Genomic DNA, 57,671 nt, shown 5'->3' with positions numbered 1-57,671 from the left:
GCAGCCGTGTCGCCCTGCACGACCCTGACCACGCTCGCCCGATAGTTCGGGTACTCGCAATTGATCATGAAGCGGATGATGCTGCCTGGCACGGCGCTGACACGATCGGCATATCCGGTGATTTTCAGCATAATGTCAGTCTCCAAGGCCTTCACCGTCGCGCTTTTTCAATCGTTCAGGTCGATGTCGAAATGCCGTTTCATGCGCAGCTTGAAGATTGCCCATTCGGCGTCGTCCAGGTTGTGAAAGACACTGTCGAGCAGGGTCATCGGCTTGCCGCGGCCATTCATCCGCACAAGCCGCCATTCCTCGTGCGGACGGGTGCAGAGCAGCGCCAGCTTGCCGGTCATCGGCTCACTGCGGATGCGGTTGATCAGGCGCTGAAGTTCAGGACTGTGCTGGCCCGTGGTCTTTGCGCGAAACTCGGCAATAAGGTCGTCAAGGTTCCGGCCCTGGATCAGCCTGTCCAATTCCTGGTTTGCCACCAATGCCTCTCTTCCTTGTTGCGAGCGGCCGGAGAGCGTTCAGCGCCACGCGCACTGTCGTTCGTGACAATGCAAGGCTTCCAGCCGAAAACGAAGTTTCGCAATTCGGTCAATAAACCGGTTGGGTTTATCGTTGTCAATGACCGAACGGTCAATTGGCATTTAAAAAGGCCGACGATCGTTTTGCTGTAATTCATGTGACCGGCGGCACAGCGCCAGCCTTCATTGGAATGCGCCGGATGCGGCGGCCAGGCATGGTCGTATCAGGTTGCGACGATGACCTCGACGCCGGCCGCGAGCAGGGCGTCCATTGTTTCGGCGGACGGACGCACGTCGGTAACGAAGCGGTCGATCACGTCGATCTGGCAGACCTTGGCGAAGGCGTCGCGACCAACTTTCGAGTGGTCGGCGACAATGGTCAGCCGGTCGGCCTGTTCGATCATGGCGCGCGCCACCTGGGCTTCGCCGAGCGAAAAGTCCATGACGCCGTTCCTGACGTGGATCGCCCCGATCGTCAGCACCGCGTGAGCGGCGCGGAAATTGGAGATCTGCTCGATGGTGGCTTCGCCGGTGGTTTCTCCGGCGTCGGCCTGATAAAGGCCGCCGAGCAGGAAGACGCTGTTGCCGCGCCCCGACAAGGCAGCCGCGATCGCTGACGAATTCGTCACCACGGAGAGATTGCCGAGCTCCGACATCTCCTCCGCGAGGAGCAGGGTCGTCGTACCGGTATCGATGAACATCGTCTCGCCATTGTCGAACAGTTTGGCGGCGGCCCGGGCGATTGCCCGTTTGCCGGCTATTTGCTCCGACATGCGGATGGAGAACGGGTTTTCGTCGGCCAGCGACGGCAGGCAGGCGCCGCCGTGAAATTTTCTCAAGGCGCCGGCGGCGGCAAGCTGATTGAGGTCGCGGCGGATCGTTTCGCTGGAAGCCGACAATTGCTGGACGAGATCCTCGACGAGGATGCGCCCCTTTTCGTGGGCAAAATCCATGATCATCGTGCGGCGTTGCTCTGGGCTGAAGCGGCTGAAGGTCATTGATTCTGTGTCATATCCCTTGCGGCAGCCTACGCATCACGATGGCGTCTCGTAAAGAGCGACGTCCACCTTGCAGGGTGCTGCCGAATACCAATCGCGACCGGTTGGCCGCCTGCTCCATCAAGGCGGAAGAGGAGCGCCCTGATGTGCTCAGCAAAAAAATTGTTTGATCGCATTGACTGAACGGTCATATTGGATACGTTATTCGGGCTATTAATCTCCTGCCTGGATGTCGCCGCTAAGGAAACGTGCTTGAGGGAAATTCAAGATAGCAGCATTATTATTCAAGTGACTTGACAGGCGCTACTGGTCTGTTGAAGTCTTGGGCCGCTGCGGGAGGAGTGCGCAGTCCGTGCGTTTCTCGCGTGAGTGCACAATCAACGCCACATCAAGGTGAGGGGAATTCGTTCAATGAAATCGACAAGACGCACATTTCTTGCGGGCGCTTCGGCGCTTGGAGCCGGCACGCTGCTGATCGCGGCCGGAACCGGCCGTTTCGGCACGGCGTGGGCACAGGACGGCAAGACCCTGGTCTTTGCCGCGGCTGGCACCGTGACCAGCAGCTGGGACCCGTCGTCCCACACCATCGCGCCGCAGATCACTGCCGAGGCGTTGGTTTTCGGCCGTCTGACGAAGTGCCTGATGAAGCCTGACAACCCCGGTGAAATTCTGCCGGATCTCGCCCTTGAATGGAAGGTTATCGACAAGTTCACGCTCGAGTACAAACTGCGTCAGGGCGTCAAGTTTCACGACGGCAAGGAGTTCAAGGCCGAGGACGTCAAGGCAACCTACGAATACGCCTCGCAACCGAGCCGCCCGGCGTCGGCCTGGTATCCGGGACAGGTCGAGGTCGAGATCGTCGATGACTACACGGTCCGCCTCAAGACCGAGAAATTCGGCTACCCGGCGCTGAATTTCTGGTACGTCTCCGCCTTCCTGCCGATCCTTTCGGCCAAGGACGTCGCCGATCCGAACGTGCTGAAACAGCGCCCCAACGGCACCGGCGCGTTCCGCTACGCCGAGACCAAGGGCGATCAGATCGTCTTCAAGTCCAACGACACCTTCTATGACGGCAAGCCGGAGATCGAGACCTTGCTGTGGACTTATGTGCCGGACGCCAACACGCGCGTTCTCGGCCTGCTCAACGGCCAGTACCACCTGACCGAGCGGCTTGAGCCGGAACAGTATGAATCGCTGAAGGCGCAAGCCAACATCGTTACCAACAGCAGCCTGTCCAGCGAGAACAAGTACCTGCATTTCCGCTGCAACAAGCCGCCCTTCGACGACGTCCGCGTGCGCCTCGCCGCGGCCCATGCCATCGACCGCGATCAGGTGCTTGCCGTTGTCGGTGAAGCGGCAAAGGCGTCCAGCAGCCACATCTCACCGGTGAAGTTCGGGTATGTCGATGTGCCCAACTATCCGAAATACGATCCCGAACTTTGCCAGAAACTTTTGGCCGAAGCCGGCTTCCCGAAAGGCGCGGGCCTGCCGGAGCTCGAATACATCACTTCCGTCGGCTTTTATCCGAAGACGCGCGAGTATGGTGAGCTGATCACCGCGATGCTGCAGGAGCAGGGCTTCCCGGTGAAACTGACGACGCTGGAACCGGCGGCGTGGGAAGAGCAGATCTACCGTCGCGCCGACGGCCAGGGACCTGGTCACATCATCGACGTCGGCTGGATCACGGGGTCGCCCGAGCCGGATCTGGTGCTGCGCCCGAACTACCATTCCAAGTTCGCGTTGATCAACGGTATCAACGATGCCGAGATCGATGCGTCGCTCGACAAGGAGCGCAATGCCGGCTCCACGGAGGAGCGCCTCAAGGTCCTTCAGGAAGAGACGCTGCCGCTTCTCGCCGCCAAGGTGCCGAGCCTGTCCTTGTTCTCGTCCGTGTTCCTTCGCGCCATGTCCAAAAACCTTGAAGGGGCCTATTTCTACCCGAACGGTCCCATCGACCTCAGCAAAGCCAAGCTGAGCTAGGAACCCCGTCCTTGAGCCGGTGGCCGGGCGCGATGCCTCGCCGCCGGCGGAGAGACCAACGATGGGCGCACCGCTAGGCGCGCCTGATCCCTTCTTCATTTCGGGGTGGCGTGCATGGCATTCGCGATCGAATTCTTCTTGCGGCGCATCAGCCAGGGCCTGGTGATCGTCATCCTGGTCGCATTCGTGATCTTTACACTGCTGCGCGTGGTGCCTGGCGATCCTATCCGCATCATTCTGGGACCGATGACGCCGGCCAGCGTGCTGGAGGAAACGGCCAAGAATCTCGGCTTGCGCGATCCGCTGCTGGTTCAGTTTGGCCGGTTCATGGGTCAGGTAGCCACTGGCGACCTTGGCCGCTCCTTCATTCGCGGCGTTCAGGGGGGCAGCGCCGGCGGCTCGCAGGACGCGAAGGGTTACAATCCCGAAAGCCGCGCTTCGGTCGCCGAACTGATCGGCCATGCGTTGCCCTACAGCCTGCAGCTCGCCGCTCTCGGCGTTTTTTTCGCGTTGCTGATCGCCGTGCCGCTCGGATTGGCGGCGGGCCTGCGTGCCGGAAAATGGCCAGACCGACTAGGGCTTTACGTCAGTTCCCTGTTCGTCTCGCTACCCAACATCTGGGTCGGCGTCGTGCTGATCTTCCTCCTGTCGGCCAAAACCGGATTGTTGCCGGCCATCGGCTACCAGGGTTTTGCCTACACGATCATCCCCGCGATGGTGCTGGCGATCGAACTTTCGCCGGTGATGATCCGCGCCATTTCGGTTTCGGTCGCGGCCAATCTCGGCGAGGTCTATTTCGATGTCGGCATGGTGCGGGGACTTTCCTATCGCACCATGGTCGGCAAGCATGTGCTGCGCAACGCCGCCGTGCCGCTGCTCAATCTGTTCGGCGCACAGATGATCGGCATGCTGCTCGGCGGCCTGTTCGTGGTGGAATACATCTTCAGCTATCCCGGCATCGGCATGCTGACCATCAATGCCGTGTTCCAGCGCGACTTCCCGATCATCCAGGCCGTCGCAATTCTCGCCAGTGGCGCGCTTGTCGCGATCAATATGCTGGTCGACTTCGCTTCGACGACCATCGATCGCCGCTTGAAATTCTGAAGGACGGTCCGCCATGACAACATCGACTGCCGAGGCAGCCATGAACACCGTTGCGACGCAAACCAGAAATCGTGGCGTGACCTCTCGCATCGTGCGCCGGGCCTGGGGCTACAGCGAAATGAAGATCGCGGCGTCGATCTTCCTGGCGCTGGCGCTGCTGACCGCGTTCGGCCCCTATCTGATCGACGCTTCGGCGACCAAGATGAATGTCGCCGACAAGTTCCTGCCGCCGCTGTTCATGGAAGGCGGCAAGCTGCCGCATTTTCTCGGCACCGACCAGCTCGGCCGCGACTTGTTGCTGCGCTCGCTGATCGGACTTCGCAACGCCTTCGCCATCGGCATCGTCAGTGTCATCGGCATGTTCATCCTCGGCTGCGCCATCGGCATCTATGCCGGCTATCGTGGCGGCTGGACAGACGTGATCCTGATGCGGCTGACCGATGTGCAGATGTCGATCCCGGTGGTCATCCTGGCGATTACCATCCTCGGCATGTCGCGGCCGTCACCGGCGTCGATCATCGCTGTCCTTATTCTGGCAAGCTGGCCGGTCTATGCCCGCGTCTCGCGCGGCGTCACCCTGGCCGAGCGCCAGAAGGAATATGTGCGCGCCGCCAAAATCCTCGGCGCCAGCGACCTGCGCATCATGATCCGCCATATCGCGCCGAGCATCTTGCCGCCGATCGCCTTCGTTGCCGTCCTCGACATCGCCCGCATGATGATCTTCGAAGCGATCTTCGGCTTCATCGGCATCGGCATCCAGCCGCCCACGCCGACCTTCGGAACAATCATCGCCTCCGGCACGCAATACCTGCTCAATGCCTGGTGGATCACCATCGTTCCCGGCGTCCTTCTCGCGTTGGCGCTCGGTAGCCTCAACCTGATGGGCGGCGTTCTGGAACGTGCCCGCAATCACATCCTGCAGGGAGGCGAGTGATGTCGAAGAGCCCATCCAATGTGCAGTCTCCGCCTCCGGTCATGGAGGTGCGTGGCCTGTCGGTGACGGCCAGCACCGCCGCCGGCGATCGCACCATCCTTTCCGACATCGACCTGACTGTCGCACCACGCTCGGTGCTTGGCATTATCGGCGAGAGCGGCTCCGGCAAGACCGTGCTGTCGCGCGCCCTTGTCAACTGGATCAAGCCGCCGCTCCGCATTGCCAGTGGTGTCGTCAATTACGGCGGACGCGACTTGCTGACCTTGCCTGCCGAGCAGATGGCCGGTCTGCGCGGCCGCGAGATCGCCTATATCGGCGCCAACCCGACCAGCGCGCTTGATCCGACCGTTCCGGTGGGACATCAGATCCTGGAAAAACTGCGCGCCGTGGCACCGCGGCTGTCGCGCCAGGAGGCCCGCCAGCGCGTCATCGACACACTCGAGGCGGTGCGCATTCCCTCTCCCGCCCAGCGCTTCGACGAATATCCGTTCCAGTTCTCCGGCGGCATGATGCAGCGCGCGCTGATCGTCGACGCGCTGGTCTCCAATCCAAAGCTGTTGATTGCCGACAACATCACCCAGCCGCTCGATGTCACCGTCGCCGCGCAGATTCTGCGCCTGTTGCGCGAGCTTCAGAAGGACTTCGACACCGCCGTCGTCTTCGTATCGTCATCACTCGGCATCGTCAGCGACATCGCCGACGATATGATCGTGCTCGATCGCGGCCATATCGTCGAACGCCAGTCGGTCAGCAACATCATCAGCCGGCCCGAGCATGGTTATACGCGCGAGCTGATCGCCAAGGTTCCCAAGATCTGGGCAACAAAGGAAAAGCCGCCAGCTCCTTCCTCTGGAGAGGTCGTTTTGGATGTTCGCGAGGTCGAGAAGATCTATCGGGTCCGCGACCGCAATGCCGTCTTCGCCGAACGCAAGGTGCGGGCTGTGCGCGGTGTGTCGTTCACGGTGCGCCGTGGTGAGAATTTCGGCATCATTGGCGAGTCCGGATGTGGAAAGTCGACACTGTCGCGCCTGTTGAGCTGTCTCGAGGCGCCCGAGACCGGCCAGATCCTGTTCGAGGGTACCGACATCGCCACGCTGCGCGGCAAGGAACTTCTCGGCCTGCGGCGGCGTTTCCAGTTGCTGCTGCAGGACCCGTATAACGCCATTGCCGCGCACAGTTCGATCGGTCGGACCATCTCGGAACCGCTGCTGATTCACGGCCTCGGCAACCGCCGCGAGATCGAGAAGAAGGTCAAGGATGTGATGACCGAGGTCGGCCTGTCGCCGGCGCTCTACAACCAGTTGCCGGTCGGTCTCAGCGCCGGCCAGCGCCAGCGCGTCAACATTGCGCGTGCGCTGGTGCTCGAACCCGAATTGCTCATTCTCGACGAAACGCTGTCGTCGCTTGATCAGGTCGAACAGGCCAAGCTGCTAGACCTGTTCGAAACATTGCAGGTCAAGCGTGGCATCACCTATGTCTATATCTCACATGATCTGGCGATGGTGCGACGGGTCTGTGCCCGCATCGCGGTGATGTATCTCGGCCGCATCGTCGAGCTCGCTGACAACGACACGATGTTTGGGCGTTCGGCGCACCCCTATACGCGGGCGCTGCTCAGTGCGGTGCCGACGGTGGAGGAAAAGCCCTACCGTACGGAGACCTATCTGCTGGAGGGTGAGCCCCCGGATCCGATCGACATTCCGCCCGGCTGCAGCTTCCGCAGCCGCTGTCCGTTCGCCTTCGACCGCTGCGCGACCGAGGATCCTGTCCAGGCGATCCACGAGAGCGGCAATGCCAGCGCCTGTCATCTGGGCCTGAACGGGCTGCCGGTCGTCGATGTGGCAAGGCTGGCCGCGGCTGCACCCGGCGCCCATCCATGACATCTGGTCCTATCGCCTGCCTCTTGCGCGATAGGCCGAGACTTCCGCGGCGGAGAAGACACCCCTATGGCATCGGCTGAAGCTTTTTTCCGCGATCGTAAGACGGTTCATGCCGGCTGGCGGCAGCATCTGCATCAATGGCCGGAGGTGGCATTCAAGGAACACCAGACCGCTGCGTTCCTTGCCGAGCGCCTGACCGAGATGGGCATGGGCGTCACGACCGACATCGCCGGCACAGGGCTGGTGGCGACGCTCGAAGGCCGCAAGCCGGGTCCTGCCATCGGCCTGCGCGCCGACATGGATGCCTTGCCGATCCACGAGGAAACCAGCCACAGTTATCGCTCACGCCGCGACGGCGTCAGCCACGCCTGCGGCCACGACGGCCACATGACCATGTTGCTGGCGGCGGCCGATTATCTTTCGCGCGATCGAGACTTCGCCGGCCGTGTCCGCTTCATCTTCCAGCCCGCCGAGGAAGCCGAGGGCGGCGGCCGCCTGATGGTGGAAGAAGGCCTGTTCGACCGCTTCCCGGTCGATGCCGTTTTTGGGTTGCACAACTGGCCAGGCTTGCCACTCGGCACGGTCGCTGTGCGGCCGGGACCGATGATGGCGGCGATGGATCTTTTCACCATCACGATCCGCGCCAAGGGCGTGCACGCCGCGCTGCCGCATCTCGGCACCGACGCCATTGCCGCCGCCGGGGCATTCATCTCCAGCCTGCAGTCGATCACCAGCCGGTCGGTCGACGCGCTTCAGCCGACTGTCGTTTCGCTGACCCAGATCCATGGCGGCAACTCGCTCAACGCGTTGCCCGGCGAAGTGGTCTTGCACGGCACGGTGCGTGCCTTTTCAGACGCGGCGCGCGCCAAGGTGCGCCAGCGGCTCGACCAGATCGTTGAAGGCGTCGCGATCACCCATGAAGTCGGCGCCGCCCTGGCCTTCGAGCCGCGCTATCCAGCCACCATAAATGATCCCAATGCAGCCGCGATCGTCGAGGTAGTTGCTGAAAACATCTGGGGTCGAGACGCCGTATTGACCGAGTTCGAGCCGAGCATGGCGTCGGAGGATTTCGCTTTCATGCTCAATTCAAAAACGGGATGCTACGTCTGGATCGGCAATGGCCAGGACACGCCACTGCACAATCCCGGTTTCAATTTCAACGACGCGCTCATCCCTTTGGGCGCGCTTTACTGGACGTCGCTGGCAACGAACTGGTCGACGGCCAAATCGCCGCGGCCCGATTGACGGTGCCGGCCGGCATAAAACCCAAACAGACGAGGAGGACAAACTATGAGGCTTAGCGGGAAACGCGCGCTGCTGATCGGCGCGGCTACAGGCATCGGCCGTGCCTGTGTCGAGGATTTTGCCAGGAACGGTGCCAGCCTGGTCATCGCCGACATCAACGAAGCGGCGATGGCGGAAGCCGTCGAACTTGCCCGTGCCCAAGGCGTCGTCGCCCACGGTATCGCCTGCGACGTGGGTGACGAAGCCTCGGTTCGCGATGCGGTCGCTTTTGCTGAAAAGCAACTCGGCGGGCTCGACACGCTGGCATTTTTTGCCGGCCTGATGCGGACCGGAGCCATAGATACGTTCGAAGCCGCGACCTGGGATGCGATCTTCAACGTCAATGCGCGCGGCACTTTCTTTGCCGCCAAATATGGTGCCGCCGCCCTGCGCCGTGCCGGTGGCGGCAGTTTCATCACCACCTCTTCGCTGGCGGGCCTGCGCGGAGCGCCAGGCATGACCGCCTACGCGGCCGCCAAGGGCGCCGTGATCGCCTTCACCACGGCACTTGCCCAGGAGTTGGCGCCGTCCAATATCCGGGTCAACTCGGTGTTGCCGGGCTGGATCGACACGCCGTTCAACAATCCGGCGATCGACCATATGGGTGGGGCGCGGGCGCATGGTGAGATCGTCCAGCGCATTGTGCCGCTCGGCAGGCAAGGCACTCCGGCTGAAGTTGCACCGATGTACACGTTCCTTGCCTCGGAGGAATCACGCTACATTACGGCCAAGTCGATGATGGTCGACGGTGGCATGGCACACTGAGCGTCGGGCGGGTCTTTCAGCCTTTCGCAAAAAGTCGCGCAAGGCCGTACAAAACCTGTAACAACGGCGAGCGGTATTGCACCTTTCGCCTGCGGGCTTTGAGAGCGGACAGGATGAGCAAAGCGAACTTGTTGATAGACGATCGCGATGTCGAGACGAATGAACTGCTCGAATCGCGGCGGCGCCTCGGCACCAAGCTCAAGCTGGCGCGGCAGACAAAGGGCCTGACGCTGAAGGAATTGGCCAAGCGCAGCCAATGTTCTGAAAGCCTGTTGTCCAAGGCCGAGAACGGCCGCGCCTTGCCGTCCCTGCCGCTCATCCACCGTCTGGTTCGCGTGTTGGAAACAAACATCAGCTGGCTGTTCGATGAGAACGAGCCAGACGACTCTCCTGTCTTTCGCGCCGGTACCCGCCCGGTGGTCACACTCGACTATCGGCCGGGCGACTGGGCCGGCGTTTCGGTGGAACGCATTATCCCCTACAAGGGCGGGCATCTGCTGCAGAGCACCATCCATCACATCGACGTCGGCGGCCAGAGCGGCGCGGCAATCACCCATGAGGGCGAGGAAACCGGCTATATCCTGCGCGGCCAGATCGACCTCATTCTCGACGGAGTCGTCCACAGCCTGAAAATAGGCGACTCGTTCTGTTTCCGCTCGCACATTCCGCATTCCTACCGCAACACCGGCACGGAACCTGCGAGCATCTTGTGGACCTGCACGCCGCCGACTTTCTGAGGTCACGCGGCTTGCGCAGTGACCGAGCCTCGACCGGGAAGGGGGTAGATAAGCCCTACAGCGTCGCGGCGGGTACGAGATCGCGTCAAACTTCATGGGCGTCGAACGCGGCGCCCCGGCGACGGCCATCGACGCGCGAGACACCCTGAAACAGATCTATGTCGACGATCTTGATTGCCGAGAAAGCCGCTGATCTCATCGCTGGCCGCTCCTTGCCTAGTGCCGGGCGATTTCATCCAGGAAGCTGCCGATCAGGGCGTTCTTGAGGATCTTGCGGTTGGCGATAACCGAAAGTCTTGTTTTCTTCGCGACATCGCTGGTGAGGATCGGCCGGATCTCTCCCCGCTGCTGCCAGATTTCCGCGAAATGGGTGGGAAGAAAGCCGAGATAGCTTCCCGACAAGATGAGGAACAGAACCCCCTCGGTCACATGCGAAATCGCTTTCAGGGACATGTTCATGCGATCGACATAGGATCGCTCTGCCTCGGAATAGCCGTGCCGCACGAACGCCCGGCCTGAGAGATCGGCGACCTGGATGTCGCTGTCGGCCATTGGCCAAAGCGGGTGCTTGGCCCCGCAGTAGAGCTGGCTCACCTCTTCAAAGAGCGTCACGGCCGAGATGTCGGGATGCTCGGATTCAAGCACCGTCACGCCGACATGGATTCGCATCTCCTGGACGGCGCGGGATATTTCCGCTGACGATCCGGAAATGATCCTGATGCCCACGTCCTTGTGCTTGCCGCAATAGGCGGAGATTGCGCGATGCAGTGCGGAGTCCGACTTCGTGACGATCGTGTCGACCAGGCCGATATAAAGGGTTCCGGTCAGGCCAGCCATGGTGTCGTTGATCTGAGAGCGGAAAATCTCCAGCGAGGCAAGCAGTTGGCTAGTCGCCGCATAGGCCCGCTCGCCTTCCGGCGTCAGGCTGAAGCCCGACCGGCCCCGGTTGCACAACCGCATGCCGAGGCGAATTTCCAGATCGCTCATCTGCTTGCTGATGGCGGACTTCGAAGCACCCAGTTCGACTTCGGCAGCGGAAAAGCCACCGCAATCGGCGACGGTGCGGAAGATGCGAAGCAACTTGATCTCGGCGTCGCCGATCTCGCCCGTGAAAAGTCGATGTGGCCAGTTCATGCTTGATCATTGCCCAGGCGGGCACTGATTGCACTCGCCTGGACAATATTAGGGGACCGCATTGCCACCTACAAGCGGCCCACGGGCAAGGGATGCAGCGTGTTCACAAGGCTGCCCGGATGGCAGCCAGCCCACGGCCGATATCGTCGGCTGAGTTGTAGAAATGCGGCGAGAAGCGGATGAAATCCTTGCGCAGCGAGGCGATCACATTGTTCTGCTTCAGGGTCCTTGCGAACTGGGCGCTGTCCTTGCCCGCGAACCGGGCTGCGACGGTTGCCGAGCGCTGCATCGGATCGGTTGGGCCCAGCACCTCGGCGCCGAGTTCTCGCAGCCCCTCGATCAATTGGGCTGAAATCTTCGAATTGTGCGCCTGGATTTTGCCGATGCCTGTGTCCAAGAGGTAGCGCAGGCTGACCGTCGCGCCAATCGCGGTGCCATAGGCCATGGTTCCGAACTCGTACCGCTTCGCCCCATCCGGCAGTTCGACCCTGTCGGCTTGGAAGTCCCACATATCCTTGTGCGATCGCCAGCCCAGCAAGCCGGGGTTCATCTCCTGCATGCGCGGCGAAATATAGGTCAGGCCGGTGCCGAACGGACCGCACAGCCATTTGTAGGTGGAGGTTGCCACGGCATCCACGCCGCTGCCGGCCGCATCGACCACGACCTGTCCGGCCGACTGCGTTCCATCGACGACGCAGAGGGCGCCATGGCGGTGCGCCTGCTCGGCGATCGCCCTGAGATCGTAGGTCTGGCCGGTTCCGTATTCGACATGCGAAATGCAGACGACGGAGGTGTTGGCATCGATCGCGCCAAGCAATTCATCCATGTCGATGGCCATGCTCTCGCGCGGCTTGACCCAGCGCATCTCCGCACCCGTGTGCTGGGCTACTCGCATCCAGGGATAGACGGTGCTGGGGTGCGTGATGGTTGTCGCGACGATGGTCGATCCTCTTTTCGGCATGGCTGCCCAGGCCAGCGATGACATCAGCACCGTCTCGCTTGAAGCCACGGCGATGTCGGCAGGCGTCGCGTTGAAGAGCTGCGCGGTGGCAGCATTCAGGTCATCGAAGCATTTGACCTCGGCCTCCTCGTCGAAGGCCACCGTTCCGTCCTCGGCAAGTTCGGTCTGCCAGCGATTGATCGCCTCGGCCGCCGTCTTGTGCGTCAGGCCGACCGATGCCGCATCGAGATACACGTAGGATTGTGCCGGCGGAAACACGTCCAGCGATGCCAGGCGCCCCTCGGCGTTTGTATGGTTATCCAATGTCCAACTCCTTCAGGATCGGGATAATTTCAAATGCGACAGGTATTTGCGCTCGAGCCCGCGGAACACGGCGGTGATCAGGAAGGTGAGCGCGAAATAGAGGATGGCCGCGGTAAGCAGGCCTTCAGCGGCGAGATAATATTTGTTGTTGAGCATCCTGCCGGCACCCAGGATGTCGATGATTGTTATGGTGCTTGCGACGACGCTGCCATGCAGCGTGAAGATCACTTCGTTGGACAGCGGCGGCAGCGAGCGTCGCCAGGCGGAGGGCAGAACGATCAGCCAGAAGAGCCGGACGCCGGAGAGACCCAGAGCCTTGGCGGCTTCGACTTCGCCTTTGGGCACGCCTTCGATCGCTCCCCTGAGGATTTCGGTAAGATAGGCGGCGGAGCAAAGCGTGATGGAGACAAAGGCGCATCCCCAGGCTCCGCGCAGCACAGGCCAAAGAAACGAGTGGCGGACAAACTCAAACTGCGCGGCGCCGTAGTAGAGGAGATAGAGCTGAACGAGCAGCGGCGTACCGCGGAAGACATAGGTGTAGCAGAACACGATCCAATTGAAGCCGCGAACCCTTTGTGCCCGGATCACAGCGAGCGGAATGGCAATCGCGATGGCAAGCAGCAACGGGATCAGGACAAGCAGCAGCGTGTTGATGAGGCCCTTCGCGAAGAGGGGCCAGTTGGCGGCGATCACACCGAGATCGATCGGCGAGAAATCCTGAAGTGTCGACAAGGCGGTTTCCATCTCAGGCGGTCTCCGCAACGCGAAGCCGTCTCGCGAGGACGCGCAGTCCCACGTCCGAGGCAACGGTGAGGCCGAGATATATGATCAGGACGATAGCGATGAACGTGAACGGCTGGTGCGTCGCGCGTCCGGCAGCGTTCGCCTTGTTTACGATGTCCTCCAGCCCCATCACCGACGCCAGGGCAGTCGTCTTCATCAGGCTGAGCCAGTTGTTGGTGAAGCTCGGCATGGCGTTGCGCATGAGTTGGGGCCAGATGACCAGCCTGAAGAGAGGCCATCCGCCCAGGCCAAGCGCTTTTCCGCCTTCGCTTTGACCGCGCGGGATCGACAGATAGGCGCCACGAAACGTCTCGGTCATGTAAGATCCGAAAATGACGCCGATCGCCGCGACGGCCACGGTAAACGGGTCGAGCTCCGCTCTTTCCCACAAGCCTGTCGCGTCGCCGATCCGGTTCACAACCGCTTGGCCGCCATAATAGAGCAGCAGCATCAGCACCAGGTCCGGAACGCCCCGGATCAGCGTGGTGTAGATCTCGGCCGCGCCACGCGCGACCGAGAATTTCGATGATTTTGCCCAGGCTCCGACCAGGCCCAGCGCCGTCGCCACCAGGAGCGAGCAGACGCTTAGCGCAATCGTCACGTAGATGCCGCGAAGGACAAACGGCAGATAGTCGGCAGTGTCAGTCACGGTTATCCTGACAGTCTATGGTCGTTGCACTCGGTGCGTCTCAGGCTCACTTGCCAAAGATGTCGTAGCTGAAATATTTGTCGTTGATCGCCTTGTAGGTTCCATCATCGCGAACCGCCTTGATGGCCTTGTTCAACGCCTCGCGCAGATCGGTGTCCTGTTTCCTGAGGCCGATACCGATGCCTTCACCAAAGCAGCCGGGTTCGTTGACAGGATCGCCCTTGAAGGCAAAGCCCTTGCCGCGCTCTGTCTTCAGCAGGCCGAAGTCGAGCTGGATCCGATCGGAGAAGACGGCATCCAGCCGGCCGGCACCGACGTCGAGGAACATGTCTTCGGCGTTCTGATAAACCTGGACGCTGGCATTCGGGTAAGCCTTTTCCAGATAGCACTGCGCTACGCCCGGGATTGTGCCGATCTTCAGCCCGCCCAGAGCCTTGTCGGCGAAGTCGATCTTGGTCGCCTCGGCCGCGACGAACACGGCGGCTGTCTGATAGTAGGGATCGGTAAAGTCGATCTGCTTTTTGCGCTCCTCGGTGATCGTCATCGAGGCAAAGATGCCGTCGAACTTTTTCACCAGCAAACCTGGGATCATGCCGTCCCAATTCTGGGCCACGAAGGTGCAGTTCCGGTTCATTTTCTTGCAGAGAGCATTCCCCAGATCGATTTCAAAACCCGCGATCGAGCCATCCGCGGCTCGGAAGTTGAAAGGCGGGTAGGCCGCCTCCGTGGCGAAAGTGATGTCCTGAGCCGCCGCCATCATCGGCATCAGGGCGATCCCGATTGCGCCGGCCAAGCCAAGCAATTTGTTTCTCATGTCTTATTCCCCTTTATCCTGCGGGCGTTTTCCGCGAGTTGGCGACACGCCATCCCTTGGGTTCGCCCGGCGATCGTTCTCGTAGCCACCGAAGCGGTGTACCGTTGCGAAATTGCTTCACGCCACATATGCCGTCCGGCCCTTCCGCGGTTCCAAGGTTAGTGCAGCCAGGGTTGCGTGCGTTACCAAATTCCTCAAGCCAGGTTTCCAAACTAGGCAACCAAGCCTCGACGGGTCGCATGCTAGGGCGGTGCCACGCTATTGAATTGATCGGTGTTGTTTCGGGGAGATGGAATTGACGAAGATCGTGCCGCTTGCGCAAATCCTGAAAGCTCTGCCGGACATCGATGTCGTCGCCGAGATCGAGCGCGGCTTCGTCGCCCTGTCCGAGGGCAAGGTCGAGGTTCCGCCGGTAGGCGAACTGCTTTTCCCGGACGAGAACGGCGAGCTTCACATCAAATACGGCGCCGTGCACGGCGACGACGTGTTCGTCGTCAAGCTTGCAACGGGTTTTTTCAACAATCCGAAATTGGGGCTGCCGCCGTTCTCCGGTTGCATGCTGGTGCTCTCAGCCAAGACGGGCCAGGTTCTCAGCATCCTTCTGGAGGAGGGGGAGCTCACCAATCACAGGACCGCCGCCGCGGGCGCCGTTGTCGCGCGTCATCTGGCACCGTCGCGCCTGGACACGATTGGAATTTGCGGGGCCGGCGTGCAGGCGCGCTTGCAGGCCGACTATCTGCGCAGGGTGACGCAATGCCGTGACCTCGTCTTGTGGGCGCGTGATGTCGAGCGCGCGACCGAAGCCGTGCGCGATATCGCTGGCATGGGCTACAAAGCTCGCGTAGCGGCAAGCCCGCGAGAAGTTGCCGCTTCGTCGCAATTGATCGTTACGACGACCGCTGCCCATCAGCCCTATCTGCTCGCGGATTGGATCAGACCCGGCACGCATATCACCGCGATGGGTTCGGATACGCCTGAAAAGAACGAGCTCGATCCGTTGATCCTGAAGTCGGCCGCCCTGGTGGTCGCCGACAGCATACCGCAGTGCCTGATGCGCGGCGAGATTCGCGCCGCGATAGCGGCAGGCGCCTTGAGGCCAGAGGGTATCGTCGAACTCGGAAATGTCATTGCCGGAAAGGCCGGGCCGCGCTTGCCCGGCGACATCACGGTGGCCGACCTGACCGGCGTCGCCGTGCAGGACATCATGATTGCCAAAGCGGTGGTCGCACGAACAATTTGAAGGGTGCCTTATGCAGATTCCCACTTTCATCCTCGAACGCAGCCAGACGCTTTATGAGAACGATGTCGCCATCAATCTGACGGAGAGCGGCGTTCACCCGGCGGCGATCTCGGACATCCTATCGGGAGCCGAACTGGCTGAGCTTGCCGCCTTGCCGCTGGGCTATGGATATACGGACGGCACTCCATCGTTGCGCCAGTCGGTCGCTGATTGGTATCCCGGTGCGGCTTCGGAAAACGTGCTGGTCGCTCACGGCTCGTCGGAAGCGAACCTTCTGACCTTGATGGCGCTCGCCGAGCGCGGCGACCATGTGATCGTTGTCGTGCCGAACTTCATGCAGATCGCCGGCCTCGCCGACAGCCTGGGGATCGAGGTGACGCAGATTGCATTGCGGCCGAGCGACGGCTGGCAGCCCGACATTGCCGCGCTGGAAGCGGCAATCGGCCCGCGCACCAAGCTGATCACGCTTTGCGACCCAAACAATCCGACCGGCACGACGCTCACCCAATCGTCCCGGCGGGCACTCGCGGAGCTGAGTGATCGCACGGGCGTCTGGCTGCATGTCGATGAAATCTATCGGGGGTCGGAGATCGATGCCCTTGACGCGCCGACCATCTATGGCATGGGCAAGAGGGTTATCGTGACCGGAGGGCTGGCGAAATCCTTCGGTTGCCCTGGCCTGCGAATGGGCTGGATGATCGGCCCGCAGGCCTTGGTGGCCGAGGGCCATCGGTTCCAGGACTATACGAGCATCGGCACCGGCGTTGTCTCGCAGTTCATTGCCGGACGAGCGCTGCGCGAGCCCATCCGGAGCATGTTGCTCTCGCGCGGCCGGCACATTCTCGCTGCCGGTCGCCAGCGGGTGGCCGAATGGCTCGACGGGCGTCAGGGCTGGTCCTGGGTCGTACCGCAGGCGAGCGGCATGGCGTTCCTTCGCTACGATATGGACGTCTCGTCGGAGAGCTTCGTGGAAGAGCTGCGCCGGAGCAAAGGCGTGTTCGTTTGCGCGGGCAGCTGGTTCGGCATCGAGGGCCACATCCGTGTGGGCTTCGGCGTCGATCCGCATCATCTCGAAAGCGGGCTGGTGGGTATAGACGAATATCTGCGCGAGGGACGGTCGTTCAATTGACCGTCACCGTTCCTCGCCACCCCTCGACTTCGCACCGTAAGCGACGACCTCCAGTTCGATCAGACCGCCATTGAGCAGTTCCGTGACGATGGCGATCCGCGCCGGCTTCGCTTCCGGGAAGTATTTTTCGTAGGCGGCGTTGAACTGATCCGCGTCGTTTGCGTCCCGCAGATGGACGTTGACCTTCACGATGTCCGAAAGGCGCAAGCCCGCCCGCCCCAGGATGTCCTTCACTTCCAGCATGATGCGATCGGTTTCGGCGGCTACCCCGCCGCTGACGATCTCTCCGTCGGGCCCGAAGCCGGCGAGGCCTGACAGGAATACGAAATCGCCGGCGCGGACCGCCTCGGAAATTGCGAGCCCTTCCACATTGGGGCCGGCGATGAATTCGATCGTCATGGTGTCTTCCTGCTTCGATGTCAGGAACGCATTCATAAGACGGGCTGCTCGTGATTGGTTATGAGATGTGGAAACTGATCTTCTTGAAAAGGGAAACGACGGTTCGGATACCGGCGTGCAGGCTGAATGAACCGTGAGGGAGAGCGAATTGGCAGAAGCGATCAACATTGACCCTGAATATGTCGAGCGGCTGATCCTGGACCTCGGCGAATTCGGCGCGCACAGCGGCACCGGTGTCTGGCGCACAGTGTATTCGCCGGAATGGGTGGCGGCGAACAGCCAGTTCGCTGATTGGTGCAGGCAAGCGGGCTTGTCCGTGCATCACGACGCTGTCGGCAACGTCTGGGCAAGACTTGAAGGCGAAGAGGCCGGACCTTCGATCGTGTCCGGATCGCATATAGACAGCCAGACGCCAGGGGGGCGTTACGACGGTGCCTTGGGCGCCATTGCAGCGCTGGTCGCGGTTGACGCTCTGGCGAAGCAATTCGGCAAGCCGCGCCGCACTTTGGAGGTGTTGGTGCTCTGCGAGGAGGAGGGGAGCCGCTTCGCGGCGGCAAGCCTCTGGGGCTCGCGCGCCATCACCGGCTGCATCGAGCCGCGCGAACTGGATGAACTCATAGACGGCGACGGTGTGTCGATCCGCCAGGCCATGCAGGCCGCCGGACTTGATCCTGATGCTTTCGGCGAGGCTGAGCGCGCTGACATCGACACGTTCATCGAACTGCACATCGAGCAAGGTCCCGTGCTTGAAGCCGCCGATCTCGCTGTCGGCCTCGTCACTGCTATCAACGGCCTGCGCCACTACCGTGTGGAACTGACCGGCGAAGCAAATCACGCCGGCGCCTTTCCAATGGATGCGCGCCGCGACCCGATGGCGGGCTTCGCTGAAATCGCGGGTGGCGTTATCTCGACAGCGGAGCGCTGGGGGAGGCCGGCCGTGACGACCGTGGGACAGGTCAACGTCGAGCCGAACCTGCCGGCCATCATTCCGGCGAAAGTCAGCTTCATGATCGATGCCCGGCATCCCGATCCGGACGCCGTGCAGCGGCTTTATGCTCTCCACGAGAATCTCATCCGCGAGGTCGCCGATCGCCGTGGCCTCCAAGTGAAGATCACCGTGGTGGAAAATCAGGCGCCCCTGATCTGCCATCCCGAGATTGTCGCGGCGATCAAGGCAACGGCGCAAGAGCAGGGCATCCGGCTGGGCGCCCTGTCCAGCGGCGGCAGCCACGACACCCAGCAGATGTCGAGGATCGCCCGGGCCGGGATGATATTCGTTCGCAGCAAGGATGGCAGGAGCCATACGCCCGAGGAATTCTCCTCGATCAACGACATCGTCGATGGCATCAAGGTACTGGCCGGTACGCTCTACAAGCTCGCCTATGGCGATGCTCGTTGACGGGCATGGTTCGCGCGGAGGCATGAAAACCAGACCGGCGGACCTTGTCCAGGCCGCCGGTCGGGCCCCCAGCCAATATCCTTAGGCGAAAAAGGCGAAGCGGATGATGAACAGCGCCGCCACCAGCCAGGTCGCGGCATGGACCTGGCCGGGACGCCCGGTCAGGAGCTTGAGCGCTGCATAGCTGACGAAGCCAAAGGCCAGACCATTGGCGATCGAGTAGGTGAAAGGCATCATCAGAGCGGTCAATGCCGCCGGTGCTGCTTCGGTGATGTCGGCCCATTCGACCTCGACCAGTTCGCGCATCATCAGGCAGGCCACGTAGAGAAGCGCCGGCGCCGTCGCATAAGCTGGTACGGAGCCTGCCAGCGGCGAGAAGAACAGCGCCGCGAGGAAGAGGACACCGATGACCAAGGCGGTTAGACCCGTGCGTCCGCCGGCCTGGACGCCGGAGGCGCTTTCGACATAGGCGGTGGTGCTGCTGGTGCCGAGCAGCGAGCCAGCGACAATCGCCGTGCTGTCGGCCAGAAGTGCGCGGCCGAGGCGGTTGGGCTTGTCCTGTTCGATCAGGCCGGCGCGCTTGGCAACGCCGATCAGCGTGCCGGTGGCATCGAACACTTCGACGAGCACAAACACCAGAATCACGTGCAGCAGGCCTGAATGCAGGGCGCCGACAATGTCGAGCTTCAGGAAGGTCGGCAGGACGGACGGTGGCATCGAGACAATGCCGTTGAACTGGCTGACGCCAAGCGCCATCGATGCGATGGTGATCACGAGAATACCGATCAGGATCGCGCCACGCACCTTCAGCGCGTCAAGCGCCGCGATGATGAAGAAACCCGCAATCGCAAGCAAGGTCCCCGTCTGGCTGAGGTTGCCAAGTGTCACAAGCGTTGCCGGGCTGGCGACGACGATGCCGGAGCTCTTCAGGGCGATGATGCCCAGGAACAGGCCGATGCCGGCCGCGATCGCACTGCGCATCGAATGCGGGATGCCGGCGATCAGCCAGCTGCGCACGCCACTGACTGTCAGCAGCAGGAAGATCAGGCCCGAGATGAAGACCGCACCCAGCGCCTGCTGCCATGAGAAGCCCATTGTGCCGACGACGGTGAAGGCGAAAAAGGCGTTGAGGCCCATGCCCGGCGCCATGCCGATCGGCCATTTCGCGACCAGGCCCATGATCAGCGAGCCAAGGGCTGCGGCAAGGCAGGTCGCCACGAACACAGCATTGCGATCCATGCCGGTCGACGACAGGATCTCCGGATTGACGAAGATGATGTAGGACATCGTCAAAAAGGTCGTGATGCCGGCGATCACTTCGGTGCGGATCGAGGTGCCTTGGTCCTTCAGGTTGAAATACGTATCGAGCACTCTTTGCTTCCCTCCAATATGGCGTGCGGCAGCCTTCCGTCACGCGCAACGCCACAGCGGGTCCATGACCTCTGATGGTCAAGAACCAGCGGCATTGCCGAGCGTTGCTGCTCCCACGTCGTCGGCCCTGACGCTGCTCCAGCGTGTCCATCCCAGGCCGAGGTGAACAGATATTTGACGCAAGACATGGTTGCTTGCGCAAACCGGCATAACTTCTGCGTGTTGCATGAACTGCACAAGAGGCCAGATGACCAATTCTATGAGAAGCAGTTTCGCAATTTTCTAGAGGAATCGAGGGCTGCCGCAATCGGCTTCGGGGCTGTTGCCGTAGTGCTGTGGCTCCGGCCGCTACAGGCCACGGCCGGATATTATAAGGTCAGCGCAACGCAGCTTATCAGGCTGTTGAACTGTTCCTCAAGAAGACGCTCTGGCGAAAAGTCTCGTCTTCAGCCGTCAGTGCATGTGACGCGGTGGCCGACGCGTCACCGCTTTTGCCCAATGGCGGCATCCGCGCATCGCGCGCTCCGCGATGCGCTTCAATCAGACCGTGAAGGCCTCGCGGAAGCGTGCGAGCGCAAGCTCGTCATCGCCCGACGGGAACGCTTCCATGCTGACCATCCCCCGGTATCCCATTGCGTCGAGCGCTCGGGCGATGGCCGGATAATTGATCTCACCGGTGCCAGGTTCCATACGGCCGGGGACATCCGCAATCTGGATCTCGCCGATATAGGGCAGGGCGCGCCGGCAAAGCTCGATCAGGTTACCTTCGCCGATCTGGGCATGGTAGAGGTCGAGATTGAGTTTCAACGCCGGCCGGTCGATGGCGGAGACCAGGGCGATCGTGTCGTCCGCCCTTGCAAAAGGCACTCCCGGGTGATCGACGGCCACGTTGAGGTTTTCCAGCACGAAGATGACGCCTTCCTCTTCGCCGAGATCGGCGATCCGCTTCAGCGTATCCAGCGCCTTCAGCCACATCGGACCGGTCATCACGTCCGATTTCACGAGCGGCAGGCCTTGGCCGTCAAGCCCGGTTCCGTGCAGGTTGAGGCGCGGGCAATTGAGCTGTTTGGCGATCGGGATGGATTGGCGCGCGGTGCGGAGCAGTTCGTCGGCTCCGTCATTGTCGGCCAACGTGCCGGTCAGGTATCCCGTCATCGACGAAAAAATGGCGCCTGATTTCGCCAACCCTGCGATGTCGTGCCGCGTCCAGTCCCAGATTTCGACCTGAAAGCCGAGCTCTGTCAGGCGTTTCAGGCGATCCAAAACCGGGAGCTTGCGGAAGACCATCTCCGCGCAGGCGGCGAGCGCGAACGGCGACGAACTGGTGCTGGCCATTTGGATTTCCTGGGCAATTGTTGAGGTTCAGCCGATCTCGCACGGCTTCGACCTGTCCTGTACCGGCTGCAATTCGGTTTGCTACCGATAGCAAACCGAATTCTGTTTTAGACTGCCGGGCGAGGAAATCAACCAGTCATTTCATTTTATGGGAAAATGGAATAAATGATCCGAAATTGGAGCGGAATGCCCGGCGGACCGAGGACCAATGCGGCGGACTAGTCGGGCTGCTTTTTGCGTTGCAGCAGCTCCATGGTCAGGAACAACAGCGTCACGATGACGAGGATGACGACGGACGCTGCGGCGAGTGTCGGGCTAACCTGAAGGAAAACGTCGTCCCACAATTGCTTGGGCAAGGTGGTGACGAAGCCGCCGCCGACGAACATCACGATCGTCAGTTCCTCGAAGGATTCCAGGAAGCCGGTGATGAAGCCGACAATCAGGGACACGCTGACCAGCGGGAGCGTCACGCGCCGGACCACCTGGAACCTGTTGGCACCGAGAGTTGCCGCCGCATCGTCGAGGCGCCAGTCGTGGCCCTTGAAGCCGGAGACCATCACCACGAAGACGATAGGCAGCGATATGACGGTGTGGCCGAGCACGATGCCCAGATTGGTGGCAACCAGCGACATCTGTGCGAACAGGTAGAACATCGCGATTGCGATCACCAGCTGCGGCACGATCATCGGTGACATGAAGAGCAGGAAGGCGAGGTTCGATATCCGGCCTTTCGAACGTGCGGCCGCGAAAGCAGCGGCTGTCGCGATGGCCAGCGTCAGGCTGGCCGTCGCCAGGCCGATCGCGAACGAACGAATGGTCGCGGCGCGCCACAGTGGCGATTGCCAGTATTCGTTGAACCATCTCAGACTGAAGCCGGTCGGGGGGAAGGAGAGGAAGGCGCTCGACGTGAAGGCCATCGGGATGATCGCCAGGATCGGCAGCAGCAGCAGTGCGATGATGAGGCAGCTGTAAGCGGAAAGCACGCGGCCCGCCGACAGGAAGGGCAGATAGGCATCGCGCCATCGCGCAAGCGCTGTGAAGGCCGAGCCAAGGGCCGAGACCAAGCCGAGGCCCGCCTTGCGGGTTTGCGTGTCCGACGCCCTGGCGGGGCCGCCTCCGGCGATCGACGACAACGAGAAGACGCGGTCGAACAGGAACACCGCCGCCATCGTCAGCAGCGTCAGTATCACCGCGAGCGCACTGCCCATGCGCCAGTTCTGGAATGTGTTGATCTGCTCGATGACAAGCTGGCCGACCATGGTCTGTCGTGGTCCGCCAAGCAGGGCGGGGGTGACGAAGAAGGCCAGCGCGACGATGAAGACGAGCAGGCCGGCGGTGGCGACGCCGCGCACCGTCAGCGGAAAATACACGCGCCAGAAGGCCTGCGCGTCGCTGGCGCCCAGCGTCCTGGCGGCGGAGATCAGCCCCCTGTTCACAGCCGTGAGGGCCGGGAACATGATGATGATAGCGAGCGGCAACAAGGTATGGACCATCGCGAACACGACGGTGCCGCGATTGAACAACAGGTCGCCGCCACCTGGCAGACCCAGATAGTTCAAAAGGCTGGAAACCGGGCCATGGCGGCCGAGCAGCACCAGCCAGGCGAAATTCTTGACCAGCGAACTTGTCCAGAACGGCATCAGCACAAGCAGCAGGAGCCAGCGCTGCCGATATTTTGGCTGATGCGAAATCCAGTAGGCTAGCGGATAGCCAAGCGCGAGGCACCAGGCGGTTACCTCGACCGCGATGCCCAGCGTGCTCAACAGAATGCGCCGGTAGACCGGTGTGGCGGCAAGCTGACCAAAGGCGGCGAGGCTGAAGCTGCCGTCGGGATCGAACAGGCTGACAGAGACGAGCTGCAGCGTTGGCCACAGGAAGAAGACCGTCAGGAAAGCGAAGCCGGGCAGGAAAAGCCAACCCACGCCCGGCCGAAATGCAGCGAGAAGCGGAAAGCCGGCCAGGCGTGGGTTGGACGCTGCCATGGGACTAGACCCTGGCCGCCGCGGCGTGCGGATTGGCGGGGCGTCCGAGACCCAGCCGGTCACGCAGCGTCTCGCCGGTATATTCGGTTCGCGCGCGGCCGCGCCGCTGCAATTCAGGCACCACCAGCTCGACGAAATCATGCAGGTCGCTCGGCAGCGCATTGAACAGCAGCATGAAGCCGTCACCAGCCCCGGTATCGATCCATTCTTCCAGCATGTCGGCGATGTCAGTCGGCGTGCCGCAGATCGGCGCCGTGCCGTAGTCATAGAGCTGGTAGATTTCGCGAAGCGTCTTGTCCCGATTGGCCAGAATGAGCGCGCGCAACCGTTCGAAGAAGCCCTTCTCGCGGTTGGTGGTTTCAGGAATGGCCTCGTCCGGGATCGGCTCATCCAGGGGCAGGCCGCTCAAGTCCTTGCCCAATTGCTCGCTCAGCATCTTCACGCCGACGTCGGGATGGATGAGCGACTGCAGCAGGTGGTATTTGTCCAGTGCCTCCTGGCGCGTTCTGCCGATGCTGCAGCGCAGGCTCGCAAGCACCTTCAATTGGTCGGGATGCCGGCCAAAGCGGGGCATGCGGCTCTTGAGGTCGGCATAAAAAGCGCGCGAGCTTTCGATCTCGCCCGCCGCCGAGAAGACGACATCAGCGGTTTCCGCCGCCAGGTCCTTGCCGTCGCCGGAGGAACCAGCCTGGATGATGACAGGATGACCCTGCGGCGGGCGTTCCTGGTTGAGAGCGCCGTGAACCGTGAAATACTTGCCCTTGAAATCCACCGGATGCTGCTTGGACGGATCGAAAGTGGAAGCGGTTTCCCTGTCATAGATGAAGGCGTTGTCCTCCCAGCTGTCCCAGTATCCCTTGACGATCGCGACGCTTTCCCGCGCTTTTTCGTAGCGTTCCGCATGCGGCGGCAATCTGTCCAGTCCGAAATTGCGGGCCGCGTAGTCATTGGACGAGGTGACGACATTCCAGGCAGCACGGCCATTCGAGATCTGGTCGAGCGAAGCAAACTGGCGGGCGATGTTGTAGGGCTCGAAGAAACTGGTCGAGACCGTGGCGCCAAGACCGATATGCGTGGTCGCGCCGGCAAGCCGCGACAGCAAGGTCATCGGCTCAAGCACGTTCATGAATTTCGGCCACCGCCGCCATGTGTCGAGCTGGTCGGTGCGGGCCGCCGGCGTGTCGGCGATGAAGAAGAGGTCGATCTTGGCGGCTTCGGCGACGCGTGCCATGTCGATCATGCGGTCAACCTTGGCGGCCTGTCCGGCTTGCGCCTTGGGATGAAGCCAACTGGCCGGATGAAAGCCATCGCCGTCGATCAGCACGGCAAGAGGGAACATGGGTTTCTTCGGCATCGTATATCCTTTCGGCGGTCCCGGCGGTGACAAGTGCTTTCCCTTGCCGGCGGCCGAACGGCAGCGCCGGCTAACCTCTCAAGGTCACCGATTGTTGAGAAGGCGGGTTGTCGAGGGGGCGGAAGCGGGGTCGCCCGGGCCAGAACCAGGGCGACCCCTATATGGTCAGGCGAGCTGCCACTCCTTGAAGCGCTTGTCGGCGGCTTCGAAATTGTCGGCCCACCAGCTGTTGTCGGTGGCGACAAGGCCGGCCAGGTTCTCAGCGCTTGTCGGCAGTACGGCAGCGCGTTCCGGCTTCAGAAGTTGGAGCGCCTTGCGGTTCGTTGGCCCGTTGGCGACCAGCGATGAATACTCCGCCTGGCGGTCGGCGCGTGTATAGAACTGGACGTAGGCGCGCGCCTCTTCGAGACGCGGCGAACCGTTTGGAATGCCAAGCCCGTCAACGGCGTAGCTGCCTGTCCACACGATGTTGATCGGCGCACCGGACTCCTTGACGGCGGCGGCGCGGGACGACCAGGCATTGGACATGTCCACTTCGCCGTTCTGCAGGATCTGGGCGTTCTGGGCACCATTGCCCCACCATACCGAGACCGATTTCTTGATCTTGTCGAGTGAGACCAGGGCCCGGTCGACATCGATCGGGTAAAGGTCCTTCGGCGCCACGCCATCCGCGATCAGCGCGTGTTCGAAGACGCCGATGGCATCGCGCGACAGGCCTCGCCGCCCCGGGAATTTCTCGAGGTTCCAGAAGTCGGCCCAGGTGGTCGGCCCCTTGTCGCCGAAGACATCGCTCCGATAGGCCATGGCGTCGGCGAAGACCGAGTAGCCCAGCCAGTTTTCGGTCACCATATCCTTGATGATTTCGCCGTTCTCATCCTTCACCCCGACCGGGGCGAGGTAGTTCTTGCCGGCGGTGAGTTTGAGGACGTGGGAAGTGTCCATGGAACACACGTCCCAGATGTAGCTTTTGGTATCGACCAGAAGCTTGAACTGCGTGACCGGGTCGGTTTCATGGGCGACGTGCACGACCTTGATGCCGGTTTCCTTCTCGAACGGCTCGCTGAAGGCCTTCTTCATGGCGTCGGAACTGCCGCCACCATAGTCGGCGACGACGATCTGGCTGGCCGCGGCCAGGCTGCGTCGTGTCACGACCGCTGGCATTGCCAGGCCGGCGGCACCGACGGCGGCAAGATGCAGAAAGGAACGTCTGTTGGGTGTGAACAGTGAAGACATGGGCGTTTCTCCTCCAATTATGCGCGTGTTTTGACGCTGTTTGTGTTTTCAGGCTTGCGGTTTGCCAGGCACGAGCCTGGCGTTCTGCCTCTCCCATCGGATGTGGAGCAGGTTGCCGAGCGAGCGGGGCTCGAAGCCGGCGGGTTGGCGAATGGTGAGCATCGTGCCGCTCGAAAGCCGGACCAGAAGCCGGGTCTCCGAGCCGGCATAGACCTGTTCGGTCAAGGTGCCGGACAAAAGGCCGTCGCCCGCGTCGGTGACACGCAAATGTTCAGGCCGGATGATCAGCGATACAGCGTCTCCAGCCGCACCGCGCTGGCCGGGCGAGAGCGGAAAATCGCCATCGCTGGTCAGGATCGTGCCTTTCGGCGTCAGTTTCCCGCGCAGGATGTTGGACAGGCCAATGAAGTCGGCGGCGAATTCCGAGCACGGCTGCTCGTAGAGTTCGAGAGGCGTGCCGATCTGCTCGATGCGGCCGTCATTCATCAGGCAGATGCGATCGGACAGAGCCAGTGCTTCTTCCTGGTCGTGGGTGACGAAGATGATGGTCGAACCGGTCTCGCGATGGATGCGCTTGATCTCGATCTGCATGGTTTCGCGCAGCTTGCGGTCGAGCGCGGACAGCGACTCATCCATCAGCAGGATCGAGGGTTGGTAGACAAGGCAGCGCGCGAGCGCGACACGCTGCTGCTGGCCGCCGGACAGTTCGGAGCTGAAGCGGCGCCCGAAGCCGTCGAGGCCGACCATTTCGAGCGCGGCGCGGGTCTTCGATGCGATGTCTTTGGCGGCCACCTTTCGCATCTGCAAGGGGAAGGCGATGTTCTCCTCGACGGTCAGGTGTGGAAACAGCGAATAGTTCTGGAAGACCACGCCGATGCCACGCCGGCTGGCCGGCACATTGGTCTGGTCCTTGCCATCAATGAAAAGGGTCCCCGAGGAAGGCGGAACCAGGCCGGCGATCAATTGCAGCAGAGTGGTCTTGCCCGAACCGGATGGCCCAAGTAGCGTCAACAGTTCGCCGGGATAGACCTCGATATCCAGAGGCCTCAGCGCAACCACGCCACCATAGGATTTGCCGATGCCGCGAGCCTGCAATTTCGGCTCGGGCCGGACCCCGATGGATGTGATCGACGCTTGTCTTTCTTGCAACTGCACGCTTCGATGCCCTTCTGTCGGCGCGGCCTCGTGGCGCGGGCCGATCGGCTGATTTGTCGTTCCCGGCTGTCTCTTGGGAGTGTTCACAGGTGCTATCCGCAAATGCTTGATGCAGTTTCGTGACCGCCGGACTTCATTGTGGTTCCCCGAGCCTGTTGGCCTGCTATGTATATACATACGGGCATCACACAGAACACCAAAAAGCGATGAATTGCAACGGTAAATGTTGAAAAAAAAGAATGAATGGCATAGTGCTAACTCGATTGAGGTGTTTCCGTGGTGACATTCAAGCAGCTTGAGGCCTTGTACTGGATCGGGACGCTGGGCAGTTTCGAGGCTGCCGCCCAGCACCTCGACACCACCCAGTCGGCGATCTCGAAACGCATCCAGGAACTCGAAGCGAGTTTCGGCGTGGCAGTCTTCGACCGCAGCCGCCGTGTCGCGCATCTGACGCCGAAAGGCGTCGAGATGCTGGAACTGGCAGCGGGGCTGCTTGAGCAGCGGACGCGTTTTGCCGAACGCTTCAGCGCGCCCGACCTGATCGAGCGCCGGCTTAGGATCGGCGCGACCGAGGCTTCGGCCATGACATGGCTTGGACGCTTCGTCGGGAGGCTGCGCCAGTCGTTTCCGAAAGTCGTCATTGAGATCGTCGTCGATTCCGCCAACGTACTGGCTCAAAAGCTCACCGACAGCCAACTGGACCTGGCGGTGGTCCCTGACGGCCTGACCGATCCGCGCTTTCAAGCCATTCCAGTGGCCTCATCTCAATGGTCCTGGGCCTGCGCGCCCAGCCTGATCAGCGGCAACAAGAGAATAGCGCTCAAGGAACTTGCCGAGCACACGATCCTGTTGCGTACCGATCCGGCCTCCGAGATGCTGGTCGGTACGACCCTGCGTGGCGCGGGCGTAACGACATCGAACATTGTCGGGGTGGGCAATTTCCTGGCACTGCTCAGCATGACCGTCGGTGGCGTTGGCGTCAGCGCCCTGCCGACATTCATCTTCGACGCCGGGTTCGCCGGCGAGGCGATAAAGCGCATCGATGTTGTCGAACAGGTGCCGGACCTCAAATATCTCGCCGTCTTTCCGGCGGTGAATGCCAGCCCGATCATGACGTCGGTGGTCAAGCTGGTTCAGGAGACATGCGACTTTTCGAGAGCCTATATGGCCGCGTCCCCGGAAGGGAATGGCGTTGCGGACCTGATGCAGATCGCAACGACCTGATTCCATCCGTCTCCTTCCCGCGCTTTGAGGGATTGGTGTCGACATGAATATCCTCGGCGACGCCGCGTGTGGCCGCGACGCCCGGCATTCGCCCTCTGGGATGATGGTTGTTGCGCCGCACGGCGCCGGGCAATCAGTTCCTGTCTGGTCCCGTGCAGCCATAGGCGAGTATGCCATTGCCCTAATCATTCTTTTTATTCCAATTATTTTATTGCAAAAGATCGCTTTTATCGATATTTCATGTTGTATAGACATAACCGCTCGCCGGCGATGGCGGTGAGGCAGGTTGGCCGACGGACTTAGGCGCCCCTTGGTCTTTCGCTGAAACAATGCTCGCGAGCGATCGGGAGCGGTCCTGGGAGGAGCAGGCTGTGGCGCTGAAGATTTCGATTCTCGTTGGCAATCCGAAGCCTATGTCGCGGACGCGGGGCATCGCGGAAAGGTTCGTCGAGGTTCTGATCGGGAACGATCCCCACGAATGCGGGACCACCGACCTTGCGGAGCAGTCCAACCGGGTATTCCCGATGCCGGCCGAACATCTGGCGGCCCTTCACCAGACGCTGGCTGGCAGCAATCTGCTGGTCGTCGCGTCGCCGACCTACAAGGCAACCTATACGGGGCTGCTCAAGATCGTCCTCGATCAGCTTCGCCCGAATGCGCTGCAAGGAGTGGTGGCAATCCCGTTGATGACCGGCGCCAGTGCCGCTCACGCGATGGCGGTGGAATTCCATCTCGCGCCATTGCTGCGAGAGCTCGGTGCGACGGTGCCGTTCAGCGGCGCCTACTTCATCGTCAACGAAGACACTGAAAAATCGGTCCGCGCTGCGGTTGCGAAACTGCGGTCCCAACTGGAACTGGTGCGGTCCCTGGAATTCACAGGAGGCAAGAATGTCGGAAGCGTCATCGATGGCGAGTAGTGGAGCTCCATTCGCGCCCGATCTGCAACTGTTCCGCAGAACACTGGGCCACTATGCATCAGGCATAACGGTGATCGCCGGCATGGTCATGGGACGCCCAGTCGGCTTCACCTGCCAATCGTTCTACAGCGTCTCGCTCGAGCCGCCGCTGGTCTCCTTCAGCGCCATGAGCAGCTCTGCAAGCTGGCCGAAGATACGTGAGACCGGTGCCTTCTCGGTCAGCATCCTGTCCGCGCGGCAGCGGGAAATATCGAACGCCTTTGCCCGTTCTGGCACCGACAAATGGGCCGGCGTTGATTGGGGTCGTTCAGCTTCCGGCAATCCGATCATCACAGGATCGCTTGCCTGGCTGGACTGCGATATGTTCGAGGAGCATCCGGCGGGCGATCACAGCATTGTCATCGGCCAGGTGCGGGAAATGAGCCCGGTCAACTCGGACGAGAGCCACGAGCCGCTGATCTTCTTCAAGGGCCAATACGTCGGGTCGACGTGAGGCTGACAAAGCCATGAGATCTCCGGATAGCCTTGCCGCCGCTGGTAGTTGAGCCGGGCCGGCCGATGCCCGATAGGCCATGTCAGCCGCGGCACGCCCAACGGAAACCGGCCTCAGGGACGCAGCGAACCCACACGCCAACGGCTGGCGGGCATGCTCGCAAAGTGAAACCAAGTGTTCTATAGTCACCGGCGGCACGGCAGAGTCGTGGTCTCGATACGGAAATCTGTTGTCTCAGGCAGGGGGTTCCATGTTCGGAGTCGTCGAATTCGGGTCGAAAACGGGCCGGACAGGCCGGCTGTTCGCCGCAAGAGCCTTTTGTCTGGCTGTCGCGCTTTCGGGAATGCTTCTGCTTGGGGCAGGGGGCGCCGATGCGCAGACCAACTGGACGCTCGACCCGTCGGCTTCGGTGTTGACCTATCAGTCGGTCAAGAAGAACACGATCGTCGAGACCAACAAGATCAGGAATATCACCGGGACGCTGTCGTCCGCGGGTGATGCCAAGGTCACCTTCGACCTCAATTCGGTCGATACCGGCGTCGACCTGCGCAATGTCCGCATGCGGTTCCTGTTCTTCGAGACCTTCAAATTTCCGACCGCCGAGTTGACCGCGAAGGTCGACCCTGCTGCCTTCGCCGACCTTGCGACCAAGCGCCGGGTCAAGGCGGTGCTGCCGTTCAAGCTAAGCCTGCACGGGGTTGAAAAGGATCTCGAAGCCAATGTCGTGGTGACCATGATCAACGACACTTCGGTTTCGGTTGCATCGGAAGCCCCGGTCGCCGTGCATGTCGAGGATTTCGGCCTGCTGCCCAATGTCGACAAGCTGCAACAGGCGGCCAATGTGACCAATATCGTGCCGACCGCGTCGGTCTCGTTCGATTTCGTCTTTGCCGCCGACGGCAGCAAGCCAGCCGCGACGGATACCGTTGCAGCGGGTGCCGCCGCTCCGGCCGACGTCGGACCAGTCGCCACTGATGCCGGCAAGAGCAATTTCAGCGACGAGGAGTGCCTGAACAGGTTTGCCGTGATGTCGCGCACCGGAGCGATCTATTTCCGTGAGGCAAGCGCACGGCTCGATCCGCAAAGCCGCCCCTTGCTGGCCGAGGTCGTAGGGGTCGTCGGAAAGTGCCCGAGCCTGAAGGTCGAAGTGTCCGGCCACACCGATTCCGACGGCTCGGCGAGCGCCAACAAGCGGCTTTCGGAGCGTCGGGCGCAGGCTGTTGCCGACGCCATGTTTGCAGCCGGCGTTCCGCGCTCCCAGGTCACCGCCACCGGCTATGGCGAGGAAAAGCCGGTCGCCGCCAACGACACGCCGAAGAACAAGGCGCTCAACCGGCGGATCGAGTTTTCCGCCAGCAAGGCCGTCAATTGAGGAAGGACTGTTGTCCCGGTGGGTTTCGGTGTGATCGCTAGTTGCGCCGGTTTTGTGCGCGGCGCGGGGCTCGTGGTGTTCGCCTTGGTGCTGACCTTGACCAGCGCTGCTCACGCCGAACGCCGCGTGGCGCTGGTGCTTGGAAATTCCCAGTACCAGCATGCGCCGGCGCTGCCCAATCCGGTGCATGACGCGCAAGCGATGGCCGAACGGCTCAAGGGTCTCGATTTTGAGGTTGTTTCCGGTTTCAATCTTACAAAATTGCAGACCCAGACAACCATCGCGCAGTTTGCCAAACAGGTGCGCGGTGCCGACGTGGCGCTGCTCTTCTATGCCGGTCACGGCTTGCAGGTTTCCGGCAAGAACTATCTGCTGCCGGTCGATGCCGCACTTCAGGACGAGACCTCGCTCGACTTCGAGGCGGTGCCGGTCGATTTCATTCTGCGGCAGATGTCGCGCGAGACCAGCATCAGGCTGATATTCCTCGATGCCTGCCGCGACAATCCTCTTGCCGAGGTGCTGGCGAAGACAGCCGGCGTCAAGGGCGCCAGCTCCGGCCTTGCCGAAATTCCGATCGAGAATGGCGGCGCCGGCACGCTTGTCGCGTTCGCGACCAGTCCCAACCAGACGGCCTTTGACGGCTCGGATGATCACTCGCCCTTCACCTCGGCACTGCTTGCCCATATCGGCGAGACGAATGTCTCCATTACTGAAGCGATGAACCGGGTTACGGGCGATGTCTTCAAGGCAACCGCCGGCAAGCAGCGGCCGTGGATCAATGTCTCGCTGACCACCGCGGTCGTCCTGCACAAGGTCGACCTCAATGCGCCGCTTATCGTCGGCGAGGCGAGCGCCCCGCCGCCGGAGGACAATTCGCAGGTGCGCACGGCAAATCCGCCCGCTTCAACCGATGATGCCCAGTTGGCGCTCAATGCGCTGCGCCAGAAGATCCCCAGGCTGGCGTCCGACGACCCAATCTTTTTCGACCACCCCATCGATTTCGGCGACCCGGCAATCGACGGCAAGAGCATCGCCCAGCTGATCAAGGGCATGCCACGCTTCAGCCCGGTGGAAGGCCTCGACAAGTCCGTTTGGGAAGGCAAGCACTGCAACGGATGCCATGAATGGGATGAGACCCGGCTCTGCGAGCAGGCGAAGAATTTCGCCACCAACGATGTCTCGGTGCTGCGCCTGCAACATCCGCTGGGGACGCGTTTCAAGGTGGCGCTGGCCAAATGGGCCCAGGGCGGCTGCAAGTAGGCGAGGATCAGGTTGAGAGAAATGGGACGGCGAATGCGCATTCGCCGGTCAGGCGACGCTTAACGCGGTTCAGTGATTGATAGAATCGCTGACCTGCTCCAACTCTTTGTTTTTACGCAATTCCCAAGGGAAAGCGCTACGCGCTTTTCCCGGGAAAGCCGTTACGCACTTTTCCTGGAGTTGCTTTAGGCTCTGGCCATCTGTATGCCCATTTCGACAAAGGCTGACAGTACGGGAGCGCGGTCCTCGAGCGACACGCGCGCCAGCCCGGTCAAAACCCCGGCATTGATGGCATGGCCAGCCGGAAACGGCGACAGCGGTTCGCCAGCCCAGCCATTGTCACGCCAGCCTGCCGCCACAACAAGCCATGCGGCCGGTGTTACCGGCTGCGCCGCCGCTGCCGCGCTCAATGCCGCGCGATGCTGGGGGCTGTCGGGATCGCTGACCCATGCACTGACAAGTGCCAGCAACGCCTGGTCCTGCCCGTCGAGCAATTCGGTCAGATGGCTCAGACACTCATGTGCCCACCAGACCGCGGCCCGCTCTGGAAGCAGGTAGGCGCAGAACGTGATCGCTTCTTCGGGCACTCGTCCGGCCAGGAGCGAGCGGCAAAACTCGAGCGAAGGCTGGTCGGTCGGAAGCGCGGTCATGTCCCTGATAACAGCGGGATAGGACATGTAGAGATCGCGGGCGGTTCTGAATCGAAGCTGATGGGCCATGGCCGTCACGCTTTCACTGGAGAACAGTAGGCACTCAAGCCTTAGGTGAGGCGTAGGTCAAGTCTGCGCGCGTGACCGGAAAATGGAAAATCGATTTGCGGAAGGATCAGATGAAAAAGGCGCCGATAGCGCCTGGTTTTTCATGCCATGCGGCCCGTCAGTTCTTGAGCACGCCGCCCACCGCCACGCCGGTGCCGAAGATAAGTGCCTTGGTCAGGAAGTTGTTGTTGTCTCGCGGTGGTGGTGGCTCGTCGTCCTGGACGACGGTCTCGCGGTCGCGTCTCTTTCGTTGCGCGACCTGTTCTTGTTTGCGGGGCTTGCGCGCCAACTGCTTCGGTGCGCGGGCCTTTTGCACGACCTGCTTTTTCGGCTGCGCCGCGCGTGCCTGGTCGGCGGCATGCTTGGCACGCACGGCATCCATCATCGGATCCGTCTGGATGACGAGAAACGCCAACTGCTCGCGCGTCAGGAACGTGGTCGGCGGCAGCCCATTCTTGGCCTGCCAGACGCCGATCGCCTGGCGGCTTTGCGGGCCGATGTTGCCGTCGACGCGGCCCAGTTCATTGCCCAGGGCCTCGATACGCAACTGCAGATCGATGCGGGCGTCGCGGTCGAGGCCGATCGCGCTTTCCGTTATTTCGGTGCCGGGCGTCCGCTTCACCTCGTCGGACACGCCAACCGACGTGCGCACGGCAGACCCGGAACTGGCATTGGCTTCGTCGGCATCAATGGCCGCAACCTTCCGGTTTTCCCCTTTTGCCTGCTTTAACTGGTCGATGTTCAGCTTGGCCACAGTGGCGAAGCGTCCGCTTGGAAACTGCTCGAGATAGGCCTCGTAGTACGGAGCCGTATCGCGCTTTGAAGCCTCATCCCAAAGGCGCTGTTCGACTTCCCATGATGGAGGATCACTTGCCACCGCCGCGGGAGAGGTTGGCGCCGTTGAAACGTTGCTGGATGCGTCGGCGACGGGCTTCGCCGCGGGCGCCGCTTCCTCAGTGGGTTTTCCAAGGAACACTTCGCGGCCCAGCGAAGCGTTATGCCAAGGTCTCTGGCGGCCTTGCGTGGTCTCCGCCACCTCACCGCGCACGCGCGTCAGCGCGCTCTGGATTTCAACGCCCGGCTCAGTCAGGTGCCGGGCCAGCGCCGTTGAGTAAGGGCTGTCGACACCGTTGCCATCGAAGGCAATAGCGCCGGGATCCGTCGCGTAGGCGATCAGGATGCCACCGGTTCCGGCACCGTCCGATTTCGCCTCGACAGGCGCCAGGCCGGATCCGAGCGAGCGGCTCTTTGGCATCGAGGCGGCAAGCGTTCTTGCGAGGGGATTGTCGCGACAGGCATCGAGGATGATGATGCCGACCGCCGGATCGGGCGGCAGCGCGGCCATGAAGTCGTCGATCTGCACGGTGCGGGTCTTGAGATAGGCGGGCGATGTCAGTTCGGCGTCGACCGGTATCAGGTAGTTCTTGCCATCGACCTGCATGCCATGGCCGGCATAGAAAATGACAGCGAGGTCGGCGTCGTAGGATTGCTCGGTAAACTTGCTGATGAGGCCATGCATGCCTGCATTGTCCTGATCGACGCCTTCTATGACCTGGAATCCGGCATTGCGAAGCGTCGAAGCAATGAGATGCGCATCATTGGCTGGATTGGGCAAAGCGACGGCATGAACATATTTGCTGTTGCCGATGACCAGCGCGACGCGTTTCGCATCAGACGTAACGGCTCCTGCGCCGACCGAGGCAACAAGAAAGAGAAACACCCCGATCAGAAAGGCGAAGCTCGCTTTCATGGATCAGTCCTCGGCCGCATTGGAGCGCGGCAGTCATTTTGTCAGTGACAGGCCGTTATTGCAAGAAAAACACCTGATTATGTGACTTTGATGAAAGTTTGATCATTCGCGGGCCAGCCGAAAACACCCAGTAACGGGTGCCGGCATCGCCGCCGCCTCGGGAAAGCCTGTTGGTTTGTTGACAGAAAGAATGCTCCGGAATTAAATTCATGCTATTCAGCCGCCAGCGAAATCGGATGCTCGGATGGGAGTGACCGTCATGCAATCGAGTAGGTCAGCCCTGGTGTTGGCAGCCATGCTTTTGGCGGCGCCCGCATGCGCCGATCCTGTGCAGAAATCAGAAGACATCGTGAAGTTTTTTGCCGGTGCCAACAAACTCGGCCTGTCACGTGGAATTTGCGTCGGCACCGAGGAGGAGTGCAAAAGCAAGGAGACGGCGAAGGATCCGCCGGCGGGCAAATCCAGTCTCGACATGCTGATCAACTTCGGACTGGACTCAGCACAACTCGACGCGAAGGCGCGGGCTGAGCTTGATGAGTTCGCCAAGGCGCTGAAGGACGACCGGCTGAGCACGCTCAGCTTCGTCGTCGAGGGTTACACAGACGCAACAGGCACGCCTCGCTACAACGAGGGCCTGTCGCAGCGAAGAGCGCAATCGGTGACTGCCTTCCTGACCTCGAATGGCATCGATGCGGCTCGCATCAACGCAATCGGTTTGGGTGAATCGAACCCGCGCAGCCCTGATCCCTACGACCCGATCAATCGCCGCGTGGAAATGCGGATAAAGACGCAGTAACGGGCGCCCTGGCGGCTCAAAGCGTATCCTGAACCGAACCCACGATCGCCGCGATCGCCTGCTTGTAGGCCGCGAATTCCGGCGATGTCTGCCGGACTTCCGTCGTTGTCGTTTCCGGCTGGTCAGTCCCGCTTGTCGCCGGGGGCAGCTTGTGGCCCATTTTCCGTTCGGCCCAGTCCACGACATAGCTGGCGGTCTTGCCGGAGAGAAACGGGTTGGCTTGAATGACCGGTGCTCCAAGCACGCTGGCCAAGGGTGCCGAGCCGGGCGCCGACAACACCTGGTGGGCGCCTTCCATTCCCAGGAAGTGACAGAGATAGAGCCGCCCGGCGGTGATCTGATGGCCGCGCGCCCGCAGATAGGCTTCGCCTTCGCGCGCCAGATTGCGCACCATCTCGCGCGAGATCGTGGCGTCGTAGCGCAGCGCGAGCAGGTCGGCGGTCGAGAGCGTCCGCGCCAGGTCGGGGCGATAGGTGTTCATCATCCTGATCCAGGTCTTCGTGATGAACTGGCCGGCGCCGGTCGCCGAAGAAAGCGGGTTCTTGGCCCGTGCGCTGCCGCCGCTCTCCACGTGAACGATGCGGTCGGTCAGCGTCTCAACGGCGGAATCGTCGGTTGCGACTGCTGTGACCGTGCCGAGCGGATCGATCGCCTCGCCATTCTGGTAGAGCTCGAAATGCAGATGCGGTCCGGTCGAGAGGCCGGTGGTGCCGATGTAGCCGATGATGTCGCCGGCCTTCACCTTGGTGCCGACGCCGCTTTCGATCGCGAATTTCTGCATGTGGGCGTAACGCGTCTCACGTCCGTTCGCGTGCGTGATCTTGACCAGGTTGCCGTAGCTGCCACCGTCGCCTTGAAAGCTGATTTCGCCATCGAACGCGGCTGCGATCGGCGTCCCCACCGGTGCTGCCCAGTCGACGCCCTTGTGGATGCGGACCGTTCCGAGGATCGGGTGCTTGCGTGGTCCGAAGGTTGAGGTCATCACGCCGCTGACCGGCGTGACCATGCCGTTGGTGACCGTCAGCGAACGAACCTGGTCGTCGCCGCTGACGCAGGCAAACTGACCATCACTTTGCAGGAAGACGAAACATTCAAGGTTCTTGTCGCCGCCCTGGATGCCGACATACAAAACCCGGCCCGCGGTCTCTTCCTTGCCGCGCGGCGTCTGCGAATAGATCAGGACCAGACGCTGGTCTTCGCTGGCGAAGGCGTCCAGGTCCTGGCCCCGGGAGAGATACATGATCGCTTCGCCGATGATGCCGGCAGGGACGCTGTTGCGCGCAGCTGTCGAATAGATCGCGTCGAGAAGGCGGTATTGTCTTTTGTGCGTGCCTTCCTCGGCCGCGCCCGAATAGTTGAACAGATCTTCGCGCACCCACGGGTCAACTCCCGACACGAAGGCACCGGCGGCGTTGCGCGTCAGGGTGCCGACGAAGACATTCTTGGCGTAAACCGAAACCTGCATCAGCGACATCGCCGTGGTCTCGCGCGTCGGCCTGAAGCCGCGCATGGCGACGACATAGCCGGGCTCCAGCCCGTCCCGGTTGAAAAGCGCCTTCAGGGCTTCGCCCGCCAGCTTGGCGTCCGCGTCGGAGAAATGCGCATCGGTGACGACGCTATCGAGGCTGCGGTCGGTGAGGATTTTCACGAATGTGTCCTCGGTCGCCTCGAAGCGCTGATAGTCGGTGGTGACCGTTGCGACGGTGGTGTTGTTTTCAACCTTGGTTTTCTCGAAAGAAGGAAGGGCGGCCTCGCCCGCGTCGACTGTTTCGCCCCAGCCGGCTTCTGGGTCATCGGCGTCTGCCTGTGCTGCCGGAGCTGCCGGTGCCGCCGGGGTGTCTTCCGCGGCCGGTGCGGGTTGAAGGTCGTTCTGCAGGTCGCCGGACGGTGGTGGCTCCGGTGCTGGTTCCGCCTTCTTGCGCTGTGCCTGGAAGAAGGCGAAATCCTCCTGCGTGGAAGGTATCGTCGTCATGAATTTTTCGCTGGCGCTCAACATGACATCGGACAGGATCTCGATCTGCGGTGACACACCGGCCTGATCAAGTTCTGCCGGACGCGGGATCGTGTGGCCTTTCGTTGCGCCGGCATCGGGTGCAAGCGTGATCCACATCGGGTCGCCTGCAAGGTCGATAATCGCCGGCACATAGACAGAGGCATCGGCTGGCACATCGTCACTGCCTTCGACCGCGTGCAACTCCTCGTCTTCATCACCAAACGACCAGTAGTCCGCTGTAAGGTAGATGCCGGTGGCGATTAAAACCACGACGATCACTGCGAGACCAGCGGCCAGCCTCAGCCAAAGCTTGCGCCGGCGAAGGGCAGCGCGCGCCAGCTTTTTCTCCTTGAAGCTGGTGTCGATGCTGTGCGTCACGGCGCATTACCGGTCAGGAAGAAGGTCCACCGCACCTGCTCGAGCGTGTCGACTTCCAGAAATTTCGCGGCGATATGGCCGCGTTCCCAGCACTCATCGATGCCGCGTATCGAGAAGCGCCGCCGCTCGATGCACATATCTGTCGCCCCGGTCAGGATCGCGTGGCCGAAAACGTCTGTCGCGTAGATGTAGATATAGCGGTTCGCCAGCTCCTCCTTGATGACGTTCACGCATTGATTGGCGCCGATCGTCCACCAGCCGTCGGTCTGGTCCGCGTTGTCGACCTTCTGGCCGACGGCGAGATTGACGACGTCGAGCGTCTGGTTGCAGACGGTGAATTCGGCGCGCGCTTCGCCTGTTGCAAGCAGGGCCGCGAATGCCGCGCCCAGGCAGGCTCCAAAAATATGCCGCGCGGTTTTGCGGCGAAGACCACGCGATACCGCGAGCATCCAGTGGCTTGTCCGAGCGAGCAGCGCCCGAAACAAGTCACGCCGCTGTCGAGGCGGGGCGGCGGGCGGGCGGAACGGGCGCGGGCGGCGGAATTGCATTGGCGTCCATGCTACCCGCCAAGCTTGAAATACTTGGCGGTGGCGGAAAACTCGGATCCCTTGGTCTCGATCTCTTCGAGGATCTTGGGCAGCACCACGGCGGCCGGTGTCGGCGTGGAGAATGAAGCGGCCTGGATATCCTGCGGTCCGGTAACCACCATTATGATCTGCGGCACTGCCTTGCCCGCTGCCTTGTCGGCGGCACCGAGGCCGATCGGGATACTGAAAGTCGCCTTGCCGGATTGCGCGACGAGACGGTCGTCGAGATTGAACGCCATCCCCTTGTGATCAATCAGCAGCACGCTGGAGATGAGGCCGCCATGTGTCACCAGCGTCCCGCCGATCGATGAGCCGTCCGGAACCGATGTCCGGTCGAGTTCAAGTTGTGGCTTCTCCACTGCATTGCTGCCCAGAAAGCGCAGAAAGTTGGTGACTTCGCACTGGGTCGGCTTGATCAGCCTGACGCTGATGTCTGGCTCGACATGGAATTTCGCCTGGAAACCGCCGAGCAACTGCTGGAACGGTTGGACCGCCGTCCCAAATCCCTCGATCGCCACGGCCTTGTCGGTGGTTGCGGTGACCGTTGCATAGAAGCAGTCGCCACCACTGAAACCGCGCACCCAGGAGACCCGCTGCGCGGCTTCGTTTGCGGGTTTCGCCGGCGGGATTTCCGGCTTGGGCACATTCAAGGCAACCGTTTCGTCTGGCTGCTTGTCAACTGGCGGCTTGGCCGCCGGCACGGCGGTTTGTTGGCCCTGTCCGGCCCCGGCATCCGTTTGGCTGGCGATGGGGGCGGGCGGTTGCGCGGTCGCATTGGTTTCCGCTGGCTGGCTGGCTGGCTGCTCGGGCTGCTGAATCTCCGCGACAGGCGGCTGGGCAACTGGTGGCGCCGGGGTGGCTTCAATTGCCGGCGGTGTCGGTGTGATCGGCTCCGGCTTTGGAGCGTTGCTGGCAGCCGTATCCGGCTGGATTGCAGGCGCGTTGTTGGCTTGCGGCTTCACCTCGGGGGCAGGTGGTTTCACATTCTCTGCGGCTGGCGCCGGGAGTTCGGCGGGCTTTGCGGGTGCCGGCTTTTGACCGATGGAAGCATCGGCTTGATTTTGAACCGGAGGCGCCGGAGCCGGCTGAGCAGCGGGTGCGCTGTCGGTCGGGGGTTTTGCCTCGACGGCTGGTGGCTTGGCGTCTTCCGGCGAAGGCGACACGACAGGCTGCGCGGGCTTCGGGCCCGTTTCGGCATCCGCCTGATTTTCGACTGGCGGTGCCGTCTCGGTTTGCGGTTTTGCGGGCGCAACCGGCTTTGCCGGAGCCTCGCCAACCTGGGGCGCAGCGGCATTGTCGGCTGGCGCCGGCTTGAGGGTTTCCGGTGCGGGAGCTGGTGGCTTGTCGGCACTCGGCGTCTTCAACGTCACAATGCCGCTCAGGTAAAGACCAGCCCCGGCGGCGACAAGCAAACTCGCCAAGGCGGCGATCGCCATCGTCCGCTTCCCCGAGGATTTTTCGGGGCTCCCAGGCGTGGCCGCTCGTGCGCCGGCAGCAACAGGAGGCCTCGGCTGCGAAAGCAGCGGCGGCCGCTCATACGGGACGAAGCGCTGCTCGCCCGTGCCGGTTGCTGGCGGCACGCTCCCCGGGGCATGGGACGGCGGGCGCTCGGCCCGGAAGCTAGGTCCAAGGGTTCCATCGGCGCGTGGCAAGCCTGCCCGGTCGCGCGGCGTCAGGGAGCGTGGGGGGGTCGTCCCCTCGATATCGCTATCGTCACGGGTCAACCTGGCTATCTCCGCCATGCTGGCGGGCCGGTCTTTCGGATCCGGTTGCAGCATGGCTTCGACGATGTCGCGGAAATCGGCATCGATGTCGGACAGATCCGGGACTGTTCGGCGCTTTTCGATGATCTCGAACTGGGAGCCGCTCATGTCGATCGGCTTGCCGCGCAGAACGGCGGCCAGCACCAGCCCCAGGCTGTACATGTCGGACTGCTCGCTGACATCGCCGCTGTAAAGCCCGAGCTGTTCCGGAGAAACGTAATTGTACTTTCCGGCGAACTTTCCGCCAATCAACGTCTCGCCGCCGACCGTCGCCGATCGTGCGATGCCGAAGTCGATGATCTTGGCGCGGTCGACCCGCCCGCCCGGCAGAATGATGTTGTCCGGCGACAGGTCGCGGTGGATAGCGCCCGCCTGGTGCACGGCGCTCAGGCCGGAGGTGAGGCGAAGGCAGAGCTTGCGCACGTCTTCCACGGCCATTGCGCCGCGCCGCATGACATCGAACAGCGACTCGCCGTCAACGAATTCCATGGCGAGGTAAGGACGGCCAATTCCCGGGTCGATGGTGAAGACGTGATAGCGCACGACCGCGTCATGCGAGAGATGATTAAGGATCGACGCTTCCTTGCGAAACAGGGACAGGATCGTCTGGTCGCGGGCAAACTCGGGCAAGACGATCTTGATCGCGACATGGTCGCCGGTCTGGATGTTGTGCCCCCGGTAGACCTCACCCATGCCCCCGAAGGCAATGCGCTCGTCGAGCTCGTAGATGCCGCTGAGCTGTGTACCGACTGCCGTGCTGGGCATGTTCGGCGATATACGCGTCTTGTCGTCGGCGCTCATTGGCCTCTTCCCCCCGTCCAGGACAGATCCTGATACAGCGATCCGCCATTGCGGCCGCCTTTGATCTTCACCAGCACGATGGTGACATTGTCGGTTCCGCCACGCTCAAGCACCATCTCCAGCAGCTTCTCGCCTGCTGCCCGCGGTGCCGTGGCCGCCACAACCGCAGCCTCGATCTCGGTGTCGCTGACATGCGCCGTCAGCCCATCGGTGCTCAGCACGAAAACGTCGCCCGGCATGATCTCGCCCTGCTGGAAATCGATAACGACCTCATCGGTGACGCCGACCGCATGCGTGATGACATTGCGCCGTGGCCAGGTCAGCGCTTCGGTCGCGCTGATCATGCCCCGGTCGAGAAGTTCCTGAACTTCGGTGTGGTCCCGCGAAATCTGCGAGATCGAGGCGTTGCGGACAAGGTAGACGCGGCTGTCACCCGACCACAGGCACGCAAACCGGCCGTCCATCGCCAGCAGCGCTGCGACTGTCGAGCCGATAGTCACGCCGCGCGATTCCGATATCTGCCGGATTTCGGCATTGGCTCGGCTCAACCGGTCTTCGAAGCGCGCGCGAAGGTCCGGCGCGGAACTCGCAATCCCGATCGTCGCCAGATGGTCGACGATGCTGGCCGATGCGACTTCTCCGGCGTGATGCCCGCCCATGCCGTCGGCGACGACCCAAAGGCCGGTTTGCGGCTCGACCAGATAGCTGTCTTCATTGAGTTCGCGCACGCAGCCTTTGTGACTGACGCCGAAGCTTTCAAAGGGAAGGGCGACATTGCTCAACTTGCCACCAAGCGCTTTCCAAACGCCCTCTGCAGCGCACCCACAGCGCGCTCGCGTGCCCACTTTGCCATAGGCTGCACCATTAAAGTATCAAAATTAAGCCCCCCGCGTTCGCGGGATATGAGCGGCATCGGCTCCCCTGATCTGGAGCCCATCTCAAAACGCCTTCGGACAGCTGAAGCTGGAAAGTGCGGGAAGGGCGAATGGATTTGGGCCCGAACCGGTCTGGATCGTATAGGCGACATCACGGCCGCCGATGACGAAGCGCGCCTCCAGCGTGTCGCCGCTGCCGGTCAAGGTCGCCTTGTCCAGCAGCCGCTTCAACGCCCACGGACCGTCAAACTTGAGCGCGGACTCGCGGCCTGGCAATTCGGGCGACAGGGTGAGGGTAGCGACCGCCGCGGCCATGTTGCCCGGCCATGTCACGGTGGTTGGCGCGTTGCCGGTTTGGGTACTCTGCACCACCTGGCCGTCGACATTGAGCTCCGCCGCGTCGGCGTCGCCATGCAAGGAGAAGGGCGTGAAGGTGATGCTGACCGACGGTGCCGAACCGCCTGAGGGGAAGAAGGCACCGCGGATTTCGGCGGCCGACTGGAAGGCCTTCAAGGTCGATTTCGCCAAGTCGTGGCCCAGGCTCGTGTCTTGTTTCCAGCTCCAGTCCTGACCGGTCATGTCGGTCAGCGATGCCAGGTTTTGCGCGAAGAAACGGTCCATCAGCCCGCCGGGCGCGAACAGCTTGGCGAAATCCGCCATGGCAATGTCGTCAGTGCCGTCGTGGGCAAAAGGAAAATGACTGGCCACCATCTCCTCGCATGGGCGCGTAACCGTCTGGTCGAGCATCTGGTTCAGGTTGGCGACCGAGGTTTCGGCGGCGCCGCCCTCGAACTCGTCGGCCGCCGCGGTGACCATTCTGGCCAGTTGCTTGGGCAGGCGAGAGACGTTGGCGTGCAAGGTGGATATCTGCAGCTGAAGGTTTCCGTTGATGCGTTCCGTCTGTGAAGATGCGTCGGCAGCGAGTTGCAGGCTTTTGTGGATCTCACGAAAATTCTGCGTCAAGGCATCGATCGGGCGCTGCCCGGGCAACCCGCTGACCAGAACCTGGAACGGCCTGAACCGCGCCTCGATGTTCGCACCGGGATGACCCTGTGTGCTCGCCGATCCGCTACCGGCACGGTTTTGCGATTTACCGGCGGCAAGGTGAATGCCGATGCGGGCCAGGCCCTTTGCGACAGTGTCCTGTGCCTGGTTTTGACCGCCGCCATCGGCTCCGGCCGTACCATCGGTTGGGCTTGTCGCCGGGACTCTTGTCAAAGCGGTCTCATCGGCGATCGCCGAAAAGAGCTGTTCGATCGGCGAGTTCGCCGATGCGGCGGCGGAAAGCGCGAGATAGTCCGGCTTGTCTTTCAGCATCGATTTGAACTTCAGCTTGTCGAGTGCGCCGTTCCATGCCGAGGCGAAATCCTTGCCGTAGCGATCAAGCAGCTCCGGCCCGAGCTTGAGCAATTCCTGATCGATGCCTTGCTCGCCGCCGCCGCCGATCACCCAGCGGTCGTCGACAAGCATCTGCGCCACGCGCGCGAGTTGGCCGAGATAGAAGCTGTTGAAGCCGGCATAGGTGTAGAGCCCGGGGATGCGAAGATCCGTGAGATCGCTGCCATCAGCCTGTTCGAACAACAATTTTGCCTCAGGCCCGGCTTTCGCCGAGATCGAGAAATCTCCCAGCGCCGCGGCGTACACGCCCGACTTGACCAGCGCGGAGGCGCGATCGGCAAGGGTCATGCGGCCGAGCGAGCGTTGCGCGGCCTCGATCAGCGGCTGGTTGAGTTCGAAGACCGGATCGTAAGCATCGTCAAGCGCAAGCATGGCGTGCAGATGCTTTTCGAGTTGCGTCCGTCCTTCGCGGTTGTTCTCGCCGGGGTAACGGTTCTGCTCCCAATCCTGCTTCATCCAGGAAACGATCAGCGCATCGTCGACCTTCGGCGCCTTGCCGCCAAGCATCAGGTAGATCTTCAGCGGTTCATAGAGCGCGGCCGGATCAGCCATCTTGGCCTGGATCGTCCGTTCGGCCTGGATCAGCAGGCGCGAGCGGAACATGCGCTCCAGCGCCTGCCGGTAGGCCGTTTGCGCCGCCGAGGAAAGCCGTTCGCGTTGGCTGAGGCCGAACGTTGCCTCGAATGGCGTCGGCGAGCCGCCGGTTTCGAAGCCAGCCGGCAGATCGCGCAACTGGTCGAGGGGCCCAATGACGTTCTCGAGGTCGACATCGGTGACAGTCGTGCTCTTCAGCAACGCATCCGCTGTCTGCCGGTACTGGCCCGCCGCCTGCCTCGTGGAGGCGATCAGCGAGCGGTTGGCCATGAAGCTCAAGCCCAAGACGCCAAGCCCGGCAGCGGTTATCAGCGCGATAACGCCGAGGCCGGCAAACCTGGCGAGCGCGGCACGCCTTTCTGCCGCCTTGTCGTAGGAGACCCATCCGGATTCAGCGAAAATGACGCTGGCCAGCAGGTCATGCAGGAAGAAGCTTTTGCCGCTACCGGAGAGATGCGGTTGCGCCTTGCTGCCGAAACTGCGGCCCAGCGCTCCCAGCACCTGATCAATAGGTGTTCCTTCTTGCGTGCCCGAGGAAAAGTAGAGCCCACGCAAGCTGACATTGACCTGACTGCGGGCAGGCTCGAACAGCTTGGCGACAAAGTCGGTCACTCGGCCCCTGAGCGCGCCAAATTGCGCTGGAAAACCAAAGATGGCGATGCGCGCCACCGGATCGGTTTCTTCCTGAAGGCGGTCTGGCATCTCCTCGGCCAGCCGGTTTGCCAGAGCGTCGAATTCGGCCGGCGCTTCACCGACCATGTTCCTGCCACGGTCCGTTGTCTGGAATGTCGCGCCCCAGACCTTGCGCCGGCGCGCTTCGTCGAAGCTGTCGAAATAGTCGGTGAAGCCTGAGACAAGGTCGGCCTTGGTGAAAAGCAGGTAGACCGGAAACTGAATTTTCAGCGTGTCGTGGACCTCGCGCAGACGGCTACGGATTTCCGTGACATGGGCATCAAGCTGCCGATCGTCGAAGGTCATGAGATCGGCAAGGCTGATCGCCAGGATGACGCCGTTTATCGGCTGCCGCGTGCGTTGCTGCTTGAGCAGTGACAAGAAGGCGAGCCAGCTTTTGGCGTCGCTCTGCCGATTGGACTCCTGCGTTGTGTAGCGGCCGGCGGTGTCGATCAGCACGGCCTCGTCGGTGAACCACCAGTCGCAGGACCGCGTGCCGCCGACGCCGGCCACCGGCTGGGCATCACCTGATCCCGCAAGAGGAAAGTTCAGGCCTGAATTGACCAGCGCCGTGGTCTTGCCCGCGCCAGGCGGGCCGATGACGATGTACCAGGGAATTTCATAAAGAAAGTTGCGTTTGCCGCTTGAGCGCTTGAGCGCGGCTACGGCCTCGTTCATGCGGGCTTCGAGCTGCTTCCCGTCACCATCATCAGCGTCGGCCTGGGTGATTGCCGCTTCAAGCGCTTTTTGTGCCTTGCGCATTCGCCAGAGGCGCATTCCGTAAAAGATCGACACGCCTGCCACGGCGACGCCGATGATCAGCGCGCGCAGCCAGACAGCGCCTAGTGGCCGGTTGTTGGCAAAACCGATCAAAGGTCCCGCGAACCAGACGGCGGCGGCGAAAGCGGCCAGTGCGATCACACTGAAGATGCGCGGCAGCCAACGCGTCATTGGCGTTTCCAGCGGGGGTGTTTCCACCCAGGTTGCTTCCGACAGGAGCACTGCCAGCCGGCCCCGCTCACAGCGTTTCTTCCTTGGGGATCATTACATCCACACGGCGGTTCTTGGCGCGGCCCTCCGGCGTTGCGTTGTCGGCGATGGGCTCGTCTTCGCCTTTGCCGTCGGCGGTTATGCGCTCGGGCTTGCTGAATTTCGGGACCATCATCGTTTCGACCGCTTTCGCGCGGGCGACGGAGAGGTCGAAGTTCGATTTGAACGTGCCCGATTTGCGCGGTTTTACATTGTCGGTATGGCCAATGATCCTGATCGGCCCGGGCTCAGCCTCCAGGGCAGCAGCGATGTCCGTCGCTACAGGTTGGAACTCGGGCTTCACCTCGGCTCTTCCGGATTGGAACAGCAGCAGGTTGCTGATTTCCACGACGATGAAATCGCCCTTGGTGCCGACGGTCAACCCGCCGCTGTCAATGTCCTTGGCCAGGGCCGAGCGGATGCGATCGGTCTGGGTGACGGTGGCGGCAATGGGTGGAACAACCTTCTCCGGCTCGGCCAATGGCGCCACGCTGGCGCGCTCGATGGCGATTGGCGCTGATGGATTGAGCGCCAGCAACTCGCCCCCAAGGGCATCGCCTTCGTTGGTGATAATGACCCGCAAGGCGAAGAATGCCGCTGTCAGCACGCCTGACGCGGTCGCCGCGACGGCCCACAGCGGCAGCCGGAACGATGAACGCGCGGCTGTCGCGGCCAGACCCTGCCAGTGCGGCGACATCTCGTAACCGGCGCGCGCCTTGAAGTAGCGAAGCGTCTCGTAGACGTCGCGGCGGATGCGTTCGAGATTGTTGTCCTTCTGCGCAACTCCGCGATATTGGCCTTCGAACCCCAGCGACAGGCAGGCATGCATCAGTTCAAGCAGGTCGCCATGTGCCTCCGGTTCGGCCAGCACCTTGTTGAGCGCCTCGTAGAAACCCGTGCCGGTGGGTTCGACGTGGAAAAACCGCGACAGCATGCCGTGCGGCGCCCATTCGTCCTTTCGTGGCCAGGGCAAGTTGCCGATCAGGTCATCGGCAGCTTCGCAAAGGACGTATTTCGCGATCCGCGCATCGCCCTCGGTGACATCGGATTTGCCAATGGCACGGTCGAATTTTTCGATGGCGTCGGTGACATGCCCGGCCAGCGGCTCGGCCTGCCGGTCAACTGCAATGAGCCTGAGCTGGCCGAGCAGCATGAGCAAGGGTGCCGCTGCCGCGATGATGGGGTTCGCTGCTGTGTATTGGAGACTGTCACTGGCGTCGAAGAGCGCCTGCTGCCGGGCAACCTGTGCTGTCGCGGCCGGGGAAGGGCTTGGCGCCGCAGCGGCGCCGGCACCCTGATAGACCACGGTTCCGGATGTCCAGCCCGTCGGGACTTGGCGGCCGATGCCCGGGTCGAAGACAGTGGACTCTTTCAGTGCCGAGGGATCGGCCAGCTTGCTGCCCAGGACGGTTGGCTGCGGGGTCGGCGGCTTTTTTTTCTCGCGCGAAGGGTTTGCGCGAATGACGGTTTTGCCCGCCGGACCGAAGGGATCATCCTTCGAACTCATTGCCAACCCGCCAACACGGTATTTTGAGCAAGACAGGCGTTAGTCGCACAGGCAACAAAATGTCTGCCCTGGCCGGGCAGATTGTCGAGGATGGGTCGCCCGGAAAGGCGCATCTCGTCGAAACATGACATTGCTGCACACGCCCAAGCCACGCCAGCTTCGCCCGCCTGGGAAGCTTGCCGAATATCCTATTCGCTCACGCAGCCGATTGAAACCGGAAAGCGGAAGGGCCGAGGGAAGGTTTTTTCCATGAAACCGGTCACATACAAGCAGATCGGTGGACGCGCCTTGGCGATTTCCGTTCGCCCTATTTCTGCTTGCCAGCCTTGGCGTAGGCTTCGCTGAAATAGGCAAGGAAGATGTCGAGCATGCCGTTCTCGTGCGCCTCTTCCTTGGCTCGCCATGTCGCGACGAAAGCGTCCCAGGCCTGGCTTTTCTTCGAACTGAATGAACTGGGCGGAAGTTTCCGGCCGATTGCCTCGGGCGACAGGTCATCAAGCAGCCGGGAAAGGGCGGCCTGCATGGCTGCATAGGTGGCGAACTCATGTGTCTTCAGGTCGCGGAAAGCGTCTTCGATGCTTCGCCTTGCATCGAGATAACCGGAGCGGCGCCGTGCGAACATGATTTCGAGAATGTCATTGGTTCCCGGCACGAACTTCAGCGGGTTGTTGTCGGTGGCGCTGATCATCGTGCGGTGCGTGCTCTTTGCCAGCACCTTGGCCGCCGCACGCGCCTTCAACAGCATGGTAAGCTCCTCGACGACCAAGCGCATCACCGAACCGATCTCGGCGGCAACTTCATGCGGATCGCGCTGCTGAAACAGCTCGGGCGGTATGCCGGCCCCGATGGCGATTTCCCGCAGCATCGCGGCAGCGTCCGAGCCTTGGCCGGTATCGCCCGACGTGAAGGGAGGCACTTGTGGCGCAGGAGCTCGCTGCCCGGGCGCCTGCCCTGTCGGATTGAAGAATGGTTCGTTTCCAAATGCTGGTGGCTGGCTTACGGGGGATGGAGTTGTGGGCCGCTCCCCACTTGCCCCATCAGGCATTTCCCCGCGTTGTGTCAGACGCTGGTTGCCTTGGGGGTGCCCTGTTCGTGGACGCTCGTCATCGATCGATACAAAGATGACATAACGGCCAACCAGCAGCCGGTCGCCGTGATCCAGCCGATGCGGGCCAGCCATGCGCTGGCTCGATCCGTTGATGAAAGTGCCGTTGCGCGAGACATCGTGCAGCCAGAACGCCCCCGCGTCGAAACGGACCTCGCAGTGCCGGCCGGAGATGAACTTGTCCGGATCGGGCAAGGTCCAGTCGCAGGCATCGCGTCCGATTTCGAAGCTGCGGTCACGAGCCCCGTAGCCGGTCGAGATGCCGGCGGGAAAAGAGTCGGCATTGTTGATCTGCAGGCTTATGAACATCCAGAACCGCCGTCGACCGCCTCTCGGACAAACCAGCCGTTACGATACTCCATTGTAGCGGCAATATGCGAGAGGCGGCACAAGGGCATTGCAAGCCGAAAATCCTCATATGGCGGTGAAGCAGCCGACCGCGTGGTCCCCTTTGGTCGTGGCAAGACATGTGCTAGGCTCAACATAGATAGCGGCCGCGTCTAGGAGAGGCCATGCCCAGCGAACGTGCCACGGTTGTCCAGACACCGGTTGGCGCCGACCTGTTGACCTTTACACATCTTGTCGGGCGCGATGAGATCAGCCGTTGCTTTGCCTATTCGGTCGGCTTTGTCAGCACCAGCTTCGATATCGACCCGCTGAAGATGCTCGGCGGCCCGGTCTCGGTCGAGGGCGAATCCGATCCGAAACGCTGGTTCAGCGGCCTGGTTTCGGAGTTCCGGCTGACCCGCACCGAGGATCGGCTGGCATATTACGAAGCGGTCATCAGGCCATGGCTCTGGTTCCTCGGCAACACCACCGATTGCCGTATTTTCCAGAACATGAGCGTCGTCGAAATCGTCGAGAAGATCTTCTCGAAATACGGCACGGCCAAATTCGAGAAGCGCCTGCAAGGGTCCTATCCGCCGCGCGAATATTGCGTGCAGTATGACGAGACGGATCTCGATTTCGTGCAGCGGTTGCTCGAACACGAAGGCATCCTGTATTTCTTCGAGCACGACGAGGGCAAGCACACGCTCGTGCTCGCCGATGCGATGAGCAAGCTCAAGCCGGCGCCGGGTTACGAGAAAGTGCCTTATCATCACGAAGGTCACAGTTCTCGCCACGAGGTCGAATACATCAACGATTGGACCCCGGGCAGTGCGGTGCGCCCGGGCGCTTACGCTCACACCGACTATGATTTCGAAAAACCCGGCGCTGACCTGATGGCAAAGTCGGCGCAGCCGTTCAGCCACAAGGAGGCTTCGGGCGAGAACTATCGCCATCGTGGCGCGCATCTCGAGGTGAAACGCGGTGACAGCCTGGCGGCAATCCGGCGCGAGGAAATCCAGGCCGTGCATCAGCGCGTTGCCGCCGTCGGAACCGTGCGCGGTCTGTTCTCGGGATGCACCTTCAAGCTTCACGGCTTTCCGCGCGACGACCAAAATCAGGAATATCTGGTGGTCAGCGCCGAATACAGGCTGTTCGATCACGGATACAGAGCTCACACGGACGTCGACGGCGAGAACTACAAGGTCATTCTCGGTCTGGCACCAACCAAATTGACCTTTCGCCCGCCCCGGATCACGCCAAGGCCGATCATGCGCGGGCCGCAGACCGCCACGGTGGTCGGTCCATCCGGCGAAGAGATATTCACCGACAAATATGCCCGGGTGAAAGTGCAGTTCCACTGGGACCGTCTGGGCAAGAAGGACCAGAACAGCTCCTGTTTCGTGCGGGTCTCACAGACCTGGGCCGGCAGCGGCTGGGGCTTCATCCAGATTCCGCGCATCGGCCAGGAAGTCATCATCGACTTCTTAGAAGGTGACCCGGACCTGCCGATCATCACAGGCAGGGTTTACAACGCCTCCGAGATGCCGCCTTACGGATTGCCCGGCAACGCGACGCAATCGGGTTGGAAATCCAACTCGTCGAAGGGCGGCGGCGGTTACAACGAACTGATGTTCGAGGACAAGGCCGGCTCTGAACTGGTCAATTTCCAGGCGCAGAAAGACCACCATCTGCTGGTCAAGCATGATCGCAAGAAGCTCGTCCAGCACGACCAGTCAGACCGCATCGATCACGACGCGAAGCACTCCGTCGGTCACAATCTCGATGAGGACGTCGGCAACAACAAGACCGTCAAGGTCGGCGTCAACCAGACCACCAATATCGGCTCGAACGACACCGAGACGGTCGGCTCGAACCGGTCGCTGACGGTTGGCGCCAACGAGACGATCCATGTCGTTGCGAACTCGACGGAAAATATCGACGCCAATCATTCGCAGACGGTGGGGATTGTCCAGACCGTTACCGTGGGTGCGGCGCGTGTCGATTCCGTTGGCGCCGCCGAGACCCGAACCGTGGGCGGCCTGCAGGCCAACACGATCGGTGCGACGCGGTCTGTCACGGTTGGGCTCAGCCAGAGCCATAGTATTGGCACGGCGGACAGCTGGAACGTCGGCGCGGCACAAACCATCACTGTCGGCGCCGACCAGAGTGTCACCATTGGCAGCGCCCAGACCTTCAGCGTCGGCGCGGCACGCAGCGCCAGCATCGCCGCGGATGACAGCACCGAAATCGGCGGCGGGCACGCGCTCAAGGTTGGCAAGGGCAGCGGTATTCAGATTACTGAAGACAGTTTGATCAAGGTCGGCAAGAAGCTGATGATCGATGCTGGGGACGAGATCACGCTGGTATGCGGCGATGCCTCGATCAACATGAAGAAGGATGGGACGATTTCCATCAAGGGCAAGGATATCCGTATCCAGGGCAGCGGCGATGTCCAGGTCAAAGCTGACGGCGACGTCAAGATCAAGGGTAGCAATGTCTTCAACAACTGAAATGACTGGACGCGACGAAACCGCCGAACGCATCGAGGGTGTTGTCATCGGGCTGTTGATCGGTTTCGAGGATGGCGTGCCACTCGTGGTGTTCGTCGGCAATCCCGGCGAGACGGCACTCAAGGCCCGCAGCCTGGCGAAACTCGACTCCTCGGCGGTTGGCGCGGAGGTGGCGCTGCTTTTCGAAGGCGGTGATCCGGGCCGCCCGCTTGTCGTTGGCCGCATCGTCGATCCAACGCATGCGCGCGATCAGGTGCAGGTGGTTCGCGATGGCGAAACGGTGACGCTGGACGCCAAGGAGCGCATCGAACTGCGTTGCGGCCTGGCCTCGATCATTCTCGAGAAGAATGGCCGCATCTCGATCCGGGGCAGTCAGTTGAGCAGTCAGGCAAGCGGTGTGAATCGTGTCCGGGGCGCGGCTGTTCACCTCAACTGAGAAGTCCATGCAGCGGATTGCAACGATCCCGGCGATTGTCGAGCAGCATGTCGAGGATGCCGCTTTCCTGTGGCACCGCCGTGCCCGGGAGATCGACGGCCACGTGATGGGCCCCTTCGATATTGGCCGCATCGACCAGCGGCTCGACGCCAATCTTGATGGGCTGTTCGCCGCCGGCCAGGCGGCTTGGGACCTGGTGACGGCACGGTTTGCCGATTACCAGGAGCCGCCGGAATTGTTTCTGCTGGGGGCTCTCGCGATCGAATGGCAATCCCCGACCGCCATGAAATTTGCTCTTGAGAGCGCGACGCGGCTTGGGAAACCAGGGCTGTCTGCGCTGTCCGGCGCTGTCGCACGCAGCTCCTCGGACAGGCTGAAGCCGTTCGTTGCGCGCTGGCTGGATTCGACGGTCGCAATGGAGCGCGCACTGGGGCTCAGCGCGCTCTATCATCATGGCGTCAATCCCGGACCGAGGCTCGGCGAGTTGCTGAGCGACCGCGACACGGAAGTGCGCCGCAGAGCGCTGAAGCTCGCGGGTGCGCGGCGGCGCCGCGATGTCATTGTCGAGGTTGTCGCGTGCCTGGAGGCACGCGGCGCGGAGGAACGGCTGCAGGCAGCAGTGGCGGCATGCCTGCTGGACGAGGCGCGGCTGGCGCAACCCGTGCTCGACGAGATGCTGGCTGGCTACCCAGAGTTCGCTGGCTCCATCATGGAAATCCGGCTGCTCACCACGCCGCCCGCCGCGGCGCGTCCATGGTGGCAGCAATCCGTATCCGGCCCAGCAACGCGGGAGGCAGCGGTCGCTGTCAGCGGGATGCTGGGTGACATGGCGATCATGCCCTGGCTGATCGAGAAGATGCAGTCGCCGGAACTCGCCTATGCGGCGGGGCTCGCGCTGCGCGATCTGATCGAGATTGATTTCAACGACACTGATGTGTTCGTCACCGACCCAGCTAAGCTAGGCCCCGGATTTGAGACCATTGAGGCGACACCGCTGCCTTCCGCTTCGCAGGCGCAAGCCTGGTGGGACAATGGCAAGGGCCCGGCGCGGTTCGACAAATTCCAGTCGATGCGGCGGCAGAAACTGGATGCCATGAGGAAGGCGCTCGCCAACGCGGAACTGGCGCTGACCAACTGGCGGCGGTCTCGCCCCATCCCGGCGTGGATGTGAACCGCCCGGCAATGCCGCGAGGTTCGATCAGCCGCTGACGACCTCGCTCACAAGTGCGGCAGCGCGCATGCCGGCTTCCGATGCTGCTTCGCACATGGCGACGCGCCCTGGGGCATAGGCCTTGGCGAAACTGTCGGCGGCAATAAGCAGTGTAAGCGCGCCGGCACCGGCGCCGATATCGCCCATCGTCATTGCGGGGTAGGCCATTGGAAAGGTCTCGCGGCGCGTCCGATAAAACCGCGCACGCCCGATCAAGGCCTCCCATGCGCTATACCGCTCGCCATTGTCGTTGCTGACAATGAACTTTATGTCAGCCTCGGTCGGGCCCTTGCCCGCGATCGCGGTACGGCAGGCAGCCACCAAGGCTCTGCCCTGGCTGTTGTTCTCCGACAGCACCGAGTTTTCCTCCAAAGCGGCGCCGACGCCATGAATGGCGCATTGGGCCGGCGAACCGCGACCGGGCGAACGCCGAAGGCAAACGACGGCGGCACCTTCGCCTGGCACAAGGCCTTGCGCATTGTCCTCGGCCTTCAGGCGGCTGGCGGCCATGAGGCGGGCGATATCCTTGTCGTTCACCAGGCTGTCGACGCCACCAAGCAGAACCTGCTCTATGCCCGGCGTCGCGAGCAGGTCCGCCGCCCGATCCAGCAGCCCGAGGCAGGCCGCCGCGCCCCCGTCGAAGACGCGCGAGGAGGGATGGAACTTTTCGCCCAGCCTGTCTTGCAGACCGGCGAGAAACGCGCTGGCTGGCGTCTCGGAGAAAGCTGGATGATCGCGGAATGCCTCCGGCGTCACCAGCAGCAAAGCGCTGGCGCCGGCGGAAACGCCGCCTCTCTCAAGCGCCTCGCCCACCGCCCGAGCGGCCATGCTGGTGAGCCACGCGTTTTCGGTCACGCGAAGGGAAAAATGAGAGGGGATGCGGGAAACAGTCTGATCTTCGCCGAACGGGTCGGTGAGGGTACGCCGCTCGAAGGCGGAAAGACTGGCCCGGATTGCCGCCAGCGTCTGGCGCGCATTGAGACCGGCAGGCGTCACGGCGCCACCGCCCATGACGTAGATTGGCGCCTTCAGCCCAGCCATGTCGCCCTCGCGGCGATCAGCCCGTCATCGCCGCGCGGGCTGAGATAGGTCTTGCGCTTGCGTCGCGCGAGGAGAAAGGCGGGCGTCACATGGCCGAAGACGATCTCTCTCAGCAAGGGCGTGTTGCGCCTGGTGACCATGGAAAAGCGCGACTTCAACGTGACGCGGCGCAGATCCGGCTCGATGACGACAGTATCGACACGGAAGGGCCGATCCTCGGCACGGTCGTCGTAAAGAAGGCGGATCGGAGCTATGACGCGCGGCATGCGGAAGTTCCAGCGGCCCTCCGGTGTCATGCCGATGACGCTGACCTCCTCGCCGTCGTTCAGCTGCTGCAACTGCTGATCGGCAGGCGCACAGAGATTGTAGCGCGGATCGAAATCCCTTGGCGGAAGGGGCCACTGTTCGTCGATCCAGGCCTGATCGTAGGTGCCCGCGAACGGCAGCCTTGGATGCCAGCCGCGGCCGATTGCCCCAAACCCGGCCGGTCTTGGCTGATCGGAGGGGCCGCGGAACGGCTCACTCGCATAGGTGATATTGGGTGCATGCGTCTTCACGGCCTTGTCGGCGGAACGGGCATGATGAAAGCCGACCCCAAGCGGATTGCGTGGATCGGTCCTGCCGCTCTCATCGGTACCCCCATAAGCGCGCTCGTAGACGACCGGCATCCTGGCGAAGGGATGTGGCTGGCTATAGCTTCCTGAATCGTAGAGGCGATCGCCGGTCACGTTCAGCACCTTCCGGATGCCGGCAAGCTTGAACCCGACCTGCATTTCGGCGACGCGGCCCTCGCGCGGCGCATGTGCCTGGCCGTTCAGGACAATGTCGATCCCCGGCTTGGCCGATGCGATCTCCCCCTCATACCGGGTTGACGAGCAGGCAGGATCGCCGAATGGCAGATCGCCGAAACTTACCGGCAGTTGCTCCTCGGCTGGCTGAAATTGCGTAGCACCTTCAGGCATATCGAAGCTGGCCGAGAAAACCGCCAGGAAGACCTCGTTGCCGTCAGCATTTGCCTGGACAAAGCTGCCGGCAGTGAACGGCGTGCGATTCTCGATCCAGACCGCGAACATCATGGATCAGCACCAATTGCCTTTTTCGTCCTGGCCGATCGGCCAATACGGCATGCAGGCGACAAGCTTGACCAACTCGGTCTGGCCGGCATCGATCAGCCACTGCAGCAGGAAGATCTCGGCGGCAACGCCAGCTTCTTCACCCGCAGTGACGTTGACCGTGACGCATTTCAGCCAGTAACGGCGTATCACCCAGACCAGGTTCGGACTGGCCGCGGCGCCTGCCACGCGGTCATCGAAGGCTTTCGCAAGCGCCTTCTCGCGGCTGCCCTGGAGCTCTTCCTCGGCGGAGATGATGTCCGCCCACCACTCGGCCGCAATGTCGTAGGCATCCGTCAGCTCCGCCACATACTCGATGAAGAGGGTTCTGTGCATCGGGCTGGCCTCGTCGTGCTTGCGAGCGACGCGGATATCCTTCGGCGGAGCGACATCGCGAGGCTGCGCCAGCAAACGCCTGATGCCGAGATCGGAGCTGTAGCGCGTGATCAGGGCCACTATTCGACCTCGTCTTCGAGATTCATAGCCATAGGCACAAAGCACAGGCCATCGATGAGGGGCTGGAGCTCGGGGGCAAAGTGCCGGACGTTGATGATGAGGATTTCGACCGGCCATTCGAAAGCCTGGCTTCGGCCACCGCTATCGATGCCCCACTTTTCCTCGGGTTCATCGCCCTCGGGGCGCTGCGCATTGTTCCAGGCCACAATCTCAAGGTAATGCTTGCGGAAGATCGCCAACACGCGTGGATGCCCAGCGATCCCGGTCGGCCAGCGCTTCCAGACAACGTCCCCTTCGTTGGCGACCATGTCATCCCACCAGTCCTCCAGCTCGGGCTGGATGGTGATCAGTTCGCCGATGTAGCTGTCCCTGATTTCTTCTATGCCGCGCATCGCTCGTCACCCAATTGCCACGGGCATGTCGTCGATAAAGTTCTTAGCGTATTTCGCGGCTGGAGAGCCTTGCGATGTCGAGCATCGGCCGCAATGAGGTTTGACCGATTGCGGCGTCGAAAAATGAGCCAGGAATGCGTCGGGCGATTTCTCCATATTACAACCGCCCATCTCCCAGGCTACGCAGAGCGGCGGTTGATGATCATGGACCATCTCCTGCTTCATCTCGTCGTTGGGCGGCGTTGGAACCAGTTTTGAGTATTGACCTCGTCTGGTCTTTTTGCATTGCCAACAGGCCTTGCCGTTCACCTTGGCTGCTTGGTCATCAGTGCGTCCTGGGCGGTGTCCGACCCGGTCATATTTGACCGCGCACTTCGTCGTCTTCTGATCCGTGGTCAACGTCGCCAGAAATTTGTTGAACGCGGCCGGGTTGACGCAATTTGGCGGCGGGTCGCTGGCGGTGTTCTGGTCCATCGTGTCGCCATGACGGTCGACGCCCTTGCCTTCCGCCTTTACCGTGAACGACCATAGCTTGAAGACGCCCTTGCCCTTGATCTGGTGGGTTATGACTCCCGCGCCGAGGCCTTGCGTGGCCGGTTCGTTGCCGGTGCTGGTCGAGATTTCCGACGCATTCTCGATCGCTGTCGGCTCGCCGTCGATCTTGACGCTCTTGGTGCCCTTGGTCAGGTCGGATGACGACAGCATGTTGACATAGGGTACCGGAACCGGACCCGCGGGCGGAGAAGGCGGCGACAGACAGACGTCGCCGGGTGCAATGCCCTGGCCGTTGCTGCCCTTGTGGAAGAAGCCCATCTTCTCGGCATAGACGCTGAGACCCATGGTCAGGACTCCTGCGCCACGGCGCGCGCGGCGCGCATTGCCGGCAGCGCGTTGTCGGCGAGATCATGAATGTCGGCGAAAGCGAATTCACGCACCTCCCAATCATCCGTCCAGAAGACGATGCGGTTCATTGCCGAGAACAGTCTTGGCGGTTCCAGCGCTCGCAGATGCGCGCTGATATACTGCTGGTCCCACAGTTCCTTGACGGTCAGTTTGGCGATTTTCGCCATGCCTTCGAACCACGGGTCAGTTGCCTCCGGCATCGCGCCGATGCTCACAACAGCGAACGGATAGCGGCGGCCGACCCGGTCCTGGCTCATGCGCCAGGCACCGGCGCAGGGCTGTTCGCCAAAAATCGCGCCCTGGATGACGAAGCGCCAGACGCGGTCATCGAGGTCTTCGTGCTCATCCGGCCGCGCGCGCAATTCCATCGACATCCAGCGGTCCCAGCGGTCGGTGAAAGTCCGCGGCAGGTTCGCGGCGACGAAATCCCCCGTCGCCGGAATCTTGCCGAAAAAGCCGGTGCTCATATCTGCGGCGGACATGTGAACTTCTTGAACATCTCGAGATTGTAGGGGTTTTCGACGCTGGCGGCCTTGAGTTCGAAATCGGCCCACATGCCTTT

At 62.0% G+C, this 57,671-nt stretch carries 51 protein-coding genes (2 of these 51 only partly in view); 20 read left to right on the top strand and 31 right to left on the bottom strand.

Translation table 11 applies throughout. The features are described from left to right. The 3 genes from GA829_RS29875 to GA829_RS29865 form a co-directional block, all read right to left on the bottom strand. Window positions 1–131, bottom strand: the beginning of a protein-coding gene (locus tag GA829_RS29875) for a N,N-dimethylformamidase beta subunit family domain-containing protein (protein WP_195176139.1). It extends 2,131 nt beyond the left edge of the window; 131 of the gene's 2,262 nt are visible here — the first part of the coding sequence; its start codon is at window positions 129–131; its stop codon lies beyond the left edge, outside the window. A gap of 36 nt (window positions 132–167) precedes the next feature. Continuing rightward, window positions 168–485 (bottom strand): ABC transporter permease, encoded by a 318-nt coding sequence (locus tag GA829_RS29870; RefSeq protein WP_195176138.1) that lies wholly within the window; start codon window positions 483–485, stop codon window positions 168–170. 263 nt (window positions 486–748) lie between these two features. After that, on the bottom strand, window positions 749–1,522 hold the full coding sequence (locus GA829_RS29865) for a DeoR/GlpR family DNA-binding transcription regulator (RefSeq protein WP_195176137.1): 774 nt from the start codon (window positions 1,520–1,522) through the stop codon (window positions 749–751). A gap of 411 nt (window positions 1,523–1,933) precedes the next feature. On the opposite strand from GA829_RS29865, the gene GA829_RS29860 reads away from it, so the two are divergent. From GA829_RS29860 to GA829_RS29830, 7 genes are all read left to right on the top strand, one after another. Beyond that, window positions 1,934–3,502 carry an ABC transporter substrate-binding protein gene (locus tag GA829_RS29860; RefSeq protein ID WP_195176136.1) on the top strand — a complete coding sequence of 523 codons (1,569 nt, stop codon included), beginning with the start codon at window positions 1,934–1,936 and terminating at the stop codon, window positions 3,500–3,502. A 114-nt stretch (window positions 3,503–3,616) separates the two neighbouring features. After that, window positions 3,617–4,606 carry an ABC transporter permease gene (locus tag GA829_RS29855; RefSeq protein WP_195176135.1) on the top strand — a complete coding sequence of 330 codons (990 nt, stop codon included), beginning with the start codon at window positions 3,617–3,619 and terminating at the stop codon, window positions 4,604–4,606. Between the two features lie 13 nt (window positions 4,607–4,619). Further along, window positions 4,620–5,540 (top strand): ABC transporter permease, encoded by a 921-nt coding sequence (locus GA829_RS29850; RefSeq protein ID WP_195176134.1) that lies wholly within the window; start codon window positions 4,620–4,622, stop codon window positions 5,538–5,540. Then, entirely contained in the window at window positions 5,540–7,420 is a 1,881-nt protein-coding gene (locus tag GA829_RS29845) for a dipeptide ABC transporter ATP-binding protein (RefSeq protein ID WP_195176133.1), read from the top strand. The genes GA829_RS29850 and GA829_RS29845 overlap by 1 nt, the downstream gene beginning before the upstream one ends. Before the next feature lie 66 nt (window positions 7,421–7,486). Next, complete coding sequence (locus GA829_RS29840) at window positions 7,487–8,665, top strand: M20 aminoacylase family protein (RefSeq protein WP_195176132.1); 1,179 nt, start codon at window positions 7,487–7,489, stop codon at window positions 8,663–8,665. A 45-nt stretch (window positions 8,666–8,710) separates the two neighbouring features. Then, on the top strand, window positions 8,711–9,469 hold the full coding sequence (locus tag GA829_RS29835; protein WP_258052015.1) for an SDR family NAD(P)-dependent oxidoreductase: 759 nt from the start codon (window positions 8,711–8,713) through the stop codon (window positions 9,467–9,469). A 113-nt stretch (window positions 9,470–9,582) separates the two neighbouring features. Beyond that, window positions 9,583–10,206: a cupin domain-containing protein gene (locus GA829_RS29830; protein ID WP_195176131.1), complete on the top strand. Its 624-nt coding sequence runs from the start codon at window positions 9,583–9,585 to the stop codon at window positions 10,204–10,206. A 216-nt stretch (window positions 10,207–10,422) separates the two neighbouring features. Here GA829_RS29830 and GA829_RS29825 read toward each other — a convergent pair whose 3' ends face one another. The 5 genes from GA829_RS29825 to GA829_RS29805 form a co-directional block, all read right to left on the bottom strand. Continuing rightward, entirely contained in the window at window positions 10,423–11,340 is a 918-nt protein-coding gene (locus GA829_RS29825; protein WP_195176130.1) for a LysR family transcriptional regulator, read from the bottom strand. A gap of 103 nt (window positions 11,341–11,443) precedes the next feature. After that, a complete protein-coding gene (locus GA829_RS29820) occupies window positions 11,444–12,604 on the bottom strand; it encodes an aminotransferase class V-fold PLP-dependent enzyme (RefSeq protein ID WP_195176129.1) in 1,161 nt (386 codons plus the stop codon). Between the two features lie 12 nt (window positions 12,605–12,616). Beyond that, a complete protein-coding gene (locus tag GA829_RS29815) occupies window positions 12,617–13,348 on the bottom strand; it encodes an ABC transporter permease (RefSeq protein ID WP_195176128.1) in 732 nt (243 codons plus the stop codon). A 1-nt stretch (window position 13,349) separates the two neighbouring features. Continuing rightward, window positions 13,350–14,036 carry an ABC transporter permease gene (locus tag GA829_RS29810; RefSeq protein ID WP_195176127.1) on the bottom strand — a complete coding sequence of 229 codons (687 nt, stop codon included), beginning with the start codon at window positions 14,034–14,036 and terminating at the stop codon, window positions 13,350–13,352. Window positions 14,037–14,082: 46 nt separating this feature from the next. Then, a complete protein-coding gene (locus GA829_RS29805; RefSeq protein ID WP_195176126.1) occupies window positions 14,083–14,850 on the bottom strand; it encodes a transporter substrate-binding domain-containing protein in 768 nt (255 codons plus the stop codon). A gap of 295 nt (window positions 14,851–15,145) precedes the next feature. On the opposite strand from GA829_RS29805, the gene GA829_RS29800 reads away from it, so the two are divergent. Then, window positions 15,146–16,090, top strand: coding sequence for a Rossmann-fold NAD(P)-binding domain-containing protein (locus GA829_RS29800; RefSeq protein ID WP_195176125.1), 945 nt, complete (start codon window positions 15,146–15,148; stop codon window positions 16,088–16,090). A 10-nt stretch (window positions 16,091–16,100) separates the two neighbouring features. Continuing rightward, the gene (locus GA829_RS29795) at window positions 16,101–17,219 is read left to right on the top strand and encodes an aminotransferase class I/II-fold pyridoxal phosphate-dependent enzyme (protein WP_195176124.1); all 1,119 of its coding nucleotides are present in this window, start codon (window positions 16,101–16,103) and stop codon (window positions 17,217–17,219) included. Between the two features lie 3 nt (window positions 17,220–17,222). On the opposite strand, the gene GA829_RS29790 is transcribed toward GA829_RS29795, so the two are convergent. Beyond that, window positions 17,223–17,618, bottom strand: coding sequence for a RidA family protein (locus GA829_RS29790; protein WP_195176123.1), 396 nt, complete (start codon window positions 17,616–17,618; stop codon window positions 17,223–17,225). 148 nt (window positions 17,619–17,766) lie between these two features. Here GA829_RS29790 and GA829_RS29785 point away from each other — a divergent pair, with 148 nt between their 5' ends. Then, on the top strand, window positions 17,767–19,017 hold the full coding sequence (locus GA829_RS29785; protein WP_258052014.1) for a Zn-dependent hydrolase: 1,251 nt from the start codon (window positions 17,767–17,769) through the stop codon (window positions 19,015–19,017). A gap of 81 nt (window positions 19,018–19,098) precedes the next feature. Here the strand turns inward: GA829_RS29785 and GA829_RS29780 are convergent, their stop codons facing one another. From GA829_RS29780 to GA829_RS29755, 6 genes are all read right to left on the bottom strand, one after another. Then, the gene (locus GA829_RS29780; RefSeq protein WP_195176121.1) at window positions 19,099–20,388 is read right to left on the bottom strand and encodes an NCS2 family permease; all 1,290 of its coding nucleotides are present in this window, start codon (window positions 20,386–20,388) and stop codon (window positions 19,099–19,101) included. Window positions 20,389–20,928: 540 nt separating this feature from the next. Beyond that, window positions 20,929–21,723: a TIM barrel protein gene (locus tag GA829_RS29775; protein WP_195176120.1), complete on the bottom strand. Its 795-nt coding sequence runs from the start codon at window positions 21,721–21,723 to the stop codon at window positions 20,929–20,931. A gap of 218 nt (window positions 21,724–21,941) precedes the next feature. After that, on the bottom strand, window positions 21,942–23,705 hold the full coding sequence (locus tag GA829_RS29770; protein WP_195176119.1) for an ABC transporter permease subunit: 1,764 nt from the start codon (window positions 23,703–23,705) through the stop codon (window positions 21,942–21,944). 4 nt (window positions 23,706–23,709) lie between these two features. Beyond that, window positions 23,710–25,059, bottom strand: a complete 1,350-nt coding sequence (locus GA829_RS29765) for an LLM class flavin-dependent oxidoreductase (RefSeq protein WP_195176118.1) — start codon at window positions 25,057–25,059, stop codon at window positions 23,710–23,712. A 165-nt stretch (window positions 25,060–25,224) separates the two neighbouring features. Beyond that, window positions 25,225–26,292 carry an ABC transporter substrate-binding protein gene (locus tag GA829_RS29760; RefSeq protein WP_195176117.1) on the bottom strand — a complete coding sequence of 356 codons (1,068 nt, stop codon included), beginning with the start codon at window positions 26,290–26,292 and terminating at the stop codon, window positions 25,225–25,227. A gap of 48 nt (window positions 26,293–26,340) precedes the next feature. Then, window positions 26,341–27,441 carry an ABC transporter ATP-binding protein gene (locus GA829_RS29755; protein ID WP_258052013.1) on the bottom strand — a complete coding sequence of 367 codons (1,101 nt, stop codon included), beginning with the start codon at window positions 27,439–27,441 and terminating at the stop codon, window positions 26,341–26,343. Window positions 27,442–27,726: 285 nt separating this feature from the next. Between GA829_RS29755 and GA829_RS29750 the strand changes: the two genes are divergently transcribed. From GA829_RS29750 to GA829_RS29725, 6 genes are all read left to right on the top strand, one after another. After that, on the top strand, window positions 27,727–28,671 hold the full coding sequence (locus tag GA829_RS29750) for a LysR family transcriptional regulator (protein WP_195176115.1): 945 nt from the start codon (window positions 27,727–27,729) through the stop codon (window positions 28,669–28,671). Window positions 28,672–28,714: 43 nt separating this feature from the next. Further along, entirely contained in the window at window positions 28,715–28,951 is a 237-nt protein-coding gene (locus GA829_RS29745) for a hypothetical protein (protein WP_195176114.1), read from the top strand. A 91-nt stretch (window positions 28,952–29,042) separates the two neighbouring features. Continuing rightward, window positions 29,043–29,588: an NADPH-dependent FMN reductase gene (locus GA829_RS29740; protein WP_195176113.1), complete on the top strand. Its 546-nt coding sequence runs from the start codon at window positions 29,043–29,045 to the stop codon at window positions 29,586–29,588. After that, the gene (locus GA829_RS29735; protein WP_210337705.1) at window positions 29,578–30,081 is read left to right on the top strand and encodes a flavin reductase family protein; all 504 of its coding nucleotides are present in this window, start codon (window positions 29,578–29,580) and stop codon (window positions 30,079–30,081) included. The genes GA829_RS29740 and GA829_RS29735 overlap by 11 nt, the downstream gene beginning before the upstream one ends. 250 nt (window positions 30,082–30,331) lie before the next feature. After that, window positions 30,332–31,453, top strand: a complete 1,122-nt coding sequence (locus tag GA829_RS29730) for an OmpA family protein (protein ID WP_195176111.1) — start codon at window positions 30,332–30,334, stop codon at window positions 31,451–31,453. Window positions 31,454–31,483: 30 nt separating this feature from the next. Then, on the top strand, window positions 31,484–32,713 hold the full coding sequence (locus GA829_RS29725) for a caspase family protein (RefSeq protein ID WP_258052012.1): 1,230 nt from the start codon (window positions 31,484–31,486) through the stop codon (window positions 32,711–32,713). Window positions 32,714–32,898: 185 nt separating this feature from the next. Here the strand turns inward: GA829_RS29725 and GA829_RS29720 are convergent, their stop codons facing one another. Next, complete coding sequence (locus GA829_RS29720) at window positions 32,899–33,432, bottom strand: DUF6931 family protein (RefSeq protein ID WP_195176110.1); 534 nt, start codon at window positions 33,430–33,432, stop codon at window positions 32,899–32,901. Window positions 33,433–33,589: 157 nt separating this feature from the next. Further along, window positions 33,590–35,221: a caspase family protein gene (locus tag GA829_RS29715; RefSeq protein WP_195176109.1), complete on the bottom strand. Its 1,632-nt coding sequence runs from the start codon at window positions 35,219–35,221 to the stop codon at window positions 33,590–33,592. A gap of 259 nt (window positions 35,222–35,480) precedes the next feature. Between GA829_RS29715 and GA829_RS29710 the strand changes: the two genes are divergently transcribed. Next, window positions 35,481–36,017 (top strand): OmpA family protein, encoded by a 537-nt coding sequence (locus GA829_RS29710; protein ID WP_195179862.1) that lies wholly within the window; start codon window positions 35,481–35,483, stop codon window positions 36,015–36,017. Window positions 36,018–36,033: 16 nt separating this feature from the next. Here GA829_RS29710 and GA829_RS29705 read toward each other — a convergent pair whose 3' ends face one another. The 7 genes from GA829_RS29705 to tagH form a co-directional block, all read right to left on the bottom strand. Next, window positions 36,034–38,388 (bottom strand): M23 family metallopeptidase, encoded by a 2,355-nt coding sequence (locus GA829_RS29705; RefSeq protein WP_195176108.1) that lies wholly within the window; start codon window positions 38,386–38,388, stop codon window positions 36,034–36,036. Further along, on the bottom strand, window positions 38,385–38,837 hold the full coding sequence (locus GA829_RS29700; protein ID WP_195176107.1) for a DUF1036 domain-containing protein: 453 nt from the start codon (window positions 38,835–38,837) through the stop codon (window positions 38,385–38,387). The genes GA829_RS29705 and GA829_RS29700 overlap by 4 nt, the downstream gene beginning before the upstream one ends. Before the next feature lie 110 nt (window positions 38,838–38,947). Next, entirely contained in the window at window positions 38,948–41,539 is a 2,592-nt protein-coding gene (locus tag GA829_RS29695; protein WP_195176106.1) for a serine/threonine-protein kinase, read from the bottom strand. Further along, a complete protein-coding gene (locus GA829_RS29690) occupies window positions 41,536–42,321 on the bottom strand; it encodes a PP2C family protein-serine/threonine phosphatase (protein WP_195176105.1) in 786 nt (261 codons plus the stop codon). Before GA829_RS29690 ends, GA829_RS29695 begins: the two co-directional genes overlap by 4 nt. Before the next feature lie 156 nt (window positions 42,322–42,477). Continuing rightward, window positions 42,478–46,029 carry a type VI secretion system membrane subunit TssM gene (gene tssM / locus GA829_RS29685; protein WP_195176104.1) on the bottom strand — a complete coding sequence of 1,184 codons (3,552 nt, stop codon included), beginning with the start codon at window positions 46,027–46,029 and terminating at the stop codon, window positions 42,478–42,480. 67 nt (window positions 46,030–46,096) lie between these two features. Further along, window positions 46,097–47,614 carry a type VI secretion system protein TssL, long form gene (tssL, locus tag GA829_RS29680; RefSeq protein ID WP_195176103.1) on the bottom strand — a complete coding sequence of 506 codons (1,518 nt, stop codon included), beginning with the start codon at window positions 47,612–47,614 and terminating at the stop codon, window positions 46,097–46,099. A gap of 307 nt (window positions 47,615–47,921) precedes the next feature. After that, complete coding sequence (gene tagH, locus GA829_RS29675; RefSeq protein ID WP_195176102.1) at window positions 47,922–49,028, bottom strand: type VI secretion system-associated FHA domain protein TagH; 1,107 nt, start codon at window positions 49,026–49,028, stop codon at window positions 47,922–47,924. Window positions 49,029–49,231: 203 nt separating this feature from the next. On the opposite strand from tagH, the gene GA829_RS29670 reads away from it, so the two are divergent. Genes GA829_RS29670 through GA829_RS29660 form a run of 3 tightly spaced genes read left to right on the top strand, consistent with a single transcriptional unit; the run spans window position 49,232 to window position 53,166 of the window. Further along, window positions 49,232–51,559: a type VI secretion system Vgr family protein gene (locus GA829_RS29670; RefSeq protein WP_195176101.1), complete on the top strand. Its 2,328-nt coding sequence runs from the start codon at window positions 49,232–49,234 to the stop codon at window positions 51,557–51,559. Between the two features lies 1 nt (window position 51,560). Next, window positions 51,561–51,995: a DUF6484 domain-containing protein gene (locus GA829_RS29665; RefSeq protein WP_195176100.1), complete on the top strand. Its 435-nt coding sequence runs from the start codon at window positions 51,561–51,563 to the stop codon at window positions 51,993–51,995. A gap of 7 nt (window positions 51,996–52,002) precedes the next feature. Beyond that, on the top strand, window positions 52,003–53,166 hold the full coding sequence (locus GA829_RS29660; protein ID WP_195176099.1) for a hypothetical protein: 1,164 nt from the start codon (window positions 52,003–52,005) through the stop codon (window positions 53,164–53,166). 27 nt (window positions 53,167–53,193) lie between these two features. On the opposite strand, the gene GA829_RS29655 is transcribed toward GA829_RS29660, so the two are convergent. The 7 genes in view from GA829_RS29655 to tssM (GA829_RS29625) are tightly spaced (at most 6 nt apart) and all read right to left on the bottom strand, a layout consistent with a single transcriptional unit that may run on beyond the window. Further along, window positions 53,194–54,246, bottom strand: a complete 1,053-nt coding sequence (locus GA829_RS29655; protein WP_195176098.1) for a hypothetical protein — start codon at window positions 54,244–54,246, stop codon at window positions 53,194–53,196. Beyond that, on the bottom strand, window positions 54,234–55,322 hold the full coding sequence (locus GA829_RS29650; protein ID WP_195176097.1) for a DUF2169 family type VI secretion system accessory protein: 1,089 nt from the start codon (window positions 55,320–55,322) through the stop codon (window positions 54,234–54,236). Before GA829_RS29650 ends, GA829_RS29655 begins: the two co-directional genes overlap by 13 nt. Before the next feature lie 3 nt (window positions 55,323–55,325). Further along, window positions 55,326–55,814, bottom strand: a complete 489-nt coding sequence (locus tag GA829_RS29645; RefSeq protein ID WP_195176096.1) for a hypothetical protein — start codon at window positions 55,812–55,814, stop codon at window positions 55,326–55,328. After that, window positions 55,814–56,206 carry a hypothetical protein gene (locus tag GA829_RS29640; protein ID WP_195176095.1) on the bottom strand — a complete coding sequence of 131 codons (393 nt, stop codon included), beginning with the start codon at window positions 56,204–56,206 and terminating at the stop codon, window positions 55,814–55,816. The genes GA829_RS29645 and GA829_RS29640 overlap by 1 nt, the downstream gene beginning before the upstream one ends. A gap of 6 nt (window positions 56,207–56,212) precedes the next feature. Continuing rightward, window positions 56,213–57,046: a PAAR-like domain-containing protein gene (locus GA829_RS29635; protein WP_195176094.1), complete on the bottom strand. Its 834-nt coding sequence runs from the start codon at window positions 57,044–57,046 to the stop codon at window positions 56,213–56,215. Window positions 57,047–57,048: 2 nt separating this feature from the next. After that, window positions 57,049–57,591, bottom strand: a complete 543-nt coding sequence (gene tagF / locus GA829_RS29630; RefSeq protein ID WP_195176093.1) for a type VI secretion system-associated protein TagF — start codon at window positions 57,589–57,591, stop codon at window positions 57,049–57,051. Continuing rightward, window positions 57,573–57,671 carry the 3' end of a type VI secretion system membrane subunit TssM gene (gene tssM / locus GA829_RS29625; RefSeq protein ID WP_195176092.1) on the bottom strand. 3,438 nt of this gene lie beyond the right edge of the window, so 99 of the gene's 3,537 nt are visible here — the last part of the coding sequence; its start codon lies beyond the right edge, outside the window; it ends in the stop codon at window positions 57,573–57,575. Before tssM (GA829_RS29625) ends, tagF begins: the two co-directional genes overlap by 19 nt.

The organism is Mesorhizobium sp. INR15 (assembly GCF_015500075.1).
Lineage (GTDB): Bacteria > Pseudomonadota > Alphaproteobacteria > Rhizobiales > Rhizobiaceae > Mesorhizobium.
Note: the sequence above shows the minus strand (reverse complement) of the source record. Positions and strands in the feature narration are given on the sequence as shown.

What these genes read in the sequence shown, in the direction of transcription:
- GA829_RS29805 (WP_195176126.1), bottom strand. Translation starts at nt 14,850, where the DNA reads ATGAGAAACAAATTGCTTGGCTTGGCCGGCGCAATCGGGATCGCCCTG.
- GA829_RS29845 (WP_195176133.1), top strand. Translation starts at nt 5,540, where the DNA reads ATGTCGAAGAGCCCATCCAATGTGCAGTCTCCGCCTCCGGTCATGGAG.
- GA829_RS29720 (WP_195176110.1), bottom strand. Translation starts at nt 33,432, where the DNA reads ATGGCCCATCAGCTTCGATTCAGAACCGCCCGCGATCTCTACATGTCC.
- tagH (WP_195176102.1), bottom strand. Translation starts at nt 49,028, where the DNA reads ATGTTCATAAGCCTGCAGATCAACAATGCCGACTCTTTTCCCGCCGGC.
- tssM (WP_195176104.1), bottom strand. Translation starts at nt 46,029, where the DNA reads ATGACGCGTTGGCTGCCGCGCATCTTCAGTGTGATCGCACTGGCCGCT.
- GA829_RS29660 (WP_195176099.1), top strand. Translation starts at nt 52,003, where the DNA reads ATGCAGCGGATTGCAACGATCCCGGCGATTGTCGAGCAGCATGTCGAG.
- GA829_RS29670 (WP_195176101.1), top strand. Translation starts at nt 49,232, where the DNA reads ATGCCCAGCGAACGTGCCACGGTTGTCCAGACACCGGTTGGCGCCGAC.
- GA829_RS29790 (WP_195176123.1), bottom strand. Translation starts at nt 17,618, where the DNA reads ATGACGATCGAATTCATCGCCGGCCCCAATGTGGAAGGGCTCGCAATT.
- GA829_RS29655 (WP_195176098.1), bottom strand. Translation starts at nt 54,246, where the DNA reads ATGGCTGGGCTGAAGGCGCCAATCTACGTCATGGGCGGTGGCGCCGTG.
- GA829_RS29700 (WP_195176107.1), bottom strand. Translation starts at nt 38,837, where the DNA reads ATGCTCGCGGTATCGCGTGGTCTTCGCCGCAAAACCGCGCGGCATATT.
- GA829_RS29855 (WP_195176135.1), top strand. Translation starts at nt 3,617, where the DNA reads ATGGCATTCGCGATCGAATTCTTCTTGCGGCGCATCAGCCAGGGCCTG.
- GA829_RS29770 (WP_195176119.1), bottom strand. Translation starts at nt 23,705, where the DNA reads ATGGCAGCGTCCAACCCACGCCTGGCCGGCTTTCCGCTTCTCGCTGCA.
- tssL (WP_195176103.1), bottom strand. Translation starts at nt 47,614, where the DNA reads ATGAGTTCGAAGGATGATCCCTTCGGTCCGGCGGGCAAAACCGTCATT.
- GA829_RS29640 (WP_195176095.1), bottom strand. Translation starts at nt 56,206, where the DNA reads ATGCGCGGCATAGAAGAAATCAGGGACAGCTACATCGGCGAACTGATC.
- GA829_RS29710 (WP_195179862.1), top strand. Translation starts at nt 35,481, where the DNA reads ATGCAATCGAGTAGGTCAGCCCTGGTGTTGGCAGCCATGCTTTTGGCG.
- GA829_RS29825 (WP_195176130.1), bottom strand. Translation starts at nt 11,340, where the DNA reads ATGAACTGGCCACATCGACTTTTCACGGGCGAGATCGGCGACGCCGAG.
- GA829_RS29795 (WP_195176124.1), top strand. Translation starts at nt 16,101, where the DNA reads ATGCAGATTCCCACTTTCATCCTCGAACGCAGCCAGACGCTTTATGAG.
- GA829_RS29850 (WP_195176134.1), top strand. Translation starts at nt 4,620, where the DNA reads ATGACAACATCGACTGCCGAGGCAGCCATGAACACCGTTGCGACGCAA.
- GA829_RS29635 (WP_195176094.1), bottom strand. Translation starts at nt 57,046, where the DNA reads ATGGGTCTCAGCGTCTATGCCGAGAAGATGGGCTTCTTCCACAAGGGC.
- GA829_RS29650 (WP_195176097.1), bottom strand. Translation starts at nt 55,322, where the DNA reads ATGATGTTCGCGGTCTGGATCGAGAATCGCACGCCGTTCACTGCCGGC.
- GA829_RS29745 (WP_195176114.1), top strand. Translation starts at nt 28,715, where the DNA reads ATGAATATCCTCGGCGACGCCGCGTGTGGCCGCGACGCCCGGCATTCG.
- GA829_RS29865 (WP_195176137.1), bottom strand. Translation starts at nt 1,522, where the DNA reads ATGACCTTCAGCCGCTTCAGCCCAGAGCAACGCCGCACGATGATCATG.
- GA829_RS29830 (WP_195176131.1), top strand. Translation starts at nt 9,583, where the DNA reads ATGAGCAAAGCGAACTTGTTGATAGACGATCGCGATGTCGAGACGAAT.
- GA829_RS29840 (WP_195176132.1), top strand. Translation starts at nt 7,487, where the DNA reads ATGGCATCGGCTGAAGCTTTTTTCCGCGATCGTAAGACGGTTCATGCC.
- GA829_RS29715 (WP_195176109.1), bottom strand. Translation starts at nt 35,221, where the DNA reads ATGAAAGCGAGCTTCGCCTTTCTGATCGGGGTGTTTCTCTTTCTTGTT.
- GA829_RS29695 (WP_195176106.1), bottom strand. Translation starts at nt 41,539, where the DNA reads ATGAGCGCCGACGACAAGACGCGTATATCGCCGAACATGCCCAGCACG.
- GA829_RS29665 (WP_195176100.1), top strand. Translation starts at nt 51,561, where the DNA reads ATGACTGGACGCGACGAAACCGCCGAACGCATCGAGGGTGTTGTCATC.
- GA829_RS29735 (WP_210337705.1), top strand. Translation starts at nt 29,578, where the DNA reads ATGGCGAGTAGTGGAGCTCCATTCGCGCCCGATCTGCAACTGTTCCGC.
- GA829_RS29760 (WP_195176117.1), bottom strand. Translation starts at nt 26,292, where the DNA reads ATGTCTTCACTGTTCACACCCAACAGACGTTCCTTTCTGCATCTTGCC.
- GA829_RS29765 (WP_195176118.1), bottom strand. Translation starts at nt 25,059, where the DNA reads ATGCCGAAGAAACCCATGTTCCCTCTTGCCGTGCTGATCGACGGCGAT.
- GA829_RS29835 (WP_258052015.1), top strand. Translation starts at nt 8,711, where the DNA reads ATGAGGCTTAGCGGGAAACGCGCGCTGCTGATCGGCGCGGCTACAGGC.
- GA829_RS29815 (WP_195176128.1), bottom strand. Translation starts at nt 13,348, where the DNA reads ATGGAAACCGCCTTGTCGACACTTCAGGATTTCTCGCCGATCGATCTC.
- GA829_RS29860 (WP_195176136.1), top strand. Translation starts at nt 1,934, where the DNA reads ATGAAATCGACAAGACGCACATTTCTTGCGGGCGCTTCGGCGCTTGGA.
- tagF (WP_195176093.1), bottom strand. Translation starts at nt 57,591, where the DNA reads ATGTCCGCCGCAGATATGAGCACCGGCTTTTTCGGCAAGATTCCGGCG.
- GA829_RS29730 (WP_195176111.1), top strand. Translation starts at nt 30,332, where the DNA reads ATGTTCGGAGTCGTCGAATTCGGGTCGAAAACGGGCCGGACAGGCCGG.
- GA829_RS29775 (WP_195176120.1), bottom strand. Translation starts at nt 21,723, where the DNA reads ATGGCCAGCACCAGTTCGTCGCCGTTCGCGCTCGCCGCCTGCGCGGAG.